This is a genomic window from Aquabacterium olei, assembly GCF_003100395.1.
In the GTDB taxonomy this organism is placed as follows: Bacteria; Pseudomonadota; Gammaproteobacteria; order Burkholderiales; family Burkholderiaceae_C; genus Aquabacterium; species Aquabacterium olei.
In genome coordinates this window covers 1,752,118-1,808,387 of the sequence record NZ_CP029210.1, presented here as the reverse complement: position 1 = coordinate 1,808,387, position 56,270 = coordinate 1,752,118, and the positions used below count along the sequence as shown (strand labels likewise).

Here is a 56,270-nt window from a genome sequence, read left to right as displayed (position 1 = left end):
CTCAAGCTACTTGAGATGCAAGAGGTTTGTATGAAAATGCCGACATGGATTTGCTCAAAACCTTCCTGCTGTTTGTCGTCACGGCCATCGCCGAGATCCTTGGGTGCTACCTACCTTACCTTTGGCTTCACCAGGGCCGCTCGGCGTGGCTTTTGTTGCCAGCGGCGGCAAGTTTGGCCCTTTTTGCATGGCTACTGTCGCTGCACCCCAGCGCGGCTGGCCGCGTCTACGCCGCCTATGGCGGGGTCTACATCCTTGTGGCCATCGTGTGGTTAATGCTGGTCGACAAAGTCCAGCCAACAGCGACAGACTGGATCGGGGTAACCGTCAGCCTGTGTGGAATGGCCATCATCATGTACGGCCCGCGGACAGACTGATCGTCCACAGAGAAAGCAGAGCCACATCCGATAGCAGTGATGACATCAGTTAGCTCCTGGCTCTGTACAAAGTGCGGTATCCAACGTCGAGCAACGGTTCATCAAAAACGTCGAACAGATTTGAAGCGATGGCCAGCTTCTTGAGCGTGGCGTGGCCATGTCTGTCCTTCATGTGCGTGACCGCATCAGGCTCCTGTAGCCATGCAATGCGCCCCGCATCCGCGAGATAGGTCCATCCTTCGGCCCGCCGTCTTTGTGCAGCCACATCGCTCAGGACCGCATCCAGACGGCTGTGCTGCAACAGGATCAACTCGAAGTGGCGCAAGCCCTCATCAGATGCGAAGAATGCGCCATGCACTGGCCAACATCAAGCAACGCCTTGGAGAGCGAACGGAGATTTTCGTACATGGGCAACACCCTGCCCCGCTGATCATCGAGATACTTGGCTGCCTCGGCCACCTTCTCCTGTGGGCCAGGCTGGCCCTGCGCTATGTCAGACCATCGACCAGCATGGCGTCAAGACTGTTCTGAACCTGCGTGGCACGAATCATGGTCAACCTTGGTACGACAGCGACGTGGCCATCACGGAAACCACCGGAGTCAGGCTTCTGGATGTGCCCCTGTCCGCCTACAGGGAGAACTGACACTTGAGCAGTCTCCTGATGAAGACATCGCCCACGCCCTTGTTGGTTCACTGTGCATCGGGTTCCGATCGAACAGGCCTGGAATTGAGTCGAGGGGCGCCGATCGCGGTGGCCAATGATGAGCTCTCGGCAAAGTATGGTCACTTTCCAACGCTGGAGTCAGATTCTGCGGCCATGGGCCGCAGCTGGACGAAGTACGCCGATTCTGGACAAACAAAGACGCCTTCGGCACTCTCGCCATAGGCCCAGCAAGTTGCTCGGCGCGGCAAAAGGAGATGACAAAACTGTAACCAATCTGTACGGAGCGTGTCGGGCACGAACTTCTAGAGTCACCTCCAGGACATGCCGCTCAAGCCCATCAATCGATGTGCCGGTTGTCCCGGAACCAACTGGAGCTGATCATGAATCATTGCCTGACCAAAACCGCCTTCGTTCTCAGCCTCGCATTGTCTGCGGCCTTGGCGAGCGCCACGACGGATCGATCGACTACCCGCGACGGCAAGTCCATGTATGGCGCCATGTCCAGCCCATCCCAAGCAGTCAAGGTCGTCGATGTCGAATCCGCCAAGTTCGTCAACGTGGTCTGCGGCGAAACCGTCACTTTCCGCAGCGGCGACAAGAGCTTCAGCTGGAAGTTCGAGGTGCTCAACCATCAGGCCGTGGACCTGATGGCCGTGGCACCGAAGGGCTTCACTAACAAATCGCTGAAGGTCTACATCACCCCCAACCTGCACGAAAGCAATTGACGGAACGGGGCAGCGGCCCATCACAAGGTTGGGCCAGGTCCAGCGGCGTCGGGCAACATCATCCCGATGCGGGTCACGCCTGCGGCTGACTCCGCGAATGCATGGCCGCCATGCATTCGCGCGATGGCCGCCACGATGGACAAGCCAAGCCCATGGTTGCGATCCGCAGGGCTGCGCGCGGGATCGGCTCGGTAGAAGCGGTCGAACAACCTGGGCAGATGCTCCACACCGATGGTCGCCCCCTTGTTGTAGACGGCAATCCTCACCCAGCCGATTTTCTCGCGATCGATCTGGATCAACACCGATGACTCCGGTGAAGCGTAGCGCGTGGCATTGCCCAAGAGATTCGACAGCGCCCGCCGCAACAACGGGCCATCCACCGTGGCGAAAGCATCGCCCGAGATCTTGGCAGTCAGCCCCGCGTCAAGGAGCGCCGCCTCATGAAACTCGATCACCTCTTCCGCCAAGACACTAAGGCAAGGCGTCCATTCGCGCCGCGCAGGCCCACCACGTTCGGCATTGGACAGAAACAGCATGTCGCCGACGATACTGGCAAGACTGCGTAGCTCTTCTAGATTGGATGCCAATGCCTCTCTGAGATCATCGGCACTTCGAGGTTTGCGCAACGCCAACTCACAGCTGCTGATCAACGTCGCCAGCGGCGTGTTCAGTTCGTGTGCCACATCGGCATTGAAGGCCTCCATCTGCTTGTAGGCAACGCCAAGGCGGTCCAGCAAGGCATTGAACTGCTGAATCAAGGGTTGCAGTTCGTAGGCCTGACCCGCGCCGTCCAGGCGTCGTTCCAGGTCCGTGGCCGTGACGAGTCCGGTCTGCTCGACAAGCTTGTGCAGTGGCGCCAGACCCAGGCGAACCAGCATGAACCCTCCGACGGAAACCGCCAGGGCACCCACCAGCGCCGCGACCGCCAGCGTCCACGCCAGGCGGGCGAGCAAGGCGTCATCCATGCGTTTGTCCAGTACCAAGATGGCCCGAGCCATTCCGCCATCTTCAGACCGCACTTTGATGTCGAACGCCCTGCTCTTGATCTCATTTGGACCGGCCCGCCATGAAGATGTCTCAAAAAGCACTTGGCCATCACGCCCCATCAAGCGCAAAGAAAGTTCGTCATGCCCTGCCAGAAAGCTGCCAAGCACTTGACGCACATCAGCCAGGTCCCGCTCACCGTCGCTGCCTGCAAGCAGGTGTTCGACGGTGTTCTGCTTCTGTGACAGCGCTTCATCCTGCCGCTCGGACACCGTCAGCGCGAACAGCACGTACACCACCACGCAAACCAGGCCAAGGCCCAGCATGGTCTGGAGCGCCAACCAGCGTGACAGCCGCCCCCGAAGGCTGGCCGTCGTGACAATGTCGCTCACGGCTCGCGAACCTCCAGCACGTAGCCCATCCCGCGCACCGTGTGCAACAACGATCTCTCAAAAGGCTGATCCAGCTTGGAGCGCAGGCGACGAATGGCCACCTCCACGACATTGGTCTCGCTGTCGAAGTGCATGTCCCAGACCTGCTCGGCCAATTCGGTACGCGACAGCACTTCGCCCTGGCGTCGCAGCAGCAGGCTCAGCAGGTTGAACTCCTTAGCCGTGAGGTCGAGCCGCTGCCCAGATCGCGTGGCTTTTCGACGAAGCAGATCCACATCCAGATCGGCCACCTTCAAAACCGTCGGCTCGCCAGCATTTCGCTGCCCGCCCGACCGTCTGAGCAGAACCTGGATGCGCGCAACCAATTCCGAAAACGCGAACGGTTTGACGAGGTAATCGTCCGCTCCGCCTTGAAGGCCTTTGACACGGTCTTCGACCTGTCCGCGGGCCGTCAACATGAGCACCGGCGTCTGTTTGCTTTGCCGCAGAGCAGCGAGCACTGCCAGGCCGTCGATGCCGGGGAGCATGCCATCCAGGACGAGAAGGTCATAGTCGATCTCGATCGCCATGTGCAAGCCGTCAATGCCGCTGTTGGCCACGTCGACCACATAGCCTTCCTCGCAGAGACCCTTGCGAAGGTACTCGGCCATCTTGACGCTGTCTTCGATCACCAGAATTTTCATGCGTTTGATTGTTAAATGGCTGTTACACAAGGAAGATGACGAATTTGTCATCTTTGAGTTGGCCTTCTGTCGCCTGCATCTGCATAGGCTTTCACCTCCATAACCTTCAAGGACTGAAGATGAGAAAAGTGAACAGCCTGATTGCCTGCTCGATCCTGGCCATCAGTGCCAGCGCCTTTGCGGCGGATGGACACGAACACGGGCACGAACATGATCCGCTGCACGGCGGCGTGGTGGTGGAAGCCAGCGAGATGGACTTCGAACTGGTGGCCAAGGCCGACCTGATCAGCCTGTACGTGCGCGATCACGGCAAGGCAGTCAAGATGCAAGGTGCCAGTGGCAAACTGACCCTCATCAAGGGCACCGACAAAAACGAAGTGCAACTCGCGCCAGCGGGTGAGAAGCTGGAAGCCAAAGGCAGCTTCGACGTGAGCGCTGGCGCCAAAGCGGTGGCTGTCGGGACGCTGCCTGGCAAGAAGCCCGTCTCTGTTCGCTTTGCGCTGAAGTGATGCAAGCCCCCGAAGCTGGCCGATGAATCGGCCGCTTCGGGGCGAACGCAGGTCCTGATGCATTCGCTGGCCGCTCATTGTTGATGGGGGCAATTTGGCAGCTTCAATGCCCCCATCTTGAAGGACCTTGATGCCGTCTGATAGTAGGCGATCGCCTCATTCAACAGTACCGGATCCACTGCTTTGGGCGTCGTCTCCAGCGTCCGAGGATCGACCCTGTAGCTCTCCACCCGTTGCCGAGGCAGCAACACCGTGAGCGTGTTGCTTCGCAGGTAGCCAAGCGACTGATAGTTGCTGACGAAGACCCTTCTCAACGGCTCCTCTTCTTCGAAGAGACAGCGTCCAAAGAAGTAGTCGGCCCCCTTTTTCCCCAATAGCTCGACGATCGTGGGGGCCAGGTCCAACTGGCTGACCAGCGGTTCGTATACACCTGGCTTCAGCAGATCAGGCGCGAAGAAGATCAAAGGGATTCTGTAGCCATCCAGTGGCAATTTGGTCTTTCCCGCCACGGACGCACCATGGTCGGCGACGATGATGAACAGGGTGTCCTTGAACCAGGGTTGCGCACGAGCCCTGTCGATGAAGTCGCCGATCGCGAAATCGGTGTACTTGACGGCGCCGAGTCGCCCACCGGGCGAAGGGATGTCGATGCGGCCGGCGGGATAGGTGTAAGGGCGGTGATTGGACGTTGTCATGATGTGCGCAAAGAAAGGATTGCTTTGCGCCCTTCCCTCATCCAGCGTGCTCAAGGCCTGGCTGAACAGCACCTCGTCCGCCACCCCCCAGACGTTTTCGAAGACGATGGTGCGCTTGTCCATGTCCGTCCTGTCGATCACCTTGTAGCCGTTGCCCCCGAAATAGGCATTCATGTTGTCGAAGTAGCCGTACCCGCCGTAGAAAAAGTAGGGCTTGAAGCCTTGAGAGCCAAGCACTTCTCCCAGCGTGGCGAGGTGCTCGTTCTGAGGTCGGCGGACAATGGCCTGCCCGGGGACGGGGGGCGTTCCCAGCGACAGCGCCTCCAACCCCCTGACCGTGCGTGTTCCCGTCGCATAGGCGTGCGAGAACAGCAGTCCTTGCTTGGCGATCGCATCGAGCCGGGGCGTCAACCCTCGCGAGTCGCCGTATGCGCCAAGAAATGAAGCCGAGAGGCTTTCCACCGAGATCAGCACCACATTCCGTGGCCGCCGGGTGAAGGGCCATGCGTGGTTCGCGGCGCCCTTCAATGCCTGAGCAGAAAGATCGGACAGCGGTCTGCGCTGCATCCCCATGGTTTGAAGAATGCGGTCCGCCTCGCTTTGCGGCATTGTTCGATAAAAGCGATCGAAATCCAGCTCGTTCCGCCGCATGGCCGCCGCCAGCGTGAACAGACCGTTCCCGGAGATCTCGTCCGCATAGGCGTTGCCTGCCCCTTCCATCTGGTCCACGCTGACCGTGAACCCCGCGATCACGGGCAGAACCACACCCGCTGCCACCAGCTTGGCGCGCTGGATGCGCGTGATCTTGACGTTGTCCATGTTTCGAACGGCGCCCCGCAAGAACCAGACAATGAGACCAGCCACCACTGCGATGGCCGCCAAGACGGTTGGAACAGGATAGGACTGCCGGATGTTGCCGATCACCTCCTGCGTGTAGAGCAGGTAGTCGACCGCGATGAAGTTGAACCGTGTTGAAAACTCCAGCCAGAAGGTGACCTCCGCGCCGATGCCAAACAGCATGACGAAGACAGAAAACCACAACCACTTGAGCCGAAGCGTTCTATGCCAAAGGCTAGTTCTCCAGCGATTGGGCAGTACCGCCTCGTAAAGGCAAACCGGCGCGACCAGAAAGGCCAGCGTTGCCAAATCGAACAGAAGCCCCTTGGTCAGCACATAGGGCCAGAGATCGATGCCGACCTGCCCCGCATCCAATGTGACCAGCAGGCCGATGCGCAAGCAAGTGAAGGCCGCCAACCAGATGACGGCGACCAGCCAGGGAACGCCCATGGACCTGAAAGCATTCGTGGGAACTGAAAACATCTAAGGTGATCCTGATGTGTGTCGGGCGGGTATCGACCCTATTCCCAACACGTCTGACAAATGAACGAAGACGTGATCGTTTCAAGTTGAATGGCGATGGCTCACGCCACCGATGCCGATTGCTTGCCTCGGTAAGTTGCCTGGTAATGCATCTCAGCAAAAGACGCGACGACAATCTCGCCATGCTTTGACAGACCTCACAGGCATATCCGCGAGATCAATATCGAAGTGCGTCCCGTTCCTTGATCAATTTGTCCAACTTGCGCTGGGCCTGCTCCGTCTCCGAAGCCAACGAGCGCTGACGGCGGCCATACTGTGAAGAAAATCTACGGCCTTGCCGATCCCCCTCTACGACCTGGCGCCCGGCCTCCTGATCGGACCGACGGCCCCTGAGCTCTTCGTAGGCACTGGCAATCTTGTTGTCCAGATCCTTCAGCCGAAGAGATCGCGCAGCAGCGTCTTTCAGCAACTGCTCTCGCGTCATCGCAAGCGCGCGTTGCGCCGCCTCGGCCTGCTGCGGATCAGCCGGGTGAGGTTCGACAGATATCGCGTAAGACCGCTTCGCCTTTGCCTCGGGCTCGTCGCCATACACGACCTGCCCATTGGGCATGATCGACTTGTAGAGGATGCGTTCCTCGGCCCAACAGTAAGGGGTCATGCAGAGACATGCCAGCGGGATCAAGCTACTGGCGAGATGTCCAGGCACGCTTCGCATTGAATTGCTCATCCACAAGCTCCTTCTTCATTTCTCGCCATTGCAAAAGCTCGCGTGTTCAGACGCGCTATGCAGGCGAACCGCCAGATCAGGGAACCGTGCCTTCGCCACCAGTTTTAGTCGGTGACGGAACCGTACGATCCAGCGCGCGCAGAATCCGGCTTTCGTCGATCAGCGCACGCCCTTCCTGCCGCGACAAGCGAACAAGGTCGAATCTCTTCCCATACCTTCCACGCCTGCGTACTTCCAGCACAACGACATCACCTGCTCGCAGTTCCAGGGGAATGGTCGCGTCCACCCCCTCCTGAATGCGAACTTCGTGAAGCCCCGGCGAAACGTCCACGGCAACGACCGAATAGGGGATGAGGCTTTCCAGCGGCTGCCCATTCAACCCCAAAGGCACCAGCCCTTGGACGTCGCCGTCCCGCGCTCGAACGATCACCACCCGCCCCGCATCCGGCCGCAATGCCAGGTTGCGCACCTTGGCCGCGTCCAAGGACTTCGGTGACGGCCCCGGCACGCAGGTTCTCGTCTTGAGCATGGTGAAACATATGGGCTTAAGCCGCTTGGCCTCGTCCCTCTCGGGCAGGGCACAGCCTTGCAACACCGCGGCGAACAGCCCCAGCAAGACTATGTCAGGCGCATAGAACGTCGCGCGAGTGAAGGCACGCGCGCTCCCCTCACCGGGCCAAAGCCGGGGCCACCGGCCCCATGCTTTGGTCATGCAATCGCTCCATCCTCGTGTGCGTCAGGAGAGGGCTTGGTTTCGGTGGTCTGGGCGTCCTCTTCATCCTTTCGATGGACGATGCGGTAAAGCACAGGCAGCACCAGCAAAGTCAGCATCGTCGAGGACAGGATGCCCCCGATCACGACGGTCGCCAGCGGCCTTTGAACCTCCGCGCCCGTGCCGGTGGCCAGGGCCATCGGTACGAAGCCAAGCGATGCCACCAACGCGGTCATCAGGACCGGCCTCAGCCGCGTCAAGGCGCCCTCGTGGATGGCCTCGTCAAGCGACCGCCCTTCGTCACGCAAGTTGCGAATGAAGGAGATCATCACCAGCCCGTTCAGCACGGCCACCCCAGACAGTGCGATGAATCCGATGGCCGCCGAGATCGACAAGGGGATGTCCCGCAGCCACAGGGCCAGGATGCCTCCCGTCAGCGCGAACGGGATCCCGGTGAACACCAGCAAGCCGTCCTTCACGTTGCCGAACATGGCAAAGAGCAGCACGAAAACCAGCAGCAGCGAGACCGGCACGACGATCTGCAGGCGCTGCGTGGCGGACTGCAGGTTCTCGAACTGGCCGCCCCACACGGTCCAATAGCCCGTGGGGATCTTGACCGCTTCCAGCGCCTTCTGGGCATCCCCGACGAAGGTGCCGATGTCACGGCCACGCACGTTGGCGCTGATGACGATGCGGCGCTTGCCGTTCTCGCGGCTGACCTGGTTGGGACCAGGCGCCGAGTCGATGGAAGCCACCTCGGACAGCGGAATGAAGCGCGCGCCCTCGCCGTCTCCGCCCTTCAAGGCGATGGGGAGGCGCCGAACGGCTTCCAGATCCGTGCGGACATCTTCCGGCAGACGCACGACGATGTCGAAACGGCGGTCGCCCTCGAACAGCGTCCCAGCCTCCTTGCCGCCCACGGCCGTGGCCAGCGTGTCCTGGATGTCGCCGATGTTCAGGCCATAGCGCGTCGCCTTCTCGCGGTCGATGTTGATGGTCAGCATGGGCAGGCCCGTGGTCTGTTCCACCTTCACCTCGGACGAGCCCGGGATGCCTTGCAGCACCTTCGCGATCTGGTTGGCAGTGTTGTTGAGGACATCCATGTCATCACCGAACAGCTTGACCGCGACGTCACTGCGCACCCCGGAGATCAGCTCGTTGAAGCGCAGCTGGATCGGCTGAGAGAACTCGTAGTTCTGCCCCGGCAGTTTGGCGACCTCTTCCTGAACAGCGGCCAGCAGTTCGTCGCGCGTCTTGCGCGGCTCGGGCCATTTGTCCACCGGCTTGAGCATCACGTAACCGTCCGAGATGTTGGGCGGCATCGGGTCGGCCGCGATCTCGGCGGTACCGGTGCGTGCAAACACACGTTCGATCTCAGGGAACTTGGCCTTCAGATGGCTTTCCAGCTTGGTCTGCATGGCCACCGATTGGCTGAGGCTGGTGCCGGGAATCCGCAGCGCCTGCACCGCGAAATCGCCTTCGTTCAAGCTTGGCACGAACTCGCTGCCCATGCGGGAAGCCACCACGCCACAGACCAGGACGAGCACCGCTGCCGCCGTCAGCACGACAGGCTTGGCCCCCATCACCGTGTTCAGCATGGGCTCATACCAGCGCTTGGCGGTGCGGATCACTACGTTTTCGGTCTCCGACACCTTCTTGCCGATGAACAGCGCCACGGCAGCGGGGATGAAGGTGATGGACAGGATCATGGCACCCAACAACGCCGTCACCACGGTGAACGCCATCGGATGGAACATCTTGCCTTCCACACCGGCCAGGGCGAAGATGGGCAGGTAGACGATCATGATGATCAGCTGCCCGAACAGCAGCGGACGACGGGCCTCCTGCGAAGCCGCGAAGACTTCATGGAAGCGCTCGCGCAAGGTCAACTCTCGCCCGTGATGCGCCTGCGCATGCGCCAGGCGGCGCACGCAGTTCTCCACGATCACCACCGCGCCATCGACGATGATCCCGAAGTCCAGCGCGCCCAGACTCATCAGGTTCGCACTGACCTTCTGACTGACCATACCGCTGAAGGTGAAGAGCATGGAAAGCGGGATCACCATGGCGGTGATCACCGCGGCACGCATGTTGCCCAGGAACAGGAAGAGGATGGCGATCACCAGGATGGCGCCTTCCATCAGGTTCTTCTTCACCGTGGCGATCGCCTTGTCCACCAGGACGGTCCGGTCGTAGACGGTCACGGCATGAACACCAGCTGGCAGGGACTTGTTGATCTCCGCCATCTTGATGTCAACTGCTTGCGAGACCTTGCGGCTGTTCTCGCCAATGAGCATGAACACGGTGCCCAGGACGACCTCTCGGCCGTTGTCGGTGGCGGCGCCCGTGCGCAGCTCCTTGCCCTGCCCCACTTCTGCGATGTCGCGGATGCGGATGGGTACATCCGTCGTCTGCTTGACGATGATGCTGCCCAGGTCCTGGGTGCCACGCACCTGACCAGGTGCACGGATCAGGTACTGCTCGCCTTCGCGTTCGATGTAGCCGGCGCCAACGTTGCCGTTGTTGCGCTCCAGGGCATTGACCACGTCACCCAACGTCAGGCCATGCGCCATGAGCTTCTCAGGGCTGGGCGCGACCTGGTATTCCTTGGCATAGCCGCCGATGGAATTGATCTCGGTCACGCCCGTTACATTGCGCAGTTGAGGCTTGATGATCCAATCCTGGATTTCGCGCAGGTCAGTCGGCGTGTAGGGCGTGCCATCCGGCTTCTTGGCGCCGTCCTTGGCTTCGACAGTCCACATGTAGATCTCGCCCAGGCCTGTGGAAATGGGGCCCATGGCCGGCGTGACGCCTTCCGGCAGCCGCGCCTTGGCCTCCTGGATCCGCTCGTTCACCAGTTGGCGCGCGAAGTACAGGTCGGTGCCGTCCTTGAAGATCACGGTGATCTGGGACAGGCCGTAGCGCGACAGGGAGCGGGTCTGCTCCAGGCCGGGCAGGCCCGCCATCACTGTCTCCAGCGGGTAGGTCACACGCTGTTCGGTTTCCAGCGGCGAATAGCCAGGTGTCTGGGTGTTGATCTGGACCTGGACGTTGGTGATGTCCGGCACGGCATCGATGGGCAGCTTCTGATAGCTGAAGACGCCCAGGGCGGCCATACCGAAGACGGCCAGCAGCACAAGCCAGCGCTGCTCAATGGCAAATCGGATGATGCGTTCAAACATGATGGGTGGACCTCGTGCTCAATGCTCGTGCTCGGCCGAAGCCTTGCCGATTTCAGCTTTGATGACGAAGCTGTTCGTCGCCGCATAGCGGGTACCGGCGCTCAAGCCCTTGACGACTTCCGTGCGCTTGCCATCGGTGTGACCGACCTCCACAGGCTTGGCCTGGAATCCGCCCGGGACTTCGACGAACACGACTTGGCGGCCTTCCATGGTCTGCACCGCGCCAGCCGTCACGGTCACGGGTGCTTCCGTCTCGCCGGAAGTCACGGCGACATTGACGAACAGGCCGGGACGCCACGACAGGTCTGGATTGGTCAGCACCACTCGGGCGGTTGCTGTGCGCGTCTGCTCGCCAATCAGCGATCCAACGTAGGTCACGGTGCCCTTGGCCGTGGCTTCGAACGAACTGGATCGCACGGTAACCTTCTCGCCCACCTTCACGAGGTTCAGGTCCTTGGCGGGCACGTTGATTGTGGCCCACACGGTGGACAGGTCGGACAGGGTGAACACATTGGCGTCTTCCTTGACCGACTCGCCCAGAGCGATGTGCTTCTCGACCACGACCGCATCAAACGGTGCGCGCAGCTCGTAGCGATTCAATGCCCCAGCCGAAGGCGAGGCACCCAACGCCTTGAGCTTCTGGTTGGCGTTGTTGACCGCAATCTCGGCTTCGCGCAGGGCCTGGGTGGCCTGCAGAAGATCCATCTGCGGCGAGATCTTGTCTTCGAAGAGCTTCTTCTCTCGGTCGTAGGTGGTTTGCGCCAAGGTCAGGCGCTTCTGGGCCGCCTGCAACTCGCTGCGCTGTTCGGACAGCAACACGCTGGAAATGACCGCGAGGACCTGGCCCTTTTTGACCTGCTGCCCGAGGTTGGCCGACACCGATTCGACGACGCCACCGACACGGGGCACAACGTGTGCCGTGCGATCCTCGTTGAACTTGATCTCGCCGGACAGTTGCACCGTCGAAAGGATCTTGCCAGGTTGTGCCGCTTGGACTTCAACGCCCGCTGCTGCGATCTGCTGAGCATTCAGAGAGACAGGCTCTTCCTCGCCTTCCTCGTGCTTGCCAGCGTTGGCGGCGGCAGCGCCCTTCTCAGGAGCGGTTTCGCCTTCATGCTTGTCATGCTCCCCATGCTCCTCGGCCTTCTCATGGTGTTCCTTGTCATCGTGTCCCTTCGCCTCGTCGTGGCCGGACTCGGATTTCTTCTCGCCGTGGTGCTCGGCGTCGTCGTGTCCCTTGGCCTCGCCGTGACCGTGGCCATGGCTCTCCTCGGCCGCTTCGCCGGCGGGCGCGCTGGGAGACCGCGTCAGCACAAATGCGCTGACGCCCAACCCCGCCAAAACGATGGCGATGATGGCGATGAGTTGCTTTTGGCTGATGCGCCCAGCTTGGCGTTGTGATTTGGAGCGTGTCATGCAATGCTTTCTCATGGCTTGGACGTCGTCTGTTCTTCGCCGCTGGTCCCCAGCAGGCGATCAATGTTGGCGTTGGTGCGGTACAGCTCATTGAGCGCCCGCAGGTACTGGGCGCGAGCCTGGAGCAAGGTCCGTTGAGCATCCAGGGCGTCGAGGAAGCTGAACTTGCCCAACTCGAAGCCGGTCGTGGCGGCCTGCCACGCGCTCTCGGCGCCCGGCAGTACCTCGCTGCGCAGGACGTCCACCTCAGCCTGGGCGAAGCGCTGACGCTCCGTCAATTGCACCCACTCGGTCTCGACGCGGATCCGCGTTGCCTGGAAGTCCGCTTCGGCCTTATCGTGCAGGCGCAAGGCCTGAAGCAGGTTCCCCCGGTTGGTATCGAGCACAGGAATGGGAATGGCCAGGCCGATCACAGCCTGGTTGCGTCCGACCTGCTGATCCCGCTTGGCACCCAAGGTCAGGGTCACGTCCGGAACACGGCGCGCCTCCTCAAGCTCGACCATGGCTTGCCGCTTGTCGACCTCCAGGCGTGCCTGCCGCAGCACCGGCACATCTGACAACTGAGAAGCCTCCAGATTGCGAGCGGCTGGTTGGACACCCGATTGCCAGACCAGCGTCTGAGCACGAACGGCAGATGCTGGTCCCAGCAGAGCTGCCAGCCCTTGGCGAGCGGATCGAAGTTCGCTCTGCGCTTGAAGCAACTCCAGCCGGACACCAGCGTGAGCGACCTTTGCCCGCGTCTCGTCCACCGCAGAGACCTTGCCGGCCTGAACCCGCTTGGAGACCGCATCCGTGCCACGCATGGACAAGTCGACGGAGGCCTGCGCCAACTTCACCCGTTCCTGAGCGATGGCTGCGGCAAAGAATGCATCGGCCACATCCGCTCTGATCTGCGCGCGACGCCCTTCGATGTCCACGGCGGTTTGAGCCCGCGCGGCCTCGGCGACCGAGATCCGCGCTGAACGTTTACCGCCCAACTCGATGGGCTGGCTCAACTGCACCGTGGTCGTTCGGCTGTCTCGCCGCGTGTCTTCCAGCAGTGCCTGGACTTCAGGGTTGGGACGCGCACCCGCTTGAATGACGGCCCCTTCGCTGGCCGCCAGTTCCTGCTGATTCGCCACGATTTGCGGGCTGAACTGAAGCGCCAGCCTGATGGCTTCGCTCAGCGTCAGGGGCTGTGCCACGGGCACCGCCTTGTGCACGGCCTGCCCATCCGAATCGGACGGGCTAACTTGAGCAAAGGTGGTGGAAGAAAAAAGTGTGGCCGTGACCAACGCGAACGTTGTCATCGGCACCATGTGCCTGTACATCGAATTCTCCGGGTTGTGGGAACAACAACAAGAAGGAATCCGGCGAGAGAGGCCGTGGCCTCGCTATCTGAAGACAGGAAAAAAGCTTGCGCAGCAGCCGTCTCGCCGAATCAAACGGCGAGACGTATGTCGGGACGCTCGGGCCCCGCTGGAATGTTGGAGGCGTAGCCCTCGATCGAGTGGCCAAACCATTCCCTGCTAGACGCCACCTGGGGGGTGTGCGTCTCACTGACCGGCGAGGCAGCGCTCATGTGGCAGACAGTGCAGTCGTTGTCGGCACTGGCCTTCTTGTCGCTACCGCTCTTGTCCTTTGCGGCTTTATCGCCAGGGCGCTCCCCATGTTGCGGATCAAGATGGTTGTGCTCGTGGTGCCCGAAATGGCGCTGCGCGGCAGGGTTGCTTTCATGCTGACAATAGCTGGCCACCGCAGCCCAGGACATCTGGAGCGGAAACCAAATCAGCAGGAACAAGCAAAGCAATCGACGCATGGCGCGGCAAGTATAGGTTGAAAAAAATGCCTTGTGGATCAGAAATGAGTTGCGCCTGACAAATACACGTGAAGGAAGTTGCCTGGCATGTCCGTCGATAGAAGATCCAATCTCTTTGAATCCATTTGAATCCCTGTAGCGGCTACAGAGTCAATACCCTTCGCGAAGATTGTTGTGAATTTTTCCACAGGGCAATGAATCAAGCCTGTCTAGGTTGCTCGGTCTCGCTCTGAGCCACATGCCCGTCCACATTGCTGGCCTCCACACTGTGGGCATGCCGATCCGGCGCCGCTTTGGGATTGTCGACTTGGGGTTCTACGCCCTCGTCTTTGACAGCGTAGTTGCGCTGCGGCTCGCGATCTTTTTGAGGCTTCGCAACAGTCCTGGCATGTTTGGAAGTGGCACCCATGATGGCTCCTTTGCAATGACAACGAGTGTCATCGGCAAGGCATATGCCGATCTGGTTCGAATTGAATCCAATGTCATGCCAGACGCCAGAAGGCTGAAGCCACTATAGATTTTCCGGCTCCCAGCCTTTCAAGGCGGTGTCTTGAAGATTACATTTTCGTCATGTTTGGTTCAGGCCGGTATTCATCGGCACACTTCGCAAACATGACAAGTGTGCAGGCGAAGATATTGGTCGTCGAAAACGACATTAAGACTGGCGATCACTATCGCCTAGGTTTGAGCGAGGCCGGATTCGCCGTCGACCTTGCCAAAAGCGGCATCGAGGCGTTGAAACTGGCATCGCTGCAAATGTTCGATCTCTTGATCATCGACACCGCCCTGAAAGGCATGACAGGCTGTGAACTGCTGCAGGCGCTCCGGCGTCAGGATTCGTTGATTCCCGTGCTTTTCTTGAATGGACGCGACCATCATGAGTGCCGCGTCAACACGCTCCAGCGTGGCGTTGAAGACTTCCTCAAAAAGCCGTTCTCCTTCTCGGAACTCTTGTGCAGCATCAGGACCATCCTGCGTGGACGCACGGTCGACGCCAGCAGCCTCCCTTCGATCTGCATCGGTGATCTGGAGTTGGACCTGTTGCGCCGCCGCGTGCACCGTGCAGGGACCCACATCGATCTGACGCCCAAGGAATTCGGCCTGCTGGAACTTCTGATGCGTCGCCAAGGGGAAGTCCTTCCGCGATCACTGATCGCCTCCCAGGTATGGGACATGCCCTTCGGGAGCGACACCAACGTCATCGATGTGGCCGTGCGTCGCCTGCGACTCAAGATCGATGAAGGGCAAGAGACGAAGATGATTTTCACGGTGCGAGGCATGGGCTACATGCTCGAAGCGCCCGAACAGTGACCGCATTCGAGGAACAAGAGCTTGATGTCGACCACAGGCAATTTCTACGAGGACAAGGCGGAGGAGTATTTTTCCCTCACCTTCGATGCCGACACGTCCGCACCCAGGGAACGCTTCCTGGCGAAGCTGCCTCGACGAGCACGTATCCTGGATGCGGGTTGCGGTTCAGGCAGGGATCTTCGCGCCTTCAAGCGTGCAGGCCATGTCGCTCTTGGAATCGACTCCTCAGTCGCCATGGCCAGCCTCGCTTATGCCTACTCTGGCGTCGAATGCATGGTGCTTCGTCTCGAAGACATTGCCTTTGAGCGCAGCTTCGATGGCATCTGGGCTTGCGCTTCCCTGCTCCACCTGCCAAGGGCGCAACTCGTTCCAGTACTGATGCGCCTGCACCAAGCACTCGTGTTTGGCGGAACGTTGTTCCTTGCTCTTCAAGAGGGACAAGGAGAACGCTGCATCGAGGATGGGCGACACTATGTGTACTACCGTCTCTCGGAGGTTCTAAACGCCCTAGGTCAGGCTGGTTTCGAAGCAAGCGAATCATGGCTGACAACCAGCTCCCCTCTTCTCTATGGCACGCCACATTGGATCAACGTCCTTGCCATCGCCAGTTGATATGAACCGTGCATAAGCCAAGGCTAATGCAACTTCAAGGTTTGATGCGCTGAATTGACACCGTCTGATCAAAGAAAGGAATCTTCATGCAATGCCCCGCTTGCAAAACCGTTCAACTTGCGATGAGCCATCGCGAGAACGTCGAAATCGATTACTGCCCGCAATGCAGGGGCGTATGGCTGGACCGAGGAGAGTTGGACAAAATCATTGAACAGAGCCAGCGCGACCCCGTGTCGACGCAGGCCCACATGGATCCCGGCATTTCGACAGGACGTGGTGAACACCATGGTCGGCGTGAACATGGCGGCGGCCATCAAAAGTCTGGTCATGGCTCCAGCCATGGAGGCAGTTTTCTGAGGAGACTGTTCGATTGATGTGCTGGCATTGCCGGAGCGATTTTGGTGACGGGAATAGTGGGCATCTGCATGCTCATGTCTCGTCATCCATCCTTGGCACACCCATTTGATGGTGATACATTTTTGCGATGCGCCGCCTGATTGCCATTTTCTTGTTGTTGATTGTGCCGCTGCAGCTTGGATATGCTGCGGCCGCGGCCTATTGCCAGCACGAGACTGGCAGTGCGGCCGGGCATTTCGGGCACCATGCGCATGAACACAGGGCGCAGGTAGGAGCCGATCAAGACAATGGCAAAGGCAAGTTGTCATTGCAGCTTGACCAGGATTGCGGCCTCTGCCATCTCCAGATGCCCCAGCTGCTGCCCCAGCACACCACGGTGACACCGACCTCCGTCGAGACTTCCCTCTACCGTGCACCGGTGATTGCGTATTCCTCGGCCGATCGCCGCCGTCTCGAACGCCCCAATTGGACATCCTCGCTGTAAATCGGCGAGCAGTTCGTCCATTCCTGGCTTCCATACGCTTCGAATGAATCCGTCATGAACTGACGGCTTCTGCTCGTCGAATTCCTCCCATCACGCTTGGAGAATTCGATGCGAAGTTCATTGGCCGTGCCCATGTTTTGCCATGGCAGACGCGGTAGTGCCCACCTGCCCTTGATTGCATCCATCCAGACAACGCCCGTAGCCACCGGAGCGCAGCGGCCAGTCCTGCGCGCGCAAGGGGCCCTTACATGACCACGCCCTTCACCCACAAGGAGTTGGGCCTGGTGTGGTTGGCTTTGGGACTGTGTGGGGTGCTTGCACTGCTTCTGTTTGCCTGGTGGCTGGCGCATCACCCTCCCAAGGTGACACCAACCTCACAGCCCAAGTACACCGATGCTCTCCGGCATCGACTGAACGGCAAACGATTTTCGGAACGGCAAGCGCCACCGAATTCGACCGGCACGGCATCGGGTACTCATGGTCAGCCGCCCGCTGGAAAACAAGACGGCAAAGCCAAAGGAAGAAGGCCATGAGCATACGTTCCACCCGTTTGTGGATGGCATGCCCCTCACTCCCTGAGCAAATGCCATGAGGTACACGACGCTCCGATCCTTCGGCTCCTTGCTGTGCATCCGGGTCGTGGCTGCGCGTCTCGCTGCCAATGATGAAGCTCCGTTTACGGCCCATTCATGGCGCGCGCCGGAGGTGGCAGCCCAGGTTCAGCCTTCAGGATCCAGCACCACATCAGATGAACTGATGCGCGCGGTGGTCTCCTGGCTGGTCTGCGAGTTGATGCTCCAACGCTCAGCCCTGCACTTCCGATTGTGCGGTCAAGCCATGACCGCCGGCCTGCACATCGCGCGTGCCACTTTGAGCTGGGATGGTCCGCACGGCAGGCGCAGCGCGGCGGTAAGCCCCCACAGCGGTTTGCTCGGCCCTCAAGGCATTTTCGAGCTACCTCCAGAAACCAGGATCACCGCCGTGTTGCACCTCCAGGGCCGCCGTCCAGTGACTGTCAGGTTTGTGCTACCGCCAAACCGACCTCCTTGTGCCTGCTGAGCATCAATCTTCGATCCGGCATCCGATTCAACACCAGAGACCGCATCATGATCAAACCCATCTCCATGAATCTGCCACTGCCCTCCACGCCGGCGGTGCCATCGCCCCGCTTGACGCCTCCAGTGGTTCCACCGACGAATCCTTCTGGGGAACAGGAGGAGGACGGTTTCAAAGAGCACGCGATCCTGCTGCGTTCCAAGAGGCAGGAAATACTGGCTTCCAACATCGCGAACGTCGATACCCCTCACTACCAGGCCAAAGACCTCGATTTCCGGACCAGCCTGCGGAACGCCGTGAACAACCAGCGCTCAGAGGGCACCGATCCCAGTGACCTTCGAAAGACGGCCGCGGGACACTTGTCGCAGTTGCCGCAACCATCAGGAAGCATATTCAACAGCACGGTGGCGCTTGTCTACCGCGTTCCGCTCCAGACCAGCCTGGACAGCAATACCGTGGACATGGACGTCGAACGTGGGCAAATCGCCGACAACGCCATCCGCTATCAGTTGGCCTTGCAGGCCTATGAGGATGAGTACAAGGAATTCCGGCAAGCTTCGATGACGGGAGGGACACGCTGATAGCGCTTGACTCTGTGCCCACTACAGGGTTTCTAATGCAGGTACGCGCTGACATGGCTTGTTGACTGCCTGTCCGCTTGGCCTTTCAGCACCATTGTTCGCCTTTCCCTATACTGCCCAACCATGCGCCGCTGGCTGATCTTGTTCCTGGTGTTTGTCCTTCCGCTCCAACTCAGTTGGGCGGCGGCTGGCATCGCCTGTGCGCATGAGACCGGCCCTGCCGCCGACCACTTCGGGCATCACGTGCATCAGCACCAGGACAGTGGCAAATCGGTGGAGCACGGAAAGTCAGTTGCCGACAAAGGCCAGGCCGATACAGATTGCCCATACTGCCATGTGAGCGTTCCAACGCCCGTCGTGGAGTTCCATTTCTTTGATGCTCCGCTGACCAGCTCGACCGCCTTGCCCGAACCGCTGTCCTGGCGGGCATGGGTATTCGAAGAGGCGCCCGAGAAGCCCAACTGGCGTATGCCCAGTTGATCCAGCTGAGCGCTCTTCCCCGCTGAAACCAACAGCCTCAAGCTTCCCGCGCCGCTGGATCCACCAGTTCTGACTTTGTTCAACTGGAGGACTCGATGCGCCATGTGCCATCACCCACTGATTGCCCTGCCTTGTCGGCCACCCTCCGGGACTGCTCGGAGGACTACTGCCGCGCTCGAAACGCTTCTCATGCGCCGCAGGCAATCCTGGTCCTCCGTAGATCCCTCTATCTGGAGTACCTCTCATGATCAAGTCACTGACTTGGGTATCACTGCTTCTGGCCCTGCTGGCGTCTGGATGCGCCAGCATGGACACCGACACTTACGGCCGCAAGGAAGGCTGGCGCAGGGCCCGTGTGGTCGAAGTGGGCGGCATTGAATCGCCCATGAAGACCCTGCAGACGGACTGCCGTTCGGAACTGGGTCCTAACCCGCCCTACACCCGGTTTGCCGTTGTTTCCTACAACGTGCGCGGTAGTCCAAGGAACAAGGCCCGGCGAATCTCGGCCATTCCCAATGATTTGGACCTCCAGGCCGACGACCTCGTCTTCGTCAACATTCAAAACTGCTTTGCGCCGTTGCGCAAGGGATGGTCTGCATAAACCGCCCGGACACGTGCTTGGCGCCGGCCTGATTGCCTGAGACCATTGAGCCCATGAAGCAGAGCAGCCTTGGATTGGGAACATCGACGAAGCGCACGCGCCGCCGGGAGTTCCTCGACGAGATGGACCGGGTGGTGCCGTGGTCCGACCTGGTGGCGCAGATCGCGCCATTCATGCCCGAAGGCAAACGCGGCCGCCCGCCGTTCCCGGTGGAGTCGCTGCTGCGCATCCACTTCATGCAGCAGTGGTTCACGCTGAGCGACCCGGCCATGGAAGAAGCGCTGCACGACATGCCCCTGTTTCGCGACTTCGCCGGCCTCGGCGGCTGGGATGACCGACTGCCCGACGAGAGCACCATCTTGCGCTTCCGCCATGTGCTGGAGAAGCACAAGCTGGCCGAGCGGATCCTCGCAACGGTCAATCTGCTGCTGGGTGCCAAAGGCCTGATGCTGCGCAGTGGCACGGTGGTCGATGCCACGCTGATCTCGGCGCCGAGCTCGACCAAGAACGCCAGCGGTGAACGAGACCCGGAGATGCACCAAAGCAAGAAGGGCCAGCAGTGGTTCTTCGGCATGAAGGCTCACATCGGCGTGGACGCTGATTCCGGTCTGGTGCACACCGTGCGCGGCACATCGGGCAACGTCAACGATGTGGTCGAAGCCAACAGCTTGCTGCACGGACAAGAGACGGATGTCTTCGCCGACGCCGGCTACCAAGGTGCGCACAAGCGGCCCGACGCCAAAGCGGATGTGCAGTGGCATGTGGCCATGCGACCGGGCTTGCGCAAGCTGCTGGACAAGGCCGATCCCAAGGATGCGCTGACCGAGCAGGTCGAGCGCATCAAGGCCAGCATCCGCGCCAAGGTGGAGCACCCGTTCCGCGTCATCAAGCGCCAGTTCGGTCATGTGAAGGTGCGCTACCGCGGCCTGGCCAAGAACACGGCGCAGTTGCACACGCTGTTTGCGCTGGCCAATTTGTGGATGGTGCGCAAGCGTTTGACGGGGAGCTTGGCATGAGTGCGTCCAGCGCATGGGAAATGGGCGCGAAACGTGCCCAAAACACCTGCCGGGAGAGCGTTCAACCGCCAATCTGGTCATGTCAGTGCACCCAACCACGGTCAGCGCTCATTTGTGCAGACCTTCCCAAGCGGGATGCGTTGGGTAACACCCCATGAGATGCCGGCCATGGATTCAACTCATCCCTGGGAGCGTCCTGATCAAGGCCGCTTCCCCAGGATACGGCTCGTTCATCGCTTATGCCCAAGGGCGCGTCTCTGATTCCGCTTCCATCAAAAAAGAAAGGTCGCGAAAATGACCCAGCCTCAAAAGCTTCGATTGGAAATCCCACTGTTGCTGCCCAGTCTCCCGGACATCAGGGATCGCTGCGTCAAGCTCCTGATCCAGACACTTGAATCGCGTGAAGGCATCGCCGCTGCTCACGTCGCTGATGCGGCCACCGGGGGCACTCCTGAGCTGTGCATCCACTACGACCCAGATGTCATCTCCCTGGGCAAAGTGCGTGACATCGCACGTGGGGCTGGCGCCAAGTTAACTGATCGTTTTGGGCACATGCTTTTGCGAGCGGGAACGAAACATCCCCGCGCAGCCCGAACTTTGACGGCAAAGCTCAAGGTCCTGAAAGGCGTCGTCGAAGCCGAAGTCAATGCCTCGGGTTCCGTCCGCATCGAGTTCGATCGGGAACAGGTCGAAGAGAAGGATTTGCGCACGATGCTCAGCGGCTTCGGCATCGAAGACCGCGCCTCTCTCTCGCCTGGTTCATCAACGTCCATCAAGGATGATGGACATGACCATCAGTCCCATTCCCATCCCGAAAAGCTCGCATCGGTGTCCGACCACACAGATCATGCGCACGAGCATGGTGACGGCCATGATCATTCGCATGGTGACGAGAAGCACGGCAAGCATGCATCAGGTGCTCATGAAGGCCATGACCATTCCGGTGGACTCTTCGGTGAAAAAACAGAACTGATCTTTGCCGCGATCGCGGGAGCCTTGCTGCTGGTCGGATGGGTGCTGGAATCACAGAAGCTGGCCACGGAAACCGTGAGCATGGCCTTCTTTGTGATGGCCTATCTGTTTGGCGGCTACTTCACCTTGCTGGAAGCCATCGACAACATCAAGGCCAAGCGCTTTGAGATTGACATGCTGATGTTGGTGGCCGCCGCTGGCGCAGCCGCACTCGGGCAATGGTTCGAGGGTGCCTTGCTGCTGTTCCTGTTCAGTATGGGGCACTCGCTTGAGCATTACGCCATGGGCAGGGCCCGCAAGGCGATCGAGGCGCTGGCCAAACTCGCCCCTGAAGTGGCATTGCGTCGGCGCGACGGCAAGAAAGAAGAAATCGCCGTGGCCCAACTGCAAGTGGGCGACACCGTCGTCGTGCGACCGAACGAACGGTTGCCCGCGGATGGCTTCGTGGTCTTGGGCGAAAGCAGCGTCAATCAGGCTCCCGTGACAGGCGAAAGCGTTCCGGTGGACAAGCGGCCTGTCCAAGACGCGCAGGCCGCGTTGCAAGGCTTCGACAAGTTGCCGCCGCAGCACCGCGTCTTCGCAGGGACCATCAATGGCTCGGGCGCGCTTGAAGTGGTCGTTGCGCGGCAGGCCAGCGAATCGACCATGGCACGCGTCGTCAAACTGGTCACGGAGGCTGAAACCCAACGCTCCCCTACTCAGAACTTCACTGAAAAATTCGAACGCGTCTTCGTGCCCCTCATCCTGGCGCTCGTGGGTTTGCTGCTGTTCGCATGGGTTGTCGTTGACGAGCCCTTCTCCGCGAGTTTCTACCGAGCCATGGCGGTGTTGGTTGCTGCCAGTCCCTGCGCGCTGGCCATTTCGGTTCCCAGCGCTGTACTCAGCGGCGTGGCCCGCGCGGGTCGAGGTGGGGTCCTGGTCAAAGGCGGTGGCCCGCTGGAGAACTTGGGCACGCTCACGGCCATCGCCTTCGACAAGACCGGCACGCTGACCGAAGGCAAGCCTCGCCTGACGGATGTCGTGGCCGCTCAAGGCGTCGACGAGAAGGAATTGCTGTCCATCGCTTTGGCCGTGGAAGAGCACAGCGATCACCCGCTGGCCTCCGCCGTGGTGGAAGGCGCCAAGCAGCGGTTGGGTGATGGCCATGCCGCACCCCAGGTCCAAGGCCTGGAAAGCATCACTGGCCGAGGTGTGAAGGCACGAATCGGTGGCGACGAGGTGTACATCGGCAAGCCGGTTCTGTTCGAAGAACTCAAAGGCGAAGCCGTACCGGCTGACTTGAAGACGGCCAATGAACGCTTGGTGGCCGACGGCAGGACCACCATGATCGTGCGACTGGGCGGGCGCTACCTCGGTGCGCTGGGCATGATGGACACGCCTCGGCCAGTTGCTGCTGAAGTGATGAAGTCCCTGCAGAAACTGGGGATCGAGCGTCTGGTGATGATCTCCGGAGACAACCAGAAGGTTGCCGAATCCGTTGCCAAGAGCGTGGGTCTGACGGAAGCGCGGGGCGACCTGATGCCGGAAGACAAGGTCAAGACGATCATGGACCTCCGGTCGAGCGCTGGTAAGGTCGCGATGGTGGGCGACGGCGTCAACGATGCGCCTGCCATGGCCAATGCCACGGTGGGCATCGCCATGGGCGCCGCTGGCTCGGATGTGGCTTTGGAAACAGCCGACGTGGCGCTCATGGCCGATGACCTGACCCAGTTGCCCTTTGCCGTCGGCCTGTCACGCCAGACGAGTCGCATCATCCGCCAGAACCTTTGGGTGAGTTTGGGCGTGGTGGCTGTGCTGATTCCGTCCACGATCCTGGGTTTGAAGATGGGCACGGCCGTGCTTTTCCACGAAGGCTCCACCCTCCTGGTTGTCATCAATGCGCTGCGCCTGCTGGCATTCAATCAGCCGGAATCGCTGACACCCGTCCCGTCCGACACCCCGAAGGCTTAAGCCACTGGCTTTCATCAAACAGAGAGGCGTCCAATGAAAATCGGCGATCTTGCCAACCTCACCGGCACCCAGGTGGAGACCATCCGCTACTACGAAAGGGAAGGACTCCTGCCCGAGCCCGCGCGCACGGCCACGAACTATCGCATCTACGATGTTGAGCACGTTGAGCGACTGGCCTTCATACGGCGCTGCCGCTCCCTGGACATGGGCCTCGACGAAGTTCGTGTCTTGCTTGGACTGAAGGACAAGCCCTCCCAGAGTTGCGAAGATGCCAACCGTGTGCTCGATGAGCACCTTGGTCATGTCACCCAGCGAATTGATGAGCTGGTGGCCCTGAAGGCACAGTTGGAGAGCTTGCGTTCCCAGTGCGGTGAGGCCAAGGAATCAGCCGACTGCGGCATCCTAAAAGAACTGAGCAACGGGAATCAACAGCCCTCGCAAACCGGCCACCAGCACATCGATTCGGTACATGGCCTTGGTAGATAGCCCCTCTCCCACGCCTCCCGCAGAAACTATAGGGTGGCGCAGAAGCGTGGTGCTTTGCATTTGGCAGCCAGTTCACGCTGAAATGCGCTCGGGCTCTTGGCTGTCCATGCATTTGTTGGCGTCGCCGCAATTCAGAGGCTTTTCTCGTTGCTGCATGGCTGGTCCAATCTCGTAGAACTGGATCTCGCCACCACCCTTGAGGTGTCGGCCAGATGGCCCATTTGCAGTGCATGAGCCATTGGCCTTGCCGGCGTCTCCACGCCGCGCGCATTGACAGAAATGCGAGCGCCCTCCCCGAATTTGAATGGGAAAACTGGCTACTTGCACATGGCAACGCTTGCTCTATGGCCTGGGCACACCCGTGCTCAGGCCACATCGCCGCCAATCCCCTTATCATTTGGCTGCTGCAGGTTCGTACCTCGGCCCGGCGTTTCCTCCCTGAGCCGGTGGCGCACCGTGATGACAGCGATGCGTCTTGTGCTCGCTGATCACCCGCTGATCGGCGGGCTTTTTTTGTCTCGCGGAAATTGAACTCCTCCATCTTGGCCGTACCGCGTCAGTACTCGCTATGAACTGGAGCCGAAATCCCCATGACAAAGCCCGCATTCACCCGTGACCATGCTGTACCCTGGCCCTAATCTGTACTCATGCGCTCATCCGAGCGATTGCCGAATCAGAGAACAGAGGTACGCACCATGCTCACCGCTGCACCGCCCGGATTTCAGGACTCTCGACACACCGCAACAGTGGAATCCCAGCCGTCCGACGTCATCGAAACGCGGCTGTGGCTGGAAGAACATGTCTGGCTTTATGGCGTGCTCAAGTCCGATCGCAACGTCGGCCCGATCTTTCGATTTCCTGACCTGATCAGTGCCTGCGTCTCCCAGGTCTTCTCCGGCCCCGAAGCGGCAAGACAGATCTTCAGCTTTCTCGGAACCGAGCTTGTGGCCCGCTCGCCCAATACGCCTCGTCGTCGGGAAGCCATGTGGCGACCGCAGTACGACTTGCTCCTTGAGTTGCAGCGCTCACCCGCCAATCGGCACCCCAACCCGAAGTTCCAGCTCGACCACTTGACCACCGCCTGCGTGGCGCTGTGTCAACAGGCGGATGAGACCGGCGCCAGCGTCCTTCAACAAGCTCGCATCAACATGGCACAGCGCTTCCGTCCAGAGCACGCCACACAGACCCGCTGAGGCCATCGACCGCCCAGCGCTCTGACCAGCACATGGCATGAAGAATCTCCAAACGATTCACGTGCCCTGACCACGCCAAGGTCGTCCAACCACGGCAGACCTGAACAAGACCTTGATCGGCACCGTGCCGGTCTCACCCCATCCGTCCCGCCGCGCAACGTGCATTGGCGGATTCATCGGTCTTGTTTGGAGTGCGCCATGCAATGGGGTCCCTTGTCTGGATGTCTTGCGCTGCTGAGCCTGCCGGCACACGCCCTGGCTTGCTGGGACGAGGCGGCGCATCGATATGGCGTGTCATCGCAATTGCTCTATGCCGTTGCAAAGGTCGAGTCGCACCTCAATCCAAATGCAATCAACCTCAGCCACCGCCAACGCACGGGCAGCTATGACATCGGGCTGATGCAGATCAACAGCTCGAACCTGCCTGCGCTGGCACGGTTCGGCATCACCGAAAGCGACCTGTACAGCCCTTGCACGAACATCCATGTGGGCGCCTGGCTGCTTGCCCAAACCCTGGCCAAGCAAGGGCTGACCTGGGATGGGGTGGGTGCCTACAACGCAGCGTGTACCCAACTCAAGGGAGTGGCCTGCCAGAGCGCACGCAGACGCTACGCCTGGAAGGTCTATCGGCAGTTGCACGCCTCGGCAATCCAGTCCCCACAGCCAACCGCCGTATGGCCGCAGAGCCGATCAGAGGCAAAGCAGCCCCTCTTCATCCTTGCCGCTCGGGTGTCGCCATGACGCGGGTACAGGACCTCGCCATGACCAGCGCCTCGGCAGCGGTGATTCTGTTTGCCTTCTCGTCTTGCACCTTGCCCGCCAAGCAGGGCCATGCAACCGCGATACCACAAGCTAAGCGGAACGCCTCACACATCGCGCAGCTTGAACGTGGCCGCGACGCGTACTTTGCCCAGTGCGTCGAGCCTGCCTGTCCTACCACCACACCCAAAACGCTGGCTGTGGCCGATGCACAGCCGCAGCCTTCGATGCGAGGCAACGCGCGCGCCCTTGCATCCGTCGCGCCAACTGAAGTGACCAAGCCTGCCCCGCTGCACAAGCCTCAGGTGCTGGTCCTGGAGTTTGCAACCGACAGTGCGGTGCTGACACCTGTACACCGGACCCTGCTGAACAGCGCAGCCAAAGCCCTGGGACGTGCCCAGCGTGTGCTCATCGTGGGACGCACCGACAACGTCGGCCCTGATGCGCCCAATCAGGCCATCGCGCTAGCTCGGGCTGATGCCGTTCGAGATCACATCAAGCGCATCAGTCCCTCACACCCCAATGACATCCGCATCGATGCCAGAGGCCTGTGCTGCTACATCGCCAACAACGACACACCTGAGGGCCGAGCCCGCAATCGTCGCGTTGAGGTCGTGTTCACAGCCTCATCCGAGGGTGGGCCATGACACACCAATGGCCCTCACCCGTGAGCCCGTCGCCCACCGCATCCCCCTCCTGAGACGTGCTCACACGTTCGCAGGATCGCCCCCGCCTGCGTCAGGCCTTGACGCGCAACCCAGCCAGGAGATTCCCATGCGCACAGCCATCATCCATCCCTTCGTCCCTGTTCGTCAAACTGTCCAACAGGATGATCAGCAAAGCAACCCATCCAGTGCCCGAGTCACCGGCAAGCCCACACACAAGCGCTGGCGTGTGGCCTCGGCGCTGGCCATGCTCACCCTGGGCTTGGGCCTGTCCATGCCTGGTTTCGCCCTCGACCTGGTGGCGTTCACCGGCATCACCGGGCCGCTGACATCCGCCCTCGCCCAGATCTCCGCGCTGGGGCCTAGCGTCAAGGCCCTGGTCGGCTTCGTCGGTTTCGTGGTCGCCCTGATCTCGCTGTCGGCCCTGCGCAATTTCGGGCCGGTGCTGTTCTACGTGGGCCTGGCCATCTTCGGTGCGGTAGGCCTGGTGATCGCGGGCGCCATCATGGGCGCCGTCGTCTGAGGTCAGCCCAAACCTGCAGGAGCCTGACATGCAAGCCGACACCTACATCCCCCGTCGCCTGGATGACCCCTGGAAGATCGGCTTCTGGGACATCGATGTGGCCGCCCCGGTGATCTTCTTTTTCTTTGTCGGCTACCTGTCGGGCACCAAGCTGGCCTTTGCGGCCTGCGCAGGTGCGGGGATCTTCCTGTCGCGCTGGATCGCCCGCATCAAGGCCGACAAGCACCAGGCCTTCGCGATGCACTGGCTGTACTGGCACCTGCCGCCCAGCCCCATGACCGCGATGCGCGCCACCCCGCCCTCGCACATCCGCCGCATGGTCGGCTGAGTCTGGAGCACGCCATGGACTTCGAGCGACTCAACAGCGACATCAAGGAGATGCGTCGCCGCAACCGCAGCCTGGGGCTCGCGGTGGGCGTACTGGCTTCGGGGCATGTTGTGGCACTGCTCGTCATCCTCAACCTGATTGGCACGGTGCGCACGGTGGTCGTGCCACCCACGATCGACAAGACCTTCTGGGTCAGCCGAGACAAGGCCAGTGGCGAATACCTGGAGCAGATGGGTGGTTTCATGGCCTGGCTGGTGCTGGACGTCACGCCCTCATCGATCGACTGGAAGAAAAACATCCTGCTCGGCTATGTGGAGCCCGACCAATACGGCCCGCTCAAGACCCGGCAGGAGGTCGAGGCCGAGCGGCTCAAGCGCATCAACGCCAGCACGATGTTCATGCCGCAGCAGTTGGTGCCCAGCGAGGACAAGCAAAGCGTCGTGGTGCGTGGCCGACTGCGCACCCTGGTCAATGGCTTCGAAACCGCCAACGACCTCAAGGCCTACCTGATCGAGTTCAGTTTCAACGGGGCACGCATGCACCTCAAGACCTTCAAGGAGGTTCCCAATGCGAGCTGATTTCAAGCGACGCCAGCAGCCCTCCACTTCGCTGACAAACCTGCTGCTGGCCCTGGTGACAGCCGTTGGGATGGCAACGGCACCAAGCCTCGTCAGGGCGCTCCAGTTGGTTGAAGCCCGCGACGGCGTCTCCGTTGAGGCCATGGTGTCGATCAAGGAGCCCACGCGCATCCGCATCGATGGCGCGCCCATCACCGATGTGTTCGGCAACATCTATTCGAGCAACTGCGCCAACGGAACCCCACCCCCCAACAACAGCCAGAACAGTCCGGCCATCAACCCCACGGGTGAACTGGTCCTCGAATGCGACAAGGACAAGGGCGAGGTCTACCTCCGACCCGTGGGCAGGTCCAGCAAGCCCATCAACCTGTTCGTCTCCAGCGCCCAGGCGACCTACACCCTGCTGCTACATCGTTCGGACACCCCCGCAGACACCATCGTCATCCGGGATCCCAGTGCCAGGCTGCTGAAGCTGGACAACGCGAACCCAAGTCCCTCGGGTATGTCATTGGGCACTTCGGCCAACCACATCCGAGCCATGAAGGCCTTGCTAGTGGCGATGGCTTCTGACCGAGTGCCTCCCGAGGTGCGCGTTGAGGAGGTCAACCGCCTCGTCCCCCTGTGGCTCGAAGCGAGATTTTCCCTGATGCGTCGCTATGAAGGGCGAGGCCTGGTCGGCGAGAAATACCTGCTGCAAAACATCAGCCCGACCTTGATGGTGCTGGCCGAGCAGGAATTTGACCGCGAAGGTGCCCAGGTCATGGGCGTGTCCATCGAGAACTACAACCTGCAACCCGGAGAGACCACGAATGTGTTCGTGATCCGGCAGGAGGCCACGCGATGAACACGCCTTTCGACCAAGCAGCCAATGGGAGCGTCACCGGCTTGCTCGACCGCATCAAGGGGGCCGTGGGCAGTGCCCTTCAAAGGCTGTCTCCACGGCAACGCCAGTACGTCACCCTGGCCGCCATCCTGGTATGTGGTGTCGGCCTGCTGTGGCTGATCTTCGCCCTCACCGACACGCGCTCGCCCACCGCAGACGCCAAGAACAACGGCAGCGCGCAGCCTGCCACGGTCACAAACATCGGGGTGATGCCGCCGGGACAGCAGGTCAACCCGGTAGACCAATGGGTGGGCACCGCAGGGCGCAAGTTGGCGCAGTACGAGAACGAGCGCGATGAGCAGACCCGGCTCAACAAGGACCGACAAGCTTTCGAGGCCCGTACCATGCAACGCTTTGCCGAACTGGAGCAAAAACTCACCTCGGCCAGCCAGGCTGCCAGCATGTCCTTGGCACCCAACGCTGCGGCAGCGTCAAACACGCCCGCGCCCCCAACGATGCCACCGGCATCCAGCCTGCCCCTTCCACCACCTCCGGCGTCCACCGCTCTGCCCCATGCAAATCCTCATGGGCAGAGCATCAACATTCCCCCACCGCTGCCGCCCGGCACATCGCCCGCAGGTGCCATGCCCCTCGGTGATCCGGGCATGGCACCGCAGGACATGCCTTTCAATGCCCCGGTGTTGACGCGCGTTTCTCTGGTGGACCGGGAATCGGCCAAGGCCGCTGCAACAGGCGCCACGGCAAGCACCACAAACAATGCCACGCCTGGATCACCGTCAACAGCCGACACCCGCACCGTTTCGACCTTCCTGCCCGTCAGCTTCACGCGCGGCACCTTACTTGGTGGCCTGGATGCCCCCACGGGCGGGCAGGCCCAGTCCAACCCGCATCCGGTCCTGATCCGGCTCTCGGACAACTCGGTCCTGCCCAACCGCTTTCGGGGGGAATACCGGGACTGCTTCGTGATCGCGGCAGGCTACGGCGACATCAGCTCGGAGCGAGCCTACCTGCGCACCGAGAACCTGTCCTGCGTCCGCCCGGACGGCGCCACGCTGGAAGTCAAGATCCAGGGCAGCGTCTATGGCGAAGACGGCAAGGTGGGCATGCGCGGGCGACTGGTCACCAAACAAGGCCAGATGCTGGCCAACGCCCTTCTGGCAGGCGTGGTCAGTGGCATCGGCCAGGGCCTGTCAACTTCATCGACCACCTACAGCACCTCTGCTCTGGGCACGATCGCCAGCAGCGGTGGCAACAGCAGTGACGCCTACCGCGCAGGCATCGGCACCGGTGTCGGCAAGGCCCTGGACCGCCTGGCTCAGTACTACATCAAGCTCGCCGAGAACACGTTTCCGGTGATCGAAATCGATGCCAGCCGCGAGATCGATGTGGTGATCACCAAGGGCGTGCGTATCGACGCGCCCATGTCGGCCAACGCCTACACCCGTACCGGCGGCACCCCCTCCCGCACGCTGTCGCGCTCGGCTGAGCCCGCCCCCGAAGACCGCTACCTGAAAGCCGCCAATGATGACAACTATTGACATGCGCCCGCCTCTGCGAGGCAGGCTTCAGGACGTGACGCTGATCTGGGCACTGTTCACGATGCTGGTCAATGGCATCGCCTGGGCGGGCGCTCCGCCATCTGAAGAGGCCCGCCTCCTGGCCGCACTCAGGAAGGCCAACCCCAGCACGCGCTTCACCCAGGTGCTGCCTTCGCCCATTGGCGGACTGTACGAAGTCTGGATGAACGGGAACGTGGCCTATGTGTCGGCCCGCCAGCCGCGCTACTTCGTGTTCGGCCATGTCTTTGACACACAGACCATGACCGACATCACCGGACCTCGAATGGCCCTGGCGGCCAGGCAGGGCGCGATGGCACCCGCTACGCCTGCCGCAACAACATCAGCACGGACATCCGCACCAACATCAGCCCCTATTGCCTTTGACCAACTGCCACTGGCAGACGCCATCAAGACCGTGCGGGGCAACGGTCAGCGGCAGATCGCCGTGTTCAGCGACCCCGGCTGCGGCTACTGCAAGCAACTGGAGCCTGAGCTGGCCCGGATCGACAACGTCACGGTCTACACCTTCATGCTGCCCTTTCAGGGTGAGGCCAAGCCCATCGCCCTCTGGTGCGCCCCTGACCGGGCTCAAGCTTGGCAGCGCTACATGGTGCAGGGCGATGCCACCGCGATCAATGCCCCAGCGCGATGCGATCACCCCGTGGCCCGCAACCTGGTTTTGGCGCAACGCCTGGGTGTTCAAGCCACGCCCACCCTGATCTGGGCAGATGGCAGCCGCACCGAAGGCTACGTCGATCACCAGGTGATCCAGGCCCGCCTGAAACCGGCCACCTCGGAGGTTCAGCCATGAACGCCCACGGTCACCTCGCTAGCCGCGTCCACTCCGCACGCCCGATCTGGCTTCTGGCTTGCTTGCTGCTGAGCTTGTCGGGCTGCATGAACCTCTCCGGCCTGGGCGGCAGCTCCGACTACGCCTGCAAAGCCCCGGACGGGGTGACTTGCACCTCGGTGTCGGGCACCTATGCCAACGCCGTTCAGGACAACCTGCCCGCCCAGGTGGCCAAGCGCCGCCTGGCCGCCAAATCCCATGGCGAGCCAGGTACCAATCCCGCACCCGGGTCGCCACAGCCTCGCCCTGCACCAGCGCGGGCATCCGCCCAAGCCACTGTCCCGCCCGTGGCTCAGTCCCCCAGCCTGGCGCTGCCCCTGCGCTCATCGGCCCGGATCCTGAGGCTGTGGTTCAAGCCCTGGGAAGACGCCGACCGCGACCTCTACGACCAGGGCTATGTCTATGTCCAGATCGATGCGGGTCAGTGGCTGATCGACCACGCACATCGCCAGATCCGTGACGCCTATGCGCCCATACGACCTCCGATGGGCACCACCGTCAAACCTGCCACGCCAGAACAGAGCACCTCGCCCGTGCGGCCCGTTGGCCAGCAGCGCCCGTCTCCGTACGCCCCGGACAACTCGGAAAGTCCTGACATCGGCCCCTTGCTGCCGCCTACCGACAGCCTTGACCCCAGCAACTGAACCTCCCTCAAAGGTTGCGCCATGCCCACCCCCACAGCCACTTCAACAATCACGACAGCAGCCAGCGTCTCCATGGATGCGGCTCGCACCGTGCGCAGGCCCGCACGCCCGGGCCTATTCGAGGCCATGGGCCTGGGCGCGCCACCAGACACACCGGCAGAGCAATTCGCCGCGTGGCTGCCCTACTCCGCCTACCTCGCAGACGAAAAAATCTTCGTCAACCGCGATAGCCTGGGCTTCATGCTGGAGGTCATGCCGCAGTCGGGCGCGGATGAACGCATGGCCGAGGTGCTGATCTCGCTGTACGCCAACTGCCCGACGGGCGCGGGCATCCAGTTCCACCTGTTCGCCTCACCCCATGTGCGTGGCCAGTTGCGCCGCTATGCCAACTTGCGAGTCGAAGACGAGGACCAGGCAGATAAGGCCAAGCATTGGGGGCGACCTGCCCGCAACGACAACCTCTTCCACACCCTGGCCCGCCAACGCGTAGGCCACCTGCTGCGGGGAGCCCAGTCCTCGCTGACCTCGGGCTTTCACTACACGATCCGGGACTTCCGCCTGATGCTCAGCGTCACCCTGCCCGGTGACGCCCAGGACATGACCAGGCGCGAAGAGGTGATGGCCCAGCGCGAGTCCATGGCATCCACGCTGCGTTCGGCCTCCCTGCCCAACCGGGTCTGCGATGCCGCCGACCTGATCAACTGGTGCGCACTGTTCACCAACCCTGACCGCATCTCGCAGACCGACGCGCCAGACCTGCACTACGACGACGGGCGCGAACTGCGCGACCAGATCATCGACTTCGACACCATCCAGGACCCCACCCCCAGCGGCCTGCGCCTGTGGAAGGAGACCGGATCGGATGAACTGGAGGCGCGCTTTTACTCCATCAAGTCCTTCCCTGAGCGCTTCGCCCTTTGGCAGATGGGCTCGCTGATCGGCGACCTGATGCAGCCCGCCCTGCAGTACAGCGCGCCATTCTTGCTGACCATGGGCGTGCATGTGCTCGACCCCAATGCCACCAAGGCCACGGTCACCGCCAACCATGTGCGCGCCACGCAAAACGCCAAGAGCAAGATGGCCGACGTGATGCCGGACGTGGGCAAGAAGCTGCAGGACTGGACGGCCGCCGCGCAGGCCATCGACACCGGCGGCAGCCTGGTAAGCCTCCACCACCAGTTGGCCATCTTCTCGCCACCGCGCAAGGCGGTGGCGGCCCACGAAGCGGCCAACGCCATCTGGCGTGGCCGGGGCTTTCAGCTCAATGCCGACGTGTACATGCACCGCCAGGCGCTGCTGGCCAGCCTGCCCATGACCCTCACGCCACGCTTTCATGGCGATCTGGCCAAGATGCGCCGCGTCTCGCGCAAGACCATGGCCAACGCGATCCACCTGGCGCCCCTGATCGCGGAGTGGCGCGGCACACGCACCCCCGCCCTGGTCTTCGGCGGGCGCCGTGGGCAGTTGATGACCCTGGACATCTTCGACAATGACCTGGGCAACTACAACTTCGCCATCATCGGCGCACCGGGTTCGGGCAAGTCGGTGCTGATGAACGAGATGGCCTGGTCCTACCGGGCCATCGACGCCAAGGTCTGGATGCTGGACCTGGGCCGCTCTTTCGAGAAGCTGTGCCGCAAGGCCAAGGGCACCTACATCGAGTTCCGCCCCGATGTGGACATTTGCCTGAACCCCTTCACCAACATCGTTGACATCCACGAAGACATCGACATGCTGGTGCCGGCCATCTCCAAGATGTGCTCCATGCAGCACACGCTGGAAGAGGTCCAGTACAAGGCCATATCGGCCATGGTGCTCAAGCTCTTCGCCGAGCACGGCAACGACCTGACCATCACGGCCCTGCGCGAGGCCTTCAAGACCGGCAACATCGAAGCCCTGGGCCTGGTTAACGACCAGCGCATCAAGGACCTGGCCGTGATGCTCAACCCCTACACCCGAGGCGGCCAGTACGAGCGCTTCTTCGAGGGGCCCAGCAACGTCGATTTCAGCAACGATTTCATCGTCATCGAAAACGAGGAACTCAAGCGTCGCCCCGACCTGCACGCCGTTGTCAACATCCTGTTGCTGCACCAGATCACCGGCGAGATGTACCTCAGCCGCAACCGGCGCAAGGTGCTGTTCATTGACGAGCTCAAGCAGCAGCTCGGCGATATCGGGGCCGATGACCCCGTCAAGGCCGCCGTGATCGAGGAAGCGGCCCGGCGCGCCCGCAAATACGGCGGAGCCTTGGGCACGGCAACCCAGAGCGCCGACGACTTCTATGGCTCGGCCCAGATGGAAGCCGCGTTCAACTGTTCGGACTGGGTGTTCCTGCTGCGCCAGAAGCCCGAATCCATCGAGATGCTGGACCGCAAGGGCAGGCTGACCATGGACGAGCCCAAGAAGCGCTTGTTGAACTCGCTCAGGACCGAGGCGGGCGTGTACTCCGAGCTGTACATCTCCTCCCCGGTGGGCGAAGGGGTGGCGCGCAACATCCTGGATCCGGCCACGCACCTGCTGTTTTCCAACAAGCTGGAGGACAACGCGCCCATCGACGAGCTGCGCGCGCAAGGTCTGAGCATCGATGCAGCCATCACCGAACTGCTGCGGCGCCGGGGGCACACCGTATGAAAGCGATCAGCCTCATCCCTGCCCTGGTGCAGTCGCTGCTCACCCTGATCGTGGTCGCTGCCGCCTTGCTGCTCTATGACCGCACTGTGGTGCGCCCAGCGCTGCGCATCGGCATGGTCGATGTGGCCGAGGTGTACCGGCAAAAGGAAGCCGAGTTCACGCAACTGCTCACCAAGGCCGGCTCGGAAGACGATCGGCAAAACGCCATGCTGATGGCGCGCACCTTCGCCCAACGCCTGCCCATTGCGCTGGAGGAATTGCCCCGCGACTGCGCATGCCTGGTGGTACTCAAAGGCGCTGTGGCCGGGCCCACACCGCACACCGTGGACTTGACCGCTCAGTTGCGCCAGAAAGTGGGGATGCCATGACCTTGCAGATCGTCCGCATCCCGCCGCCCGTGCCCTGGCATGTGCGCAGCTATCGCCAAGCCCGGCAATCCTTTTGCGACCAACTGGCCCACATGCGTCGCCGCTGGTATCTCTACCTTCCGGTGTTCGCCATCTGGGCGCTGGCCTACGTCCGGTTGTTCCTGGATCCCACCCCACGCCTCCCCATTGTCTTCAACTGGACGCCCAGCCTGCCCTACCGTGTCGCCTATCGCGTGAGCTGGAAACAGACTGTTCCGCCCGCCTTGCACCGTGGTGACTACATCCTGTTCGCCTTCGCTGGCGATGCACAGCAGCACTACCCGGGCCTGCGCGGTCAGCCCTTCTTCAAGATGGTCAGGGGCCTGCCCGGTGACACCATCACCGTCCAAGACCGCATGGTGTTGATCAACGGCGAGTCGGTGGGGCATGCCAAGGCTCAGACCTTCGACCACCGTGGGCTCGATCCCATTCAGCCCACGGTGATCCCACCGGGCAGCTACTACGTCCAGGGCAGCAGCCCCGACAGCTTTGACTCGCGCTACCGCAGCAGCGGTCTGGTCCGCGCCGAGCAGGTCATCGGGCTCGTGCGGCCCCTGTTCTGAGGAACATGACATGCAAGCCTGTCCATGCCACCTCCAGCAACACCGCAAGTGCCGCAATGGCCGCAATGACGTGCGCCACTCGGCGCCTCGCTTGATCCTGTGCATCTGGATCGCTGGTTTGGCATCTGCAGCCCACGCTCAGGCCCAGACCACGCCCAAGCGGCCGGCCCAGCAACTGGCCGAAAGTCGCGCCCACAGCAGCCCAGTCACTCAAAGCGCCAGCACGCCTGCGTCCACGCCAGACGATGTGCCTCTGGAGGACTACCTGGCACTGCTGGCGCAAATCTCGCCTGCCGCGCGCGACGGCGCTCAAGCCTACTTGCGTGCGTTCGCGCAACGCTGCGGGCGGCCCCTCACCGCGCTGGCGTTGCGCAAGGCCATTGCCCAGGGCAGCGGTGACCCGGTCCTCATGGGCATGGTCAGCGCCAGCCACCCCAGCCAACTGGCGCAGCGTGATGCCCTGCTGAGCCAACTCGCTCAACGCATCCGTTGCGACGCTCGGGGTCAGCCATGAAGCCCAAGAGCCCACAGTTGATGGTGATGGCCTGCCTGCTGACCATGGCATGCACAGGTGCGGGCTCATGCGCTTGGGGCGTGGACCTGGGCAGCATCGGTCCGACCTATCCGATCAGCGAAGCCAACCTGCTGGAGTTCATTGCGCAACGCCTGCGAGAAAAGCAAGCCAATGGCGAACTGGCTCGACTGCAGGACCAAGCCCGTGAGCGCGGCATTCAGGCCGTGCGCCAGCCACAGCCTGTGGCCGGGCTGCGCACCACGCAACAGCCGCGCACCTTCTACTTCGACCCCAGCTTCACGCTGGATCGCAACATCCTGGATCCCCAGGGGCACCTGATGTTTGCCGCTGGCTCGCGCCACAACCCGCTGGACGTGGTGTCCCTGTCCAGACACCTGCTGTTCTTCGACGCCCGTGATGCACGGCAGGTGAGCCGCGCTCGGGAGTTGATCCAGCGCTACCAGGGCCAGCTCAAGGCGATCCTGACAGCTGGCTCCTACCTGGACCTGATGAAAGCCTGGCGCACGCCGGTTTACTACGACCAGCAAGGTGTGCTGACCCGGCGCCTGGGCATCGCACAGGTGCCCGCTCTGGTCTCGCAGGAAGGCAAGCGCCTGCGCGTGGATGAGTTGGAGGTGACACCATGACCCGATCCACCCCAAAAGCAAGATGGCGTCAATCGTGGGATCACATCGCGGCGATCCTGTTGATTTGCTTGCTGGCCATGACCAGCCAGCACAGCCACGCGGCGGGCATCGCCACCTGCACAGGCAAGTTCCCCAACCCCGTCACCGACATCTGCTGGAGCTGCATCCTGCCCATCAGCCTGGGCAGCATCCCCATCGCCAACTTCGGCGGCCAGGAAGACATTGCCAACCCAGGCAGCCCTGTGTGCAGTTGCGGCGTGAACCCGGTCATCGGTCTGTCTATCGGCTTTTGGGAACCGGCTCGCCATGTCGAAGTCGTGCGCAAGCCGTTCTGCCTGACCTCACTGGGCGGCATCGACCTGAACCCGGGCCTGCCCGCCCCGGAAGCCGCCCGCTTCACCCACGCTGAAGGCGACGGCGATGGCGGCAGTTTCTACCAGGCCCATTTCTACGTGAACCCGATGCTGTACTGGCTGGAGGTCGTGACCGACTTTCCCTGCCTGGAAAAGGGCAGCTTCGATCTGGCCTATCTCACCGAGGTCGATCCGCTGTGGAACGACGACGAGTTGACCCTGATCCTCAACCCGGATGCGGTGTTGTTCGCCAACCCCATCGCGATTGCCGCCTGCGCCGCCGATTGCGTGGCCGCCTCACAGGGCTTTGGCATCAAGGAATTGTTCTGGTGCGCAGGATGCCAGGGCGGCATCTACCCGCTGGATGGCCAAGTGCCCTACCACTTGGGCGGTGTTCGCACGGCCGTTCTGCTGGCCCAGCGCCTGACCACCAAGATGCACCGCGAGTTGATCGCCTGGGGATGGCATGGCACGCCCGGCCTGTGTGGCCCCTACTTCGAGCCCGTCATGGACAAGACGGCCTACAAGACACAACTCACCTACCCCATCCCCAACACCGAAAAGGACGGCGGCAGGTGCTGCCAGCCTTTCGGGCGCAGCACCGTGATCTGGGGGGCCGGCAAGGAATACCCGGTGCGCGGCGAAGACTTCGCCTTCATGTTGTTTCGCAAAAGGAACTGCTGTGTCGGCTTCTGACTTCCATCAACCTTCACGCTGGGGCTTCGGTCTTGGCCTGTCCATGCTGCTTGCACTGAGCGCACAGGCCCAAACCACACCGGTCATCACCGAAGCAGACATCGCTCGGGCCAGGCGCGCGCAACCCACCATCACGGACCAGGACATCGAACGTGCTCGGAAAGCGCACGGCGTGCCCAGCGCCGCAGACTTGGAACGTGTGCCCGACACAGCGGGACCAAGAATTGATGCGCTCCCGCAGCCCCAAGCCAAAGCGCCTGTGGACCTCGAAGCGCTGTCCAAAGCCTACGCCCTGCAGATGAAAGCCGCCCAGCCCCCCGGCACCGGGGTGGGCAAGGACATGAGTGGTGGCCCGATCCTGATGGTGTTCATCAGCCTGTCGATGCCCGAGGCCACGCTCAAGAGACTGGTCAGCCAAGCGGCACTCGCCAAGGCATCCTTGCTGATCAGAGGCCTGCTAAATGGCTCCCTGCGCGACACCGTTGCGCGAACACAGGCATTGTTGGCAGGTCAGTCGGTGGCCTTCCAGATCGACCCGCAAGCTTTCGAGCGCTACGCCATCACACAGGTGCCCAGCTTTGTGCTGGTGCGTGAGGGCGCTGACAACTCGCCCTGTGGTGATGGTGGTCGAGGCAGTTGTGCGCCGCCCAATGACTATGTCCGCCTGGCCGGAGACGTGAGCCTGGACTACGCCTTGGGCCACATTCAGCACCGCACACCCCGCTTCAGCAAGGATGCCGGCGCCTTCATCCAACGGCTCAAGGGTTAGGGATCGCCATGCTGCGCCGACTCGTCACCTGCTTCACCCTCTGGTGCTTCGTCACGGCGCAGACGATGGCGCTGGCTGGGCCACACGAAGAAGGCACCGCCGCCGGTCAAGCCGCCAACCCGGTGATTCGCGGCACGGTCAGCACCCCCAACGCAACGGCCAATGTGCCGGGATACACCCGCACGCCCGCTGAGGCAGCCTACTACGGCCAACCCAGCTTGTCAGGCCCGGCCAACGCGCGCCTCACCGCCTGCACCAGCACGCCCGATGACCCGGTGTGCCAGGCCCAACGCGGCGCGCTCAACTCGGCCAACACGCCACGCCCTGCCATTTCGCCCTACGACCCCGCGGTCATGGGCGCGCGGGACATCGCCGCAAACCCGTCTCTGGCTCTTGGCAGTCTTTCCTCGTATTACAGCGGTTGCACTACCGCCGACGTCACCACACCAGCAGACGCGGTCACCAAACAGTGCCAGCGCTACAACGGTGTGGGCAACTACGCCACCCGGCGGGATCTGACGGTGCAAGTCGAACTTGTCCCCAGTTGCGCCGCTGGCGACTGGTTTGCCCATGGTCAGGCCAATCGCAACGGTGCCGACTACATGGTGGCCGAGGCCCAATGCCGCATCCGTACCGACCAGTTGCAGCAATTTCGCTTCTATGCCGCTGGTGGCAACGGGGCCTGTATCGGGTGGCAGAACCTCGAATTGCCCAGCACGCCAGCTACGCAACCCGCGTTCGTCACCGACCTCGCACCACACTGGGGTGGCCACTGCTGGCGCCCCTTCAAGGTGGTCATGATGCCTGGATCCGGCTGTTCGTCTGGCCAGTGCCACTACAACTTCCAGTTCGGCACGCCGGTCTATGCCTGCCCGACCGGCACAGTGCGCGGCGACCAGTTGCAGGCCTACTGGTCCAGCCGCGTTCAATCTTCGGGGCCGGCTGATCGCTGCTTCACGCTCACCATGCCCCGCCCCCGCATGGGCTGTGACAGCGGCCCCTCTGTCGTGGTCAGCCGCACAGAGACCCGCTGCGCTCAGGATGCGGGCGCGGCCAGCCTGGTCGGCGCTTCTGGCTGGAGCATCCCCTTGTCTTTCCAGCAGCCAACCATGAACCACATCGAAACCGATGTCTGGGATGACAAGAGCGCCCCACTCGAAGCAGGCGGACGCTGCACCGTCACCACAGCCGACAGGTGCGTGGATGGCCCCGCCACCAAGGTGATCGATGGCCGAGCCGTCACCCGCGCTTGCTGGTCCTACGAGCGCACCCTTTCTTGCACATCCGGTGCCCTCACAGACGAATGCGCCCCCTTGCTGAGCCAAGGCTGCACGCTGGGAAGCAGCACATGCAAGCAAACCAACGCTGCCACAGGCATGTGCGAGGTCTACCTGGACAGCTACACCTGCCCGGCCAGCGCCCAAACGATCACGACAGCAACCAACTGCCCATCCAATGTCTTTTGTCTGGGTGACAGTTGCTTCAACACGAGCTACACGAACGACGCGGACTTTGCCCGCTCCATGTCGATGCTGGAAGCCGCCCGAGAAGCCGGTGTGTACCTGGACACCAAGCTGATGCAGGTTTTCAAGGGCGAAGGCAACCACTGCCGAGACCGGCTGTTCAAAGATTGTTGCGACTCGGACAGCGCTGGCGCTGGGATGAGCAACCAGAGCACCTTCGGTGTGGGCTCACGCCTGGTCTACGACGTGCTGATGAACTCCGAGAACCGGGAGTTCATCTACCAGGGCATGTCCGCACTGCTCACCAGCGGCGGCTTCAGCGGCTCCTTCACCAGTTACGGCGTCACCGTGGCCGTCAACGGCACCGCTCTGCCCGCCGGATCGTCGGTGCTCTATGCAGGCGACAGCATGGTGGTCGCGTTCGACCCCTGGTCGCTGGCCATCGCTGTGGTGATCTACATCGTCATGTCGATGATGTCCTGCAATGAAGAAGAGGGCAAGCTGGCCATGAGAGAAGGCGCGGGGCTGTGCCACGCCACGGGGTCATGGTGCTCATCGTGTCTTCGCGTTCTTGGTGCCTGCGTGTCGTGCCTGGAGCACACCACAGGCAAATGCTGCTTCAACAGCAAACTCGCCCGGATAGTCAATGAGCAGGGGCGCATGCAGATTGGCAAGGGCTGGGGCAGCGGCCAGAACCCGGACTGCTCGGGCTTCACCATCCCTCAGCTGCAAAGCCTGGACTTCGCAGCGATGGACCTCACCGAGTTCTACGCCTCCATCGTGCCCAACATCCCGAACCTGGGTGCCATCCAAAGCGGCAACAGCGCCAAGGTGCCCAACTGTTACTACGGACAGGGGCGTTGCCAATGACACAGCATCTCAGGACACCGATCAAGTTCAATGCCATCACGGCGATGGCGATGGCATTTGCATTGACTTGCCAAGCACAAACACAAACGCAAACGCCTGAGCGATCGCCCGATCCGTTCGTCGGTCGCATGCCTGTCAAGGACGCCAGGGTGCTGATGGTGATGGCACTGCAAGCGCCAGACGGACAGGCGCACGGCACGCTGACAGGCGAATCTGCCGACGCCATCAGCCAGCGCTTCAAGGCCAACACCCCCATCTCCATCGACGTCACCACCGACAAGCGCTACCGCCAGCCTGGTTGCAGCCGCCTGAAGGTGACCTTCTGGCAAGACGGTGTCTGGTTGCCTGGTGCCCAGGCCCCTCGCAAACAATCCATCGAGTTCGGGATCAACTACTGCCTCGATGGCTTGCCGCCCAAGTCGCTGCAATGAGGAGATTGACATGCCTCGCCCATCTCGCCCGTCATGGGCGTCTCGCTCAGGTCTTTTCAGACTCCTTGCCAGCATAGCCCTCCTCGCCTTCGCTTGCCTCAACGCAGCGCCCGAGGCACAAGCGCAAGCCTCGTCCAAGCTGGACGAGCCCATTGCCGCGCCTTACTGGTCAGATGCATGGCGAGGATGGCACTTCTACGAAGACCCCGAACCCGAGGTACGCGACACACCTGAGGCTCAACCCAAGACTCCCGCCCTGCCACCGCCCACGTCACCAGCGGCCCCGACACCATCAACCCGCCCGGCCAGAGCGCCAGAGTTGGTCGAATTCGAGCGACTGCAAAAGGCTGTCGAGTCCTACCGCAACATTGCGATCATGCGGCCGACCGAGGCCAATGTGCGCCGCTACATGGAACTGGAGGCCAAGGTTGTGGCCAGAGCGTCCTACTTCGCCGACGTCGCCCAGCGCGTCGCCTGGGCCACACCGGAGCTGGACCCCACCGTACATGGCCGCCCAGTCAACGCCAAGGCGCTGGAGGTGTTCGACCGGGACCAGTTGCTCAGCCGTTCCCAGTCCATCACCTCACTGGGCAAGGACCACGTCCTGTTCTTCTTCTTCCGCAGTGACTGCCCGTACTGCCACGCCTTCGCCCCCACGCTGACGGCCTTCGAGGCGCGCCACGGCATCAAGGTGGTGGCCATCAGCGTGGATGGCGGCCCCATGCCTGGCTTTGCAGATGCCCGAGCCGACAACGGCATCGCCAACACCCTGAAGGTCACCCAGGTGCCAGCGGTGTTTCTCGCCCAGCCCTACACCGGGCAAATCACACCCATTGGCTTTGGCGTGCTGTCCGAATCCGAATTGCTGGAGCGCATCACCACGGTGAGCACACCTGCTGCCCAGGCCATGTTGCCCAGCGTGAACAGGCAAGTCGTTCTTCAATAGGAGCAGATCATGATTCAGACACCCACGCCGACGGCACCGCTCTGGAGACGACTAGTCGCCACCCTGATGGCCGTGCTGGTCATCGCATCGCCGCTGCCTCTGCACGCCGGGGACCTCAATGCCGAAGTGAACAGCATGTTCAACAACCTGGGGGCCATTGGCAACTACACCGCACCTGGCGCCTTCCGTGGTCAGACCATGAACACCTACACCGGCGGCAGTCTGTTCATGCGCTCCCCCAACAAGGTGTACCAACTCGCCGCCATTCAGTTCCCCAGCGCCAAGGCGGGCTGCGGTGGCATCGATGTGTTCGGCGGATCGTTCTCGCACATCTCGGCCACCGAGTTCAAGAACATGCTCAAGAACATCACCGCTGCCCTGCCGGGCATCGCCTTTCAACTGGCACTGGAAGCCGTCTCACCACTCCTGGGTGGCTTGAGCAAGTGGGCCAAGGGCCTGGAGACCTGGATCAACAACGCACGCATCAACTCTTGCGAAACGGCCAAAGCCATCGTCAGCACGGCGGCCGAGGCCACGGGATACAGCTCGCAGGAGACCTGCGCAGACCTCGCCATCGAGATGGGCATGGAAAGCGACCGTGACGCTGCACGCAGGCGTTGCGCTTCCGACCGGCCCAGCATCCTCGCTTCGGCTCGCACCTCAGGCGATGCCAATGTGCGCAACAAGGCGCCCTTCGTGGGCAACCTGACCTGGAAGGCCCTGAAGTACACCGGCGTCTCCCTGGACGATCAGGAGCGTGAACTGATCATGAGCATGGTGGGCACCGTCATCTACTACCCGGAAGAAGCCGCCCGCGACCCGGAACCCATCGCCGCCACACTCACCTCGATCAGCCAATTGCTTTATGGTCAGAGCGCCGGGGCCGGTGTGAACGTCACCCAGCACCTGCTCAAGTGCAATGACTACGTGAACTGTGATGCCGTGACCCTCAACACCACCTACACGCACACGCCATTCACCGCCAAAGTCGAGACACTGATGCGCTCCATTGCAGAGAAGATCGCCACCCGCACCGCCATTCCCAACAATTCGGCCGAGGTCGGCTTCGTCAACCAGACCACCGAGCCGGTCTACAAAATGCTGTCAGTGGGTGCGACCATCCCAGGTTCTGGCTTGGCAGACAGCCTCATCGCCCAATACCGCGACGTGATCGCAGCGGACTACGCCTATGTGTTCCTGGAGCGCAATCTGCGCGTCGGCCTGGCCGCGCTCGACAAGGACTATCAACTGCAAAAGACACAGCGCGAACAGGCAGTCCAGATTCGTCAACGCGCCCTGGTCATGCTGCAGCAACTCTCTCAAGAGAAAAACCTCCTGTATCAGAAGGTCGGTTCTTATCGGGCTGTCTCCAGCCACTTGGAACAGTTGGAGCGGCAATTGCGATCCAGCATGCCGCAGCACGTGATGGACATGCTTGGGCAGCAGGCTGCTTACATGGCTCGTTGACTTTCACTGAGCACAGGGGATGCCATGTGGGAGATCTACGCCTACCAGAACGCGGACAGCCTGTTCGGCGTCTTCAATGCAGCAGCGGCCATCCACGCCTCGGGCGACTACATGTCGGCCGTTGCCGCCGTGGCGTTCTGCGGCTTCGTGGCCGCCCTGATCGCCTACGCCTTTGCCCCGGAGAAGCTGCAAGGCTGGAAATGGCTGGGCACGGTGCTGCTGGTGTTCTCCATTCTGATTCTGCCCAGGGCCACTGTGGGCATCGTGGACAAGACAGGTGGAGCCCCAGTCAAGGTCGTGGCCAACGTGCCCTTCGGCATGGTCATGCTCGGCAGCGTCACCAGCACCATCGGCCACACCCTGACCGGCCTGTTCGAAACCGCCTTCCAGACCATTCCCGGCCCAGGTGCCTTGCCCAGCGAACTTACCTACGAGAAGAACGGCCTGATGTTTGGCAACCGGCTGATCAGGAGCACCAGCAAGGTGACGTTCCAGGATCCCAACTTCCGCACCGACCTGATCAACTTCATCCACAACTGCACGATGTACGACCTGATCGACGGCACGATTGGTCCTGCCGTGTTCTCGACATCCGCAGATGTCTGGCCCCTCATGGCCACGCCCAATCCTGCGCGCTTCAGCACGGTCACCAGCGCTGCGGGCATTGATGTGGACACCTGCCCCAACATCTACACAAACCTCAATGGCCGACTGCCAGCGCAGATCAACCAGATTCAGGGCCGCCTGGCCTTCCAGTTGAACCCCACCCTGCCTGGTGCTGCCGCCGCAGCTGTCATCGCCAACCAGATTCAGCAGGCGTACATCAAGAACAACATCGCCGATGCGGCCACCACCGCTGCCGACCTGATCCGCCAAAGCGCCATGCTCAATGCGATCAACGACACCAGCACCATCGTCGGGCAGAAGGTCAACGATCCAGCGGCCATGGTGCTGGCCGTTGGCCGGGCACAAGCCGTCGCTCAGCAGAACGCCGCGTGGATCAACAACGGCAAGGTGGCCGAGCAAGCCCTGCCCGTGTTCCGCAACGTCATTGAAGCGCTCACCTACGCATTGTTCCCCTTGATGGTGCTGCTCTTGCTGCTGACCAGCGGGCGCGACACGATGCTGGCCTTCAAAGGCTACGCCGCCATCCTGATCTGGATCCAACTGTGGCCCCCGCTGTACGCGGTGCTGAACTACATGGCGTCCATCTACGCGGCCTACGATCTGGCTGCGGCTTCGGACATCGGCTCGGGCACCAAGGCCCTGTCTTTGCAAACCGCCTCGACGATCTATTCGGGCGCCATCTCAGGTGAGGCTGTTGTGGGCTACCTTGCAATCAGCATTCCTGTCATTGCCTGGGCGGCATTGAAGAAGATGGAGGGTGTAGGGACCGCCCTGGTGGGTGGTTTGTCTGGACTGCAAAGCATGCTGACTGGCAGCACAGCATCTACCGCCACCGGTAACATGAACATGGGCAACGTCACTATGGACCAGGCGCAACTGGCACCGAACCGAACCTCGGCGTTCATGAGCAGTTGGCAAAACGACCTCAGTGGCAACACCTTTTCTTCGAACAGCCTGACCGGGCGAACAGCCGTCAGTCTGTTGCGCAACCAGGGGTTTGCTTCGCGGGTGGTGTCCATGCGGGTGTCTGAACAGGATGTGTCCGATGCAAGCAGGCAGGTCACTGCGGCACGCAGCGAAGCCTTGGCTGCAAGTTCGGATCGATCCGCAGCTCTCTCCGAAGCATTCACGCGAGGACTGAGCAGCCTTCGCTCAGGCCGCAGCAGCAGCGGATCCACGTCCAGCAGCTTCGAGCAATTTGGAGAGACGCTTAACCGTCTGGACCAGATCTCTAAAGGCATCGCCGACAGCACGGGGCTTTCCCAGTCTCAAGTGGCGCGTATCGCATTTGGTGCGTCGGGACACGTGGGCGTTGATGGGCGCTTCGCTGGCGCAAAAGCCAATGCCAGCGCGGACAAGAGCTACCTGTCGGGCCTATCCGCCGATGAACGCAAGGTTCTGAGCAGTTTGACCAGCGAGCAAATAGCCGACTTCAAGCAATTCGGTGACCGCGTCTCCAGAGATGCCAGCTTCATCAACACCATCAGCAGCGACTCCCGAGAGGCCCGCGACATGGCGTCCAGGCTGACAAACACTGCCACGCGATCTGAACGTGCTGAGGTGAGCCTTGCTGAACGCACCGCACTGTCGGAGCGCCTGACCTCTGCTTATGAAAAGGGCGAAACCATCACCATCGACATTGCTCAGGATCCGCACAACCTCGAAATGTTCACCCGCTATGCAGAGCAATACGGTGGCGACAGCAGAGCGGCCCAGGCCTTGATGGCCGCAGAACTTGCCAGGCAATCACTAAAGCCCAATCGGGTGTTCTCCGATGGCACGGCATTGCCAACTTCGTTTGAGGACATTCAGGCTCAACATCGGCAAGAAAAGGCCGACACAGCCTTGAAGCCGGAGCTTGATGATCGCCATCGCAGCAACGATCGACAGGTGTCTCGTTTCGGCAAGTCTGCGCGTGCAGGCCAACCAGCCCCCGCCCCAGAGCCATCATCGACTAGACAAGAGGTTCAGACCCGAGGCACAGAGATACGAGCAACGGCAATTGCTGATCAAACCGGTTTCGATGCCAAAGCGGAGATCGTCAAGACCAATGACGGAACAATAGCCTCGAAGAAATCACTGCTCAAGCAGTCTGGTAAGCAAGTCGTCAAGGATGCAGGAGCGACCGCCGACAACGCCATGGGCGTGGTGAAAGACCTTCTCAAAAAATAGTCAGGCCGAATCACCATCCGGTCCGCTCATATTCGGATTCAAGTCACCTTCTGGTGGCTTCATAAACGGCGGGTGCCCTTTGTCACGCCAGTAGTTCGCGGCCAAATCCTCTGAAGTCACCCCCATCCCTGGGATCGAATCGGCGCCCTGCCTCAAGCTCCTGCTCATTCTGCGGACGCGAGTCAGCGCCCCGCCGATAGCTGTGCCAAAAAGCATCCCAACACCGATCATGACTACCCTTGTGCCCCAATCGTCCATTGCGGCTGAGAACAAGCCGACCAAACCACCTAAAGCGACAAAGCCAAAGAAAATTGGGTTTCTCATGTGGGCACCTCGTACCAACTAGGCTATCGCCACGCCGGTACGTCTGCAACCCCATTTTCCTTTCTCCATGGGGTGTATTCATCCAAACTCTCCACCCACGCCACTTCGCTGGCCAGTAGCGGACGCGCACGCCCAGCCAGTGAGTTACGCTTTCACCATGGACTACGTGTCACCGCCGCAGTAATACTGACCCACTTCGTCGGAGTAAAAGTGACCCACCTGGGGTGAGGATGGCGGCTTTGGCCGCCGATGTTGACCCAGGAGCAAGTAGTGGAGATCAAGGTGATGTCTCGGCGGGGCATGAGCATCCGGGAGATGGCGCGGCAGCTAGGCTGTTCGCGCAACACAGTCAGGCGATACCTGCGTGAGGACAGTGCGCCGGTGTATGGGCCCAGGTCGCCAAGAGCGACCAAGCTCGACCCGTTCAAGGGCTATCTGCTGCAAAGGATCGAGGCGGCCAGGCCGCACTGGATTCCGGCGGTCGTGCTGTTGCGCGAGATCACGCAGCAGGGCTATACGGGCGGGCTGACGCAGCTCAAGCAGTTCATCAACGGCCATCGCGACAAGCCGGTGGAGCCGCTTGTGCGATTCGAGACGGCGCCAGGCCAGCAGATGCAGGCGGACTTCACGCACATCCGCAAAGGACGTGACCCGCTGATCGCCTTCGTGGCCACGCTGGGCTACAGCCGCGCCAGTTGGGTGCGCTTCACGGGCGACGAGCGTGCCGAGACGCTGGGTCGGTGCCTGGCTGAGGCATTCGAGTACTTTGGCGGCGTGCCGCAGCATGTGCTGTTCGACAACGCCAGCACCATCGTCACCGAGCGAGATGCCTATGGCGAAGGCCGCCACCGTTGGCACAGCGAGATGCTGAAGATGTCGGAGCGATTCGGATTCACGCCACGTCTGTGCCGTCCGTATCGCGCCAAGACCAAGGGCAAGGTCGAGCGATTCAACGGCTACCTCAAGGGCAGCTTCTGCGTGCCCTTGGCGGCCAGCCTCAAGCAGGCCGGGCTCAGGCTTGACGTGCAGGCGGCCAACGCCCACATCGGCCGATGGCTGGCCGAGGTGGCCAACAGCCGCATACACGGCACCACGGGCGAACGACCTGACAGACGCCTCGCACTGGAGCGCGCAGCCTTGCTGCCGTTGCCGCTCAGGCAACCGACGGCATTGCCAGCCACACCTGTGCGCAACAGGCCGATTCCAGCCGAGAGCTTGCAGCATCCCCTGTCCGTCTACAACGAACTGCTGGAGGTGCGACTGTGAACCTTCAGCACGAACGCATCGCCACGTTGTGTGGCGCACTCAAGCTCGAGCGCATCGCCAGTGAATGGGCGGCCGTTGCGCAACGGACAGCGCAGCAACAAGACAGCTTGGGCGACTTTCTGGAGCAGATCCTGACGGTGGAGAACGATGCCCGGCTGCAGCGGCAACGCTCGGCGCTGGTGAAGATGGCGACGCTGCCGTCCATCAAGACGCTGGAAGAGTACGACTTCGCATTCGCCAGTGGCGCGCCACGCGCGCAGATTCAGGAACTGGCGGCGCTGACCTTCATCGAGAGAGCAGAGAACGTCGTCTTCTTGGGGCCCAGCGGCGTCGGCAAGAGCCATCTGGCACAGGCCTTGGCCTACCGGGCTGCCATGGCAGGCATCAAGACGCGATTCATCACAGCGGCCGACCTGATGCTGCAACTGGCCACGGCACACAAGCAGGATCGGCTCAAGGAGTACTTCAACCGCGCCGTGATCGGCCCGCGATTGCTGATCGTCGACGAGATCGGCTACCTGCCCTTCGGCCGTGAAGAGGCCACCCTGTTCTTCAACGTGGTGGCCAAGCGGTATGAGCGCGGCAGCATCGTGCTGACCAGCAATCTGCCGTTCAGTCAGTGGGCCAGTGCCTTCGCCGATGACCAGACCTTGACCGCAGCCTTGCTTGACCGCCTGCTCCACCACGCCCACATCGTGCAGATCAGCGGCGAGAGCTACCGGCTCAAGGACAAGCGCAAGGCCGGACAGATCAAGGCCAGGAACAACTGATGTGATGAGCGCCCAGGTGGGTCACTTTTACTCCGACGCCAGCGTCGGAAAGTGGGTCAGTTTTGAACCGACGTTGACAACTACGCACGACTTCGCAACCTGTTGGAGCCCCTGGTAGCGGCCCTGAAGGATGCCGGCACACACCCCATGCTTCCCACGATTTGCGGTGAGTTGGGGATGCCCGCACCTGCCTCCGATGGCTCCAAGCGAGAGCGCATGACCGCCAGCTTCGATGCGGTCGCAGACACAGATCTGCCAGCGGTTGCACGCAAACTGCTCGTTCGCCATCCACCCAGCGCCGCCACGCGGAATCAGATTCAAGACCTTCTCTGGACCGATAGCTCCTGCCCACCCATTCCGAAGCGCCATCGGCGAGAGGTTGCGCGCAGGCTCAATTCCGAGAATCTTTATGGAGATGCTCGCAGGTTTGATGAGCTATTAGAAAGCCTTTGGATTTTGGATGCGGATGACTGGATGCACCTGTTAGGTGGCAAGCCCACGGGGTTACGCGCCGAAATCCAGCAGCACGTCCATCGCAACTCCGAGGACTGGTCGTCTGAAGTGCTGTTCGACAAGCTCGGCGCGTATGAAGCCTCCGATCGGCGCTTCGCGCTGTTCCTTGAGGGGCTGGCTTCAGCCAACGTGCGTCCTGACGAGGCCGCGCAACGCCACTTCGTCGCCTGCGTCAACGAGCCGCTGCGCAGTTGCGGTGTCGAGTTGCGCGAGACCGACGCCGAGGGCGGCTACCCAGTCTTTTCCCTTGTCTCATTGCTCGCGACGGCCAAGGGTAGGCCAAAAAATCTCATCTTCGCCTCGCCCGAGAAACCTGACTTGCGTTTTCGCGATGCTCTGGACAACGATGTCGAAATTGTCACCAATGCTGACAAGGTGCTCGTCTATGACAGACCTATTGGTAACGACGGGTTGCGCTGGAACGACCTGCAGCAATGGTGGGGCGAGACTGAGCAGATTTTCGATGCCACGCAGGCCAAGCGCTCACTGTACGCTCGGCTCAAAGCAAGCCTGCCTTCCAACTCACCGCCACAAACCTTGCTGTTCGATGCCTTCTTTGAAGGCTTCCGCAGCGCGGTGCCGAATTTGCCCGCGCTACTGCCTGAGGTCTGGCTGCACTGGGACCCGCGCACGGTCAAGGAGCGAGGGCCGGATGCACTTCTACGGTTTCGCATGGACTTCCTGCTCTTGTTGCCGCAGGGCGTACGGGTCGTCATCGAGGTCGATGGAAAGCACCACTATGCAGACTCGAAGGGTAGCGCTGACGCGCAACGCTACGCGCAGATGGTCAAGGCCGACCGCGAACTCAAACTCGCGGGCTATGAAGTCTTTCGCTTCGGGGCCGCAGAGTTGCAGGCGAACTCCGCGAAGATGGACGTGAAAGCGTTCTTCAAGGCTTTGTTCAAGCGCTACCGCGTCTCTACGAACTGACGTCACTTGCATTCATCAAGAATATCAAGCGAATCTCCACGCTCTATTGCTACCGGTCCCCGGGCATACGCCTCGCTCAGAAGAAAACCACCTGGATCAAAAACGGCAAGGCTGCAGGGCGAGCACTGCCACGAGCCGCCCTGCCAACAGCCTAAAAGGCTCAGTAGAGTTCAACGAACTCGAAGCTATCTGCCAAATGGGTACCTGAGCGCCCGGAGAACTTCGCGTGTTCAGGTACCGACAGATTTTCGGGACCTCTGTACGCTTATGCTTACATCAATGAGGAGCCAGCATGGCAACTGAATCCACACCCCAGGAAAACGCGCGTGCGATCTGCGAGGCCTTGCTGGCAGCAGATCGAAGCGACAAAATTGAGAAGGCCATTCTGCCCAGCGAGGTTGAAGTCATTGACCGACTTCTGGCGCGTGGGCTCGAACTGAACGAAGCCTACGAAGAGATCTTCAACAAGCTGCACGAGCATCCTCATGCGCTGAAGGTGTTCTTCGACCTCTTGCAAAGCACCGCAGCATTCTGGAGCCCAGAGGCCAATATCGAAGCGCGTGAAGGCAGAAACAGGCTGGTCGAGGTAAATCTAGCAATTCAGGAAAAAGCGTCGGAGCTTGCCAGCCTGCTGAGCGAACGTACAACGCTGAAAAACCACTCTGGCTTTTCCTGCGACACGCATTACCACCCAGTAGACGTGATCCATGCAGCCGCTGAACAGAACTACAGCTACCAAAGCTGGGTAAAGGAAAAACTGAACGCTCTCACACGCCAGTTCGATCTGAAATACTGGCCTGATTTGAGTGCGTTCGTTCAGGTCATCGCCGACGATGCGGCTCGGGCCACCCCATTGCCGCACGACGCAATCACTGACGCGGGAACGGAAGGCAAGCGCGCAGGTCTGGCGGACACCTTCAAAGCGTTCTTCGTCGCACTGGAAGAGTCAAGCAGACGCAACCATGGCTTTTTGCCGAACGCATTCGAGCTCACTGACCAAAGCATGGCCAGCTTGTTGAGTTGCGCATTAGGGATGGTCTGCATAAACCGCCCGGACACGTGCTTGGCGCCGGCCTGATTGCCTGAGACCATTGAGCCCATGAAGCAGAGCAGCCTTGGATTGGGAACATCGACGAAGCGCACGCGCCGCCGGGAGTTCCTCGACGAGATGGACCGGGTGGTGCCGTGGTCCGACCTGGTGGCGCAGATCGCGCCATTCATGCCCGAAGGCAAACGCGGCCGCCCGCCGTTCCCGGTGGAGTCGCTGCTGCGCATCCACTTCATGCAGCAGTGGTTCACGCTGAGCGACCCGGCCATGGAAGAAGCGCTGCACGACATGCCCCTGTTTCGCGACTTCGCCGGCCTCGGCGGCTGGGATGACCGACTGCCCGACGAGAGCACCATCTTGCGCTTCCGCCATGTGCTGGAGAAGCACAAGCTGGCCGAGCGGATCCTCGCAACGGTCAATCTGCTGCTGGGTGCCAAAGGCCTGATGCTGCGCAGTGGCACGGTGGTCGATGCCACGCTGATCTCGGCGCCGAGCTCGACCAAGAACGCCAGCGGTGAACGAGACCCGGAGATGCACCAAAGCAAGAAGGGCCAGCAGTGGTTCTTCGGCATGAAGGCTCACATCGGCGTGGACGCTGATTCCGGTCTGGTGCACACCGTGCGCGGCACATCGGGCAACGTCAACGATGTGGTCGAAGCCAACAGCTTGCTGCACGGACAAGAGACGGATGTCTTCGCCGACGCCGGCTACCAAGGTGCGCACAAGCGGCCCGACGCCAAAGCGGATGTGCAGTGGCATGTGGCCATGCGACCGGGCTTGCGCAAGCTGCTGGACAAGGCCGATCCCAAGGATGCGCTGACCGAGCAGGTCGAGCGCATCAAGGCCAGCATCCGCGCCAAGGTGGAGCACCCGTTCCGCGTCATCAAGCGCCAGTTCGGTCATGTGAAGGTGCGCTACCGCGGCCTGGCCAAGAACACGGCGCAGTTGCACACGCTGTTTGCGCTGGCCAATTTGTGGATGGTGCGCAAGCGTTTGACGGGGAGCTTGGCATGAGTGCGTCCAGCGCATGGGAAATGGGCGCGAAACGTGCCCAAAACACCTGCCGGGAGAGCGTTCAACCGCCAATCTGGTCATGTCAGTGCACCCAACCACGGTCAGCGCTCATTTGTGCAGACCTTCCTTAGGCCTTGGCCCAGAAAAAATTGTCGACTCCACCTACGTCAAGCGACTTCGCCAACGGCAAAGAGAACGCGCCCGGCAAGCATGACGTCCTCCATCAGTGCAGTACGACAGTGCGAGAAAGCCTTGAAGCCGTTGCGGCAACGCGGCAACCCGTAACACCGTGTCCGCCGTCCGACTCCACATGTGCCGGTCATAACCTAGTGCTGCCAAATTTCTAACCTGGGTCGATGTCTAAATTTGGCTTCTTGGAGAGATGGAAGGCTGGATGACTCACTCTGCTACATCAAGGCAATGTTCTCTTCGATGCGAGCCAGAAGTGCGTCAAAGTCTGGTTGCCCTTGGTAGTACAGCGCCTGAGTCTTCCTGTACTCAGTGGCAAAGCGCTTGCGCTCGTCAGCATCCTTCAGGATGAATGCCGGATTGCTGGCAATCACCAACTCATCCCCCGTGCGAAAGCGCTGCTTCTTGCGCTCCTGGTATGCAGGATCCTTCATGAACGTCTGGATCTCATCCAACTGCAGCAAGCAGTACACATCGTAGTAGTGGCGCAAGAAGTTCGCAGGGAACGCCTGTGCCTCACCCAGCTTCCGGTACTTGGTCGAAATCGTCTGAAGCTTCTCGACAAAGGTGTGGGTGGGCGCATAGCACGGCACGTCGATGGCCCTGTTATCCATTACAGAGATGCCGCGTGCGCTTGCTGTGTCCCACGCCCAGGACGAGATCGTCACCGGGCGGTTGGGTGCCGTGTCATCAAAACCGAGCTCTAGCAATATCCCGTCTTTGACACCTGCCAATGGGGCGGTGCGCGCCGCGTAAGAAAGCCGGATGCCACCGCTGCGCATCTTCTCATCGTCGAAATCTTCATCACGAGCGACTTGAACAATGCCCGGCATTTTTATTTCGACGGCCAGCCAGTCATAGAAAGCTCGGCGGGACGCGACATGGGCGGCCTTATCCTGATTGCGGCCGGTCTTGACGTCCAAATCTGTGGGTGGCTCGATGCGGATGTCGATGTCCTCCGAGAATCGATGGATGACACCAAACCCCTTGGACAAGGATGTGCCGCCCTTGAGCTCGAAGTTGAACCCCTGAGTTCGCAGCCCCCAAAGGCAATGCATGATCCAGTAGTCCTTCTCGACCAATGTCGGATCAAGGCTTCGCTCATCAGCGACAACGGCAAGCAGGTCACTGAAGTCCTTTCGGTCATGCAGAAATTCAGGCATTCAGCCAACCTTTGGTGCGCTTGCGGGTGGCCACGGAGCCAAATGTCGAGAGTGCGCGTTTGAGCTTGTCGGGGTCAAACGATGGCAGCTTGCTCTGTGCTTGCCGCAGGACTGCGTCACGATCTTCAGCCAACTGCTCAAGATTGTTGAGTAGATCGACAAACAAAAACTCCGGCGTGAGCTTTTTGGGGAAACGTGGTTTCACCCGGAAATCGAACTGCCGATTGCCGAGCTTGAACACGCCATGCCGCTTGTGGTTGTAGACCAGCGTGCGGTTGTAAAGCTGCGTTGTACCCAGGCCCACTGCGTTGTATGCCGACGGCGAGAAAACAAGAAATTCGGTATCGCGCAGGAAACTGCCAACCACTTCAGCATCCTCGGGCGGCACGGGCCCATAGCTGGACACCTTCGGCACGTAGTACATCCCCTGCGCCAGCTTCTTCACTCGACCTTCTTTGACCAATTCGCGCACGTGACGGTCTACCGCCGTGCTCATTTCAGCCAAATCCTCCCGCCGGTACACCCGCCCAGGACGCAGCGAAGCGGCCAACCGCTCAGCGGCGCCACTCACCGGCCTCTCAGAAGCAACCGAAACAGCAGTCATGACAGAATTCTCATTGAAATTTCATGCAATCTTAGGGCTAAACTGGGGGGCTTGCAAGTTCAGGCCCGTTTGCCGGTCTGACAGCTCCCACCATCCAGCAGAACAATGGCCTCAACCGATCAGATTGACCTCGTGTGCCATCGATGCGTGTCCGATGAGATGCTCGTCGCCGAGATCAAGCAATCCGGCAGCAAAGCCAAATGCACGTTTTGCGGCCGTCGCGGCGCAAAAACCTGGAGCATCCAGACATTGGCCGACCGCATCGAACCGGTGTTTCACGAAAACTTCGTACTGAGCCCCAGCGCGCCAGAGGGATACGAACTGTTCCTCCACATGGACAAGGAAAGCACATACGAGTGGACCCGGGAGGGCGAGCCACCGAACAAGGTCATCCAGTCCATGGCGGGCATCACAGAAGAAATCGCAGATGCGGTCATTGCTGAGCTTGACAGCCGACGACACTGGCACCACCACGACGACCCGAGCGAAGAAGATCCATTCGGATATGAGGCCTGCTACGTGCAGACGGTTGCGGATGGACATCGCTTGCAGCAATGGTGGGAATCGATCAAGGAAGACGTCACCCACAAGTCAAGGTTCTTCAGCTCAGCCGTCTTGCAGTTCCTGACCACCATCTTCGATGGCCTGGAGCACCTTGAAGGCCACCATGGACCAGCCGTCATCACCAAGGGCACCGATGCCCTGCTCTACCGCGCACGAGTGGCCAAGGACCACGGTGAGGTGACGCAGTTTTTGCTGAGGCGGGAAACCGAACTGAGTGCACCACCGAGGAAAGTTGCGCCGGCTGGTCGCATGAATGCTGCTGGCATCAGCGTTTTTTATGGCGCGACCGAAGTAGCCACCTGCATTGCAGAGGTCCGTGCACCCGTCGGGTCTTCGGTGGTTGTGGCTGGCTTCAGACCACTGAGGCCCCTACGACTAGTGAACCTCAAAGCATTCGACCGCCTGTTCGCGCGGGGCAGCATGTTCCACCCAGGCTTTCAGCAAGAAGCAGAACGGTTTGCCTTCATGCGACGCCTGTCCTTGCAGCTGTCCGCACCGGTGCTGCCTTCTGACGAAGCCCTTGACTACGTGATCACCCAAGTGATTTGCGAATATTTGGCCACCCTTCAACCTCGACTCGATGGGCTGATCTACCCGTCAACCCAAAGTGGAGGAGAAGGATCCAACGTGGTGCTTTTCAGTCATGCCTGCAAAGTGATGCCACCTGACGCACAGACCACACGAGACGAAGTGACCGTCATGCAAATGAGCGACGAGGCTGATGACGTCGAATATGTGGTGCACTTGACCTCGGTGGCAGACGCTGTCCCCACGACAGGCAACGACGACTCCCCTATCGATGAAGCCCTTCTTGAACAGGGCTTCGCTGGCTGGGTTCCGCATGGGTCCGCCAGCGCCGAGCTGCTGGAAACCCTGCCGACACTTGAGCTTGTCGCCACGGAGTTGGACGTGGTCGAGGTTCGAGCCGTGAAGTTTGAAACCCGCAGATACCAAGTCAGCCATTGGCAGCGTGACCCGTCACGCGATCTTGATCCAAACTTCTGATGGACAGAGCGCCCTGCGACATCATGACAACAGGCGTCAATTTGCTGCCCCGAATCCAGTCGTCCACCATCTCGGCCCAACTTTGCAACATGGCCCGCCGCTGCTCGGCGTATTCCGCCTTGTTGTAGACAGCACGCACCCCCTTCTGCTCGTGAGCCAGGCACTTCTCGATCCAGTCGGTGTTAAAGCCAGCCTCGTGAAGCAGTGTTGATGCCGTCCTGCGCAAGTCATGCACGCAGAAGTGAGGGAGATCCAGTCCGTCCTTTTGGGCCTTTTCCACCGCCGCAGTA

The 56,270-nt window shown here is 61.2% G+C and carries 57 protein-coding genes (1 of these 57 running past the window's edge); 42 read left to right on the top strand and 15 right to left on the bottom strand.

The window, feature by feature from the left end:
* Positions 1 to 44 precede the first annotated feature (44 nt).
* A complete protein-coding gene (locus DEH84_RS08290) occupies positions 45 to 377 on the top strand; it encodes a YnfA family protein (RefSeq protein ID WP_109036417.1) in 333 nt (110 codons plus the stop codon).
* A 49-nt stretch (positions 378 to 426) separates the two neighbouring features.
* Here the strand turns inward: DEH84_RS08290 and DEH84_RS08285 are convergent, their stop codons facing one another.
* Positions 427 to 702: a hypothetical protein gene (locus DEH84_RS08285; RefSeq protein ID WP_133611150.1), complete on the bottom strand. Its 276-nt coding sequence runs from the start codon at positions 700 to 702 to the stop codon at positions 427 to 429.
* 720 nt (positions 703 to 1,422) lie between these two features.
* On the opposite strand from DEH84_RS08285, the gene DEH84_RS08280 reads away from it, so the two are divergent.
* Positions 1,423 to 1,767 (top strand): CzcE family metal-binding protein, encoded by a 345-nt coding sequence (locus DEH84_RS08280; RefSeq protein WP_159098910.1) that lies wholly within the window; start codon positions 1,423 to 1,425, stop codon positions 1,765 to 1,767.
* Positions 1,768 to 1,787: 20 nt separating this feature from the next.
* Here DEH84_RS08280 and DEH84_RS08275 read toward each other — a convergent pair whose 3' ends face one another.
* The gene (locus DEH84_RS08275; RefSeq protein ID WP_230179383.1) at positions 1,788 to 3,077 is read right to left on the bottom strand and encodes a heavy metal sensor histidine kinase; all 1,290 of its coding nucleotides are present in this window, start codon (positions 3,075 to 3,077) and stop codon (positions 1,788 to 1,790) included.
* Between the two features lie 62 nt (positions 3,078 to 3,139).
* The gene (locus DEH84_RS08270; RefSeq protein ID WP_109036413.1) at positions 3,140 to 3,826 is read right to left on the bottom strand and encodes a heavy metal response regulator transcription factor; all 687 of its coding nucleotides are present in this window, start codon (positions 3,824 to 3,826) and stop codon (positions 3,140 to 3,142) included.
* 119 nt (positions 3,827 to 3,945) lie between these two features.
* On the opposite strand from DEH84_RS08270, the gene DEH84_RS08265 reads away from it, so the two are divergent.
* Positions 3,946 to 4,335 (top strand): hypothetical protein, encoded by a 390-nt coding sequence (locus tag DEH84_RS08265; RefSeq protein WP_109036411.1) that lies wholly within the window; start codon positions 3,946 to 3,948, stop codon positions 4,333 to 4,335.
* 74 nt (positions 4,336 to 4,409) lie between these two features.
* Here DEH84_RS08265 and DEH84_RS08260 read toward each other — a convergent pair whose 3' ends face one another.
* The 8 genes from DEH84_RS08260 to DEH84_RS19110 all read right to left on the bottom strand — a co-directional run bounded on the left by DEH84_RS08260 (position 4,410) and on the right by DEH84_RS19110 (position 14,594).
* Positions 4,410 to 6,317 carry an LTA synthase family protein gene (locus DEH84_RS08260; protein WP_109038283.1) on the bottom strand — a complete coding sequence of 636 codons (1,908 nt, stop codon included), beginning with the start codon at positions 6,315 to 6,317 and terminating at the stop codon, positions 4,410 to 4,412.
* A 250-nt stretch (positions 6,318 to 6,567) separates the two neighbouring features.
* Positions 6,568 to 7,077 carry a DUF4124 domain-containing protein gene (locus tag DEH84_RS08255; protein WP_152987392.1) on the bottom strand — a complete coding sequence of 170 codons (510 nt, stop codon included), beginning with the start codon at positions 7,075 to 7,077 and terminating at the stop codon, positions 6,568 to 6,570.
* Between the two features lie 76 nt (positions 7,078 to 7,153).
* Entirely contained in the window at positions 7,154 to 7,789 is a 636-nt protein-coding gene (locus DEH84_RS08250) for a hypothetical protein (RefSeq protein ID WP_058085854.1), read from the bottom strand.
* Positions 7,786 to 10,971, bottom strand: a complete 3,186-nt coding sequence (locus DEH84_RS08245) for a CusA/CzcA family heavy metal efflux RND transporter (protein WP_058085855.1) — start codon at positions 10,969 to 10,971, stop codon at positions 7,786 to 7,788. Before DEH84_RS08245 ends, DEH84_RS08250 begins: the two co-directional genes overlap by 4 nt.
* 18 nt (positions 10,972 to 10,989) lie before the next feature.
* Positions 10,990 to 12,387, bottom strand: a complete 1,398-nt coding sequence (locus DEH84_RS08240) for an efflux RND transporter periplasmic adaptor subunit (protein WP_058085856.1) — start codon at positions 12,385 to 12,387, stop codon at positions 10,990 to 10,992.
* A gap of 11 nt (positions 12,388 to 12,398) precedes the next feature.
* Positions 12,399 to 13,697: a TolC family protein gene (locus tag DEH84_RS08235; RefSeq protein WP_083505682.1), complete on the bottom strand. Its 1,299-nt coding sequence runs from the start codon at positions 13,695 to 13,697 to the stop codon at positions 12,399 to 12,401.
* Between the two features lie 110 nt (positions 13,698 to 13,807).
* A complete protein-coding gene (gene czcI / locus DEH84_RS08230; protein ID WP_058085857.1) occupies positions 13,808 to 14,185 on the bottom strand; it encodes a cation efflux protein, CzcI family in 378 nt (125 codons plus the stop codon).
* A 199-nt stretch (positions 14,186 to 14,384) separates the two neighbouring features.
* A complete protein-coding gene (locus DEH84_RS19110) occupies positions 14,385 to 14,594 on the bottom strand; it encodes a hypothetical protein (protein WP_137839858.1) in 210 nt (69 codons plus the stop codon).
* A 161-nt stretch (positions 14,595 to 14,755) separates the two neighbouring features.
* Here DEH84_RS19110 and DEH84_RS08220 point away from each other — a divergent pair, with 161 nt between their 5' ends.
* From DEH84_RS08220 to DEH84_RS08065, 33 genes are all read left to right on the top strand, one after another.
* Positions 14,756 to 15,496, top strand: coding sequence for a winged helix-turn-helix domain-containing protein (locus DEH84_RS08220; RefSeq protein WP_281262567.1), 741 nt, complete (start codon positions 14,756 to 14,758; stop codon positions 15,494 to 15,496).
* 24 nt (positions 15,497 to 15,520) lie between these two features.
* A complete protein-coding gene (locus tag DEH84_RS08215) occupies positions 15,521 to 16,108 on the top strand; it encodes a class I SAM-dependent methyltransferase (RefSeq protein WP_109036407.1) in 588 nt (195 codons plus the stop codon).
* Positions 16,109 to 16,194: 86 nt separating this feature from the next.
* Entirely contained in the window at positions 16,195 to 16,482 is a 288-nt protein-coding gene (locus tag DEH84_RS08210) for a TFIIB-type zinc ribbon-containing protein (protein WP_083505683.1), read from the top strand.
* A gap of 110 nt (positions 16,483 to 16,592) precedes the next feature.
* Positions 16,593 to 16,949: a cation efflux protein, CzcI family gene (czcI, locus tag DEH84_RS08205; protein WP_058085862.1), complete on the top strand. Its 357-nt coding sequence runs from the start codon at positions 16,593 to 16,595 to the stop codon at positions 16,947 to 16,949.
* A 248-nt stretch (positions 16,950 to 17,197) separates the two neighbouring features.
* Entirely contained in the window at positions 17,198 to 17,482 is a 285-nt protein-coding gene (locus DEH84_RS19105) for a hypothetical protein (protein ID WP_133611161.1), read from the top strand.
* Positions 17,483 to 18,055: 573 nt separating this feature from the next.
* Positions 18,056 to 18,586: a flagellar basal body rod protein FlgB gene (flgB, locus tag DEH84_RS08200; RefSeq protein WP_230179382.1), complete on the top strand. Its 531-nt coding sequence runs from the start codon at positions 18,056 to 18,058 to the stop codon at positions 18,584 to 18,586.
* A 123-nt stretch (positions 18,587 to 18,709) separates the two neighbouring features.
* On the top strand, positions 18,710 to 19,066 hold the full coding sequence (locus tag DEH84_RS08195) for a DUF2946 family protein (protein WP_058085864.1): 357 nt from the start codon (positions 18,710 to 18,712) through the stop codon (positions 19,064 to 19,066).
* A 244-nt stretch (positions 19,067 to 19,310) separates the two neighbouring features.
* A complete protein-coding gene (locus tag DEH84_RS08190) occupies positions 19,311 to 19,667 on the top strand; it encodes a hypothetical protein (RefSeq protein ID WP_159098909.1) in 357 nt (118 codons plus the stop codon).
* A 53-nt stretch (positions 19,668 to 19,720) separates the two neighbouring features.
* Positions 19,721 to 20,683, top strand: a complete 963-nt coding sequence (locus DEH84_RS08185; protein ID WP_109036365.1) for an IS5-like element ISBmu20 family transposase — start codon at positions 19,721 to 19,723, stop codon at positions 20,681 to 20,683.
* A 294-nt stretch (positions 20,684 to 20,977) separates the two neighbouring features.
* Positions 20,978 to 23,605 carry a heavy metal translocating P-type ATPase gene (locus DEH84_RS08180; RefSeq protein WP_058085866.1) on the top strand — a complete coding sequence of 876 codons (2,628 nt, stop codon included), beginning with the start codon at positions 20,978 to 20,980 and terminating at the stop codon, positions 23,603 to 23,605.
* 33 nt (positions 23,606 to 23,638) lie between these two features.
* Positions 23,639 to 24,091, top strand: coding sequence for a Cd(II)/Pb(II)-responsive transcriptional regulator (gene cadR, locus DEH84_RS08175; RefSeq protein ID WP_058085867.1), 453 nt, complete (start codon positions 23,639 to 23,641; stop codon positions 24,089 to 24,091).
* Between the two features lie 695 nt (positions 24,092 to 24,786).
* Complete coding sequence (locus DEH84_RS08170) at positions 24,787 to 25,284, top strand: hypothetical protein (protein ID WP_109036403.1); 498 nt, start codon at positions 24,787 to 24,789, stop codon at positions 25,282 to 25,284.
* Between the two features lie 198 nt (positions 25,285 to 25,482).
* On the top strand, positions 25,483 to 26,025 hold the full coding sequence (locus DEH84_RS08165; RefSeq protein WP_058085869.1) for a lytic transglycosylase domain-containing protein: 543 nt from the start codon (positions 25,483 to 25,485) through the stop codon (positions 26,023 to 26,025).
* Between the two features lie 20 nt (positions 26,026 to 26,045).
* A complete protein-coding gene (locus tag DEH84_RS08160; RefSeq protein ID WP_159098908.1) occupies positions 26,046 to 26,690 on the top strand; it encodes an OmpA family protein in 645 nt (214 codons plus the stop codon).
* A 127-nt stretch (positions 26,691 to 26,817) separates the two neighbouring features.
* Positions 26,818 to 27,231, top strand: coding sequence for a hypothetical protein (locus DEH84_RS19435; protein WP_230179380.1), 414 nt, complete (start codon positions 26,818 to 26,820; stop codon positions 27,229 to 27,231).
* A gap of 28 nt (positions 27,232 to 27,259) precedes the next feature.
* Entirely contained in the window at positions 27,260 to 27,559 is a 300-nt protein-coding gene (gene traL / locus DEH84_RS08150) for a type IV conjugative transfer system protein TraL (protein WP_035033923.1), read from the top strand.
* Between the two features lie 14 nt (positions 27,560 to 27,573).
* Entirely contained in the window at positions 27,574 to 28,137 is a 564-nt protein-coding gene (traE, locus tag DEH84_RS08145) for a type IV conjugative transfer system protein TraE (protein WP_109036397.1), read from the top strand.
* Positions 28,127 to 28,981, top strand: coding sequence for a type-F conjugative transfer system secretin TraK (locus tag DEH84_RS08140; protein ID WP_109036395.1), 855 nt, complete (start codon positions 28,127 to 28,129; stop codon positions 28,979 to 28,981). The genes traE and DEH84_RS08140 overlap by 11 nt, the downstream gene beginning before the upstream one ends.
* Complete coding sequence (locus tag DEH84_RS08135) at positions 28,978 to 30,519, top strand: TraB/TrbI/VirB10 family type IV secretion system protein (RefSeq protein WP_109036393.1); 1,542 nt, start codon at positions 28,978 to 28,980, stop codon at positions 30,517 to 30,519. Before DEH84_RS08140 ends, DEH84_RS08135 begins: the two co-directional genes overlap by 4 nt.
* Before the next feature lies 1 nt (position 30,520).
* Positions 30,521 to 31,351 carry a DsbC family protein gene (locus DEH84_RS08130; RefSeq protein ID WP_179950623.1) on the top strand — a complete coding sequence of 277 codons (831 nt, stop codon included), beginning with the start codon at positions 30,521 to 30,523 and terminating at the stop codon, positions 31,349 to 31,351.
* Positions 31,348 to 32,034: a type IV conjugative transfer system lipoprotein TraV gene (traV, locus tag DEH84_RS08125; protein WP_109036390.1), complete on the top strand. Its 687-nt coding sequence runs from the start codon at positions 31,348 to 31,350 to the stop codon at positions 32,032 to 32,034. Before DEH84_RS08130 ends, traV begins: the two co-directional genes overlap by 4 nt.
* Positions 32,035 to 32,106: 72 nt before the next feature.
* Positions 32,107 to 34,665, top strand: coding sequence for a type IV secretion system protein TraC (traC, locus tag DEH84_RS08120; protein WP_109036388.1), 2,559 nt, complete (start codon positions 32,107 to 32,109; stop codon positions 34,663 to 34,665).
* A complete protein-coding gene (locus DEH84_RS08115) occupies positions 34,662 to 35,033 on the top strand; it encodes a hypothetical protein (protein WP_035033915.1) in 372 nt (123 codons plus the stop codon). The genes traC and DEH84_RS08115 overlap by 4 nt, the downstream gene beginning before the upstream one ends.
* On the top strand, positions 35,030 to 35,635 hold the full coding sequence (gene traF / locus DEH84_RS08110) for a conjugative transfer signal peptidase TraF (protein WP_109036386.1): 606 nt from the start codon (positions 35,030 to 35,032) through the stop codon (positions 35,633 to 35,635). Before DEH84_RS08115 ends, traF (DEH84_RS08110) begins: the two co-directional genes overlap by 4 nt.
* Before the next feature lie 10 nt (positions 35,636 to 35,645).
* Positions 35,646 to 36,149 carry a hypothetical protein gene (locus DEH84_RS08105; RefSeq protein WP_218929772.1) on the top strand — a complete coding sequence of 168 codons (504 nt, stop codon included), beginning with the start codon at positions 35,646 to 35,648 and terminating at the stop codon, positions 36,147 to 36,149.
* A complete protein-coding gene (gene traW / locus DEH84_RS08100) occupies positions 36,146 to 36,796 on the top strand; it encodes a type-F conjugative transfer system protein TraW (protein WP_083505688.1) in 651 nt (216 codons plus the stop codon). The genes DEH84_RS08105 and traW overlap by 4 nt, the downstream gene beginning before the upstream one ends.
* Before the next feature lie 77 nt (positions 36,797 to 36,873).
* Complete coding sequence (gene traU / locus DEH84_RS08095) at positions 36,874 to 37,845, top strand: conjugal transfer pilus assembly protein TraU (protein ID WP_235513700.1); 972 nt, start codon at positions 36,874 to 36,876, stop codon at positions 37,843 to 37,845.
* Positions 37,832 to 38,614 carry a type-F conjugative transfer system pilin assembly protein TrbC gene (gene trbC / locus DEH84_RS08090; protein ID WP_245932721.1) on the top strand — a complete coding sequence of 261 codons (783 nt, stop codon included), beginning with the start codon at positions 37,832 to 37,834 and terminating at the stop codon, positions 38,612 to 38,614. The genes traU and trbC overlap by 14 nt, the downstream gene beginning before the upstream one ends.
* Positions 38,615 to 38,622: 8 nt before the next feature.
* The gene (gene traN / locus DEH84_RS08085; protein ID WP_109036380.1) at positions 38,623 to 40,947 is read left to right on the top strand and encodes a type-F conjugative transfer system mating-pair stabilization protein TraN; all 2,325 of its coding nucleotides are present in this window, start codon (positions 38,623 to 38,625) and stop codon (positions 40,945 to 40,947) included.
* Positions 40,944 to 41,378: a hypothetical protein gene (locus DEH84_RS08080; protein ID WP_058085881.1), complete on the top strand. Its 435-nt coding sequence runs from the start codon at positions 40,944 to 40,946 to the stop codon at positions 41,376 to 41,378. Before traN ends, DEH84_RS08080 begins: the two co-directional genes overlap by 4 nt.
* Positions 41,350 to 42,324: a conjugal transfer protein TraF gene (gene traF, locus DEH84_RS08075; protein ID WP_342755633.1), complete on the top strand. Its 975-nt coding sequence runs from the start codon at positions 41,350 to 41,352 to the stop codon at positions 42,322 to 42,324. Before DEH84_RS08080 ends, traF (DEH84_RS08075) begins: the two co-directional genes overlap by 29 nt.
* Positions 42,325 to 42,333: 9 nt before the next feature.
* Positions 42,334 to 43,791 (top strand): conjugal transfer protein TraH, encoded by a 1,458-nt coding sequence (locus DEH84_RS08070; RefSeq protein WP_109036376.1) that lies wholly within the window; start codon positions 42,334 to 42,336, stop codon positions 43,789 to 43,791.
* Positions 43,792 to 43,815: 24 nt separating this feature from the next.
* Positions 43,816 to 46,590, top strand: coding sequence for a conjugal transfer protein TraG N-terminal domain-containing protein (locus DEH84_RS08065; RefSeq protein ID WP_109036374.1), 2,775 nt, complete (start codon positions 43,816 to 43,818; stop codon positions 46,588 to 46,590).
* On the opposite strand, the gene DEH84_RS08060 is transcribed toward DEH84_RS08065, so the two are convergent.
* A complete protein-coding gene (locus tag DEH84_RS08060; RefSeq protein ID WP_058085885.1) occupies positions 46,591 to 46,914 on the bottom strand; it encodes a hypothetical protein in 324 nt (107 codons plus the stop codon).
* 249 nt (positions 46,915 to 47,163) lie between these two features.
* Here DEH84_RS08060 and istA point away from each other — a divergent pair, with 249 nt between their 5' ends.
* From istA to DEH84_RS08035, 5 genes are all read left to right on the top strand, one after another.
* Positions 47,164 to 48,180 carry an IS21 family transposase gene (istA, locus tag DEH84_RS08055; RefSeq protein ID WP_109036372.1) on the top strand — a complete coding sequence of 339 codons (1,017 nt, stop codon included), beginning with the start codon at positions 47,164 to 47,166 and terminating at the stop codon, positions 48,178 to 48,180.
* Positions 48,177 to 48,950, top strand: coding sequence for an IS21-like element helper ATPase IstB (gene istB, locus DEH84_RS08050; RefSeq protein WP_109036370.1), 774 nt, complete (start codon positions 48,177 to 48,179; stop codon positions 48,948 to 48,950). Before istA ends, istB begins: the two co-directional genes overlap by 4 nt.
* A 216-nt stretch (positions 48,951 to 49,166) precedes the next feature.
* On the top strand, positions 49,167 to 50,393 hold the full coding sequence (locus DEH84_RS08045; RefSeq protein WP_245932720.1) for an AbiJ-related protein: 1,227 nt from the start codon (positions 49,167 to 49,169) through the stop codon (positions 50,391 to 50,393).
* A gap of 292 nt (positions 50,394 to 50,685) precedes the next feature.
* On the top strand, positions 50,686 to 51,471 hold the full coding sequence (locus tag DEH84_RS08040; protein WP_109036366.1) for a hypothetical protein: 786 nt from the start codon (positions 50,686 to 50,688) through the stop codon (positions 51,469 to 51,471).
* Positions 51,472 to 51,492: 21 nt separating this feature from the next.
* The gene (locus tag DEH84_RS08035) at positions 51,493 to 52,455 is read left to right on the top strand and encodes an IS5-like element ISBmu20 family transposase (protein WP_109036365.1); all 963 of its coding nucleotides are present in this window, start codon (positions 51,493 to 51,495) and stop codon (positions 52,453 to 52,455) included.
* A gap of 407 nt (positions 52,456 to 52,862) precedes the next feature.
* Here the strand turns inward: DEH84_RS08035 and DEH84_RS08030 are convergent, their stop codons facing one another.
* Together DEH84_RS08030 and DEH84_RS08025 are read right to left on the bottom strand one after the other, a co-directional pair.
* Positions 52,863 to 53,807, bottom strand: a complete 945-nt coding sequence (locus DEH84_RS08030; protein ID WP_058089457.1) for a nucleotidyl transferase AbiEii/AbiGii toxin family protein — start codon at positions 53,805 to 53,807, stop codon at positions 52,863 to 52,865.
* Positions 53,800 to 54,411: a hypothetical protein gene (locus tag DEH84_RS08025; protein ID WP_058089456.1), complete on the bottom strand. Its 612-nt coding sequence runs from the start codon at positions 54,409 to 54,411 to the stop codon at positions 53,800 to 53,802. Before DEH84_RS08025 ends, DEH84_RS08030 begins: the two co-directional genes overlap by 8 nt.
* Before the next feature lie 105 nt (positions 54,412 to 54,516).
* Here DEH84_RS08025 and DEH84_RS08020 point away from each other — a divergent pair, with 105 nt between their 5' ends.
* Positions 54,517 to 55,980, top strand: a complete 1,464-nt coding sequence (locus DEH84_RS08020; protein WP_109036361.1) for an RES family NAD+ phosphorylase — start codon at positions 54,517 to 54,519, stop codon at positions 55,978 to 55,980.
* Here the strand turns inward: DEH84_RS08020 and DEH84_RS08015 are convergent.
* Positions 55,931 to 56,270, bottom strand: the 3' portion of a protein-coding gene (locus DEH84_RS08015) for a tyrosine-type recombinase/integrase (RefSeq protein ID WP_058086133.1). The gene runs 995 nt beyond the window's last position; only the last 340 of its 1,335 coding nucleotides appear in the window; the start codon falls outside the window, past its right edge; the stop codon is at positions 55,931 to 55,933. The genes DEH84_RS08020 and DEH84_RS08015 overlap by 50 nt on opposite strands.

Excerpts from the sequence above, each read along its gene's own strand:
- DEH84_RS08170 (WP_109036403.1), top strand. The coding sequence starts at position 24,787 with ATGCTCACCGCTGCACCGCCCGGATTTCAGGACTCTCGACACACCGCA.
- traW (WP_083505688.1), top strand. The coding sequence starts at position 36,146 with ATGAAGCCCAAGAGCCCACAGTTGATGGTGATGGCCTGCCTGCTGACC.
- traL (WP_035033923.1), top strand. The coding sequence starts at position 27,260 with ATGCAAGCCGACACCTACATCCCCCGTCGCCTGGATGACCCCTGGAAG.
- DEH84_RS08070 (WP_109036376.1), top strand. The coding sequence starts at position 42,334 with ATGATTCAGACACCCACGCCGACGGCACCGCTCTGGAGACGACTAGTC.
- traN (WP_109036380.1), top strand. The coding sequence starts at position 38,623 with ATGCTGCGCCGACTCGTCACCTGCTTCACCCTCTGGTGCTTCGTCACG.
- traF (WP_109036386.1), top strand. The coding sequence starts at position 35,030 with ATGACCTTGCAGATCGTCCGCATCCCGCCGCCCGTGCCCTGGCATGTG.
- DEH84_RS08035 (WP_109036365.1), top strand. The coding sequence starts at position 51,493 with ATGAAGCAGAGCAGCCTTGGATTGGGAACATCGACGAAGCGCACGCGC.
- DEH84_RS08135 (WP_109036393.1), top strand. The coding sequence starts at position 28,978 with ATGAACACGCCTTTCGACCAAGCAGCCAATGGGAGCGTCACCGGCTTG.
- DEH84_RS08220 (WP_281262567.1), top strand. The coding sequence starts at position 14,756 with ATGTTTGGTTCAGGCCGGTATTCATCGGCACACTTCGCAAACATGACA.
- DEH84_RS08025 (WP_058089456.1), bottom strand. The coding sequence starts at position 54,411 with ATGACTGCTGTTTCGGTTGCTTCTGAGAGGCCGGTGAGTGGCGCCGCT.
- DEH84_RS08185 (WP_109036365.1), top strand. The coding sequence starts at position 19,721 with ATGAAGCAGAGCAGCCTTGGATTGGGAACATCGACGAAGCGCACGCGC.
- istA (WP_109036372.1), top strand. The coding sequence starts at position 47,164 with ATGTTGACCCAGGAGCAAGTAGTGGAGATCAAGGTGATGTCTCGGCGG.
- DEH84_RS08210 (WP_083505683.1), top strand. The coding sequence starts at position 16,195 with ATGCAATGCCCCGCTTGCAAAACCGTTCAACTTGCGATGAGCCATCGC.
- czcI (WP_058085862.1), top strand. The coding sequence starts at position 16,593 with ATGCGCCGCCTGATTGCCATTTTCTTGTTGTTGATTGTGCCGCTGCAG.
- DEH84_RS08030 (WP_058089457.1), bottom strand. The coding sequence starts at position 53,807 with ATGCCTGAATTTCTGCATGACCGAAAGGACTTCAGTGACCTGCTTGCC.
- DEH84_RS19105 (WP_133611161.1), top strand. The coding sequence starts at position 17,198 with ATGACCACGCCCTTCACCCACAAGGAGTTGGGCCTGGTGTGGTTGGCT.
- DEH84_RS08190 (WP_159098909.1), top strand. The coding sequence starts at position 19,311 with ATGATCAAGTCACTGACTTGGGTATCACTGCTTCTGGCCCTGCTGGCG.
- DEH84_RS08140 (WP_109036395.1), top strand. The coding sequence starts at position 28,127 with ATGCGAGCTGATTTCAAGCGACGCCAGCAGCCCTCCACTTCGCTGACA.
- DEH84_RS08065 (WP_109036374.1), top strand. The coding sequence starts at position 43,816 with ATGTGGGAGATCTACGCCTACCAGAACGCGGACAGCCTGTTCGGCGTC.
- DEH84_RS08040 (WP_109036366.1), top strand. The coding sequence starts at position 50,686 with ATGGCAACTGAATCCACACCCCAGGAAAACGCGCGTGCGATCTGCGAG.
- DEH84_RS08235 (WP_083505682.1), bottom strand. The coding sequence starts at position 13,697 with ATGTACAGGCACATGGTGCCGATGACAACGTTCGCGTTGGTCACGGCC.
- DEH84_RS08270 (WP_109036413.1), bottom strand. The coding sequence starts at position 3,826 with ATGAAAATTCTGGTGATCGAAGACAGCGTCAAGATGGCCGAGTACCTT.
- DEH84_RS08195 (WP_058085864.1), top strand. The coding sequence starts at position 18,710 with ATGCGCCGCTGGCTGATCTTGTTCCTGGTGTTTGTCCTTCCGCTCCAA.
- DEH84_RS08115 (WP_035033915.1), top strand. The coding sequence starts at position 34,662 with ATGAAAGCGATCAGCCTCATCCCTGCCCTGGTGCAGTCGCTGCTCACC.
- DEH84_RS08250 (WP_058085854.1), bottom strand. The coding sequence starts at position 7,789 with ATGACCAAAGCATGGGGCCGGTGGCCCCGGCTTTGGCCCGGTGAGGGG.
- DEH84_RS08265 (WP_109036411.1), top strand. The coding sequence starts at position 3,946 with ATGAGAAAAGTGAACAGCCTGATTGCCTGCTCGATCCTGGCCATCAGT.
- czcI (WP_058085857.1), bottom strand. The coding sequence starts at position 14,185 with ATGCGTCGATTGCTTTGCTTGTTCCTGCTGATTTGGTTTCCGCTCCAG.
- DEH84_RS08165 (WP_058085869.1), top strand. The coding sequence starts at position 25,483 with ATGCAATGGGGTCCCTTGTCTGGATGTCTTGCGCTGCTGAGCCTGCCG.
- DEH84_RS08255 (WP_152987392.1), bottom strand. The coding sequence starts at position 7,077 with ATGAGCAATTCAATGCGAAGCGTGCCTGGACATCTCGCCAGTAGCTTG.
- cadR (WP_058085867.1), top strand. The coding sequence starts at position 23,639 with ATGAAAATCGGCGATCTTGCCAACCTCACCGGCACCCAGGTGGAGACC.
- traE (WP_109036397.1), top strand. The coding sequence starts at position 27,574 with ATGGACTTCGAGCGACTCAACAGCGACATCAAGGAGATGCGTCGCCGC.
- traC (WP_109036388.1), top strand. The coding sequence starts at position 32,107 with ATGGATGCGGCTCGCACCGTGCGCAGGCCCGCACGCCCGGGCCTATTC.
- DEH84_RS08045 (WP_245932720.1), top strand. The coding sequence starts at position 49,167 with ATGACCGCCAGCTTCGATGCGGTCGCAGACACAGATCTGCCAGCGGTT.
- DEH84_RS08275 (WP_230179383.1), bottom strand. The coding sequence starts at position 3,077 with ATGCTGGGCCTTGGCCTGGTTTGCGTGGTGGTGTACGTGCTGTTCGCG.
- DEH84_RS08280 (WP_159098910.1), top strand. The coding sequence starts at position 1,423 with ATGAATCATTGCCTGACCAAAACCGCCTTCGTTCTCAGCCTCGCATTG.
- DEH84_RS08060 (WP_058085885.1), bottom strand. The coding sequence starts at position 46,914 with ATGAGAAACCCAATTTTCTTTGGCTTTGTCGCTTTAGGTGGTTTGGTC.
- DEH84_RS08180 (WP_058085866.1), top strand. The coding sequence starts at position 20,978 with ATGACCCAGCCTCAAAAGCTTCGATTGGAAATCCCACTGTTGCTGCCC.
- DEH84_RS08105 (WP_218929772.1), top strand. The coding sequence starts at position 35,646 with ATGCAAGCCTGTCCATGCCACCTCCAGCAACACCGCAAGTGCCGCAAT.
- DEH84_RS08240 (WP_058085856.1), bottom strand. The coding sequence starts at position 12,387 with ATGACACGCTCCAAATCACAACGCCAAGCTGGGCGCATCAGCCAAAAG.
- DEH84_RS08080 (WP_058085881.1), top strand. The coding sequence starts at position 40,944 with ATGACACAGCATCTCAGGACACCGATCAAGTTCAATGCCATCACGGCG.
- DEH84_RS08160 (WP_159098908.1), top strand. The coding sequence starts at position 26,046 with ATGACCAGCGCCTCGGCAGCGGTGATTCTGTTTGCCTTCTCGTCTTGC.
- DEH84_RS19110 (WP_137839858.1), bottom strand. The coding sequence starts at position 14,594 with ATGGGTGCCACTTCCAAACATGCCAGGACTGTTGCGAAGCCTCAAAAA.
- traV (WP_109036390.1), top strand. The coding sequence starts at position 31,348 with ATGAACGCCCACGGTCACCTCGCTAGCCGCGTCCACTCCGCACGCCCG.
- DEH84_RS08290 (WP_109036417.1), top strand. The coding sequence starts at position 45 with ATGGATTTGCTCAAAACCTTCCTGCTGTTTGTCGTCACGGCCATCGCC.
- DEH84_RS19435 (WP_230179380.1), top strand. The coding sequence starts at position 26,818 with ATGCGCACAGCCATCATCCATCCCTTCGTCCCTGTTCGTCAAACTGTC.
- DEH84_RS08130 (WP_179950623.1), top strand. The coding sequence starts at position 30,521 with ATGCGCCCGCCTCTGCGAGGCAGGCTTCAGGACGTGACGCTGATCTGG.
- DEH84_RS08020 (WP_109036361.1), top strand. The coding sequence starts at position 54,517 with ATGGCCTCAACCGATCAGATTGACCTCGTGTGCCATCGATGCGTGTCC.
- flgB (WP_230179382.1), top strand. The coding sequence starts at position 18,056 with ATGATCAAACCCATCTCCATGAATCTGCCACTGCCCTCCACGCCGGCG.
- DEH84_RS08260 (WP_109038283.1), bottom strand. The coding sequence starts at position 6,317 with ATGGGCGTTCCCTGGCTGGTCGCCGTCATCTGGTTGGCGGCCTTCACT.
- DEH84_RS08245 (WP_058085855.1), bottom strand. The coding sequence starts at position 10,971 with ATGTTTGAACGCATCATCCGATTTGCCATTGAGCAGCGCTGGCTTGTG.
- traU (WP_235513700.1), top strand. The coding sequence starts at position 36,874 with ATGACCAGCCAGCACAGCCACGCGGCGGGCATCGCCACCTGCACAGGC.
- DEH84_RS08215 (WP_109036407.1), top strand. The coding sequence starts at position 15,521 with ATGTCGACCACAGGCAATTTCTACGAGGACAAGGCGGAGGAGTATTTT.
- traF (WP_342755633.1), top strand. The coding sequence starts at position 41,350 with ATGGCTTGCCGCCCAAGTCGCTGCAATGAGGAGATTGACATGCCTCGC.